Genomic DNA, 57,671 nt, shown 5'->3' with positions numbered 1-57,671 from the left:
TTTGACGTAAATCAAAATTGTCTTCTGCAAGATAATAATTTGATTTCTCGATTAATTCTTCCGATGAATGATAAAACAAAATTTCTTCGTCTTCCTTAAAATATGATGCTAGTTCATCAGTATAAGGACAAATTTGAAGACCACCTGCCATTGGAATTTCAAAACTCCTTAAATTAATAATATTGAGTGGTTTTTTTAATACTCCAGTATTACGTGCTGCAGTACTTGATAATGATAGCGAATAAGATGAATATACAGCACCTAATTCAGGGAGCGGAACTGGTGATTTAAAAGTAATATTTTCATTATCAACAGCGAGATTACTTGTTCTCAACAACTTCTGTTTTAATGCGCCCTTTATAATTTTCCTTCCATAAGAGAATCGCGCTAAATTAAAAAATGGCCCTAAATAATCTAGCATACTCGGATTCGATTTAATTGAAGGTAAACTTTTACTCTTTAAGAAATTAGAATATAAATCAACCTGTATATTTTTTTCAACAAGCATGTTTAAGGTATTCACCCTGCTACCGTATGGTGTGCCAATGAAACAAACTTTATTTATTTCACTTATTTTTAATGGCTTAAACAAGCTTGGGTTTGCTGCGTACGGCAAAAAAATAGTGTTAGCACCCCATTGTTGAAATAAATATTCGGTTTCTTTTGATGTTAACCACACCAAATCGAAATAAGAGCACACGGTTTTGTGTTCGAATGGAACAACTAAGTTATCAAAGCAAATTAGCAATTTAGCAATATTGAGCTTATCTATTGCTATCAAAGTACTTATGAAAATTTTATCTTCATTATAAGGAGTCATAAATAAATCAACTTTATTTTCTTTTAAGAAATCTAAAAGTGCTAAGTTAGCCTCCGAAAATGACTCAAAAATCAGTGGGCTGAATACAACAATTTCAACACCGTACGAATTTAATTCTGAAAAAAAATGATAAGTTTGCCATTGATCCATTAAGGTTGGTTTGTTTTCAAAATAATATAGTATTTTCATAATAACCTATCATTTAATCATTTAAGTTCGAAAAGTATATTAAATTCCGAAATCGTATCATTAATTCTTTGAGTTTCAGAGTTTGTATGTTCATCAAAGAAATAATTCCTATACGGGAAAAAATAATCTTTTACCTCTTGAGGACTTGTAAAAGCAACAACCTGTATAATACCGTAAAGGTATAAAATAAATCGACCAAGATTGGCTTTATGGTATGTCATTTTACAAAATAAAATTGGAAACAGAACTGAAAACAATCCAAAATAGTATAACTTAATTCGATACATCACAGCAAAAAAGCTATCGAAAACAAATGACTGCAAAACATATAAGAAATATATTTCCATCAAAATCGTTACCTTATCATCATTATTTCTTTTCATATATATAAAAAGAAATAAAGATAAGAATGTGAGTCTTTCGAGAACGCCTATCATTCCATAGCTTGCACTATCTTTTGCATATGACATAAGCCTACCAATTTCTACAGTAGAGCTTATGTACATTAAAAAAATAAAAAAGGACAAATGAACTAGCGCTATAATTAATAATTTTTTTCGCCCTTTAAAATAAAAAAATAAAGGAAGTAACATCAATATAAGCGCAGACATATGGAAAGTAGATGCGAATAGAATGCAAATTAAATATTTTACATTTTTATTCTCTAAAAGGTAACGAAAAGAAAATAAAAATATTGCAATAGCTATACTTTGCCTAAGAGCTCCCATTTGAGCCGCAATAAAAACTGTTGGTAAATATACTAAAAATATTAACTCAATTCTGATCTTATATACGAATTCAAAATATTTAAAGGCTTTAAATGTTAAAAATGTTGTAATTAAAGATGCGGTCATCAAAAAAATGACAAATTCGTCTGTAAAAAATCTTACAACAAGATTTAAAAAGTAATATCCCTTATCAACAACTACCTGACTAAAGGCGGCATGTATATCATTTGGATTAATGGATAAAAACATTCCTTCGTATGATAATTTATCCTTTCCATTCATAGTCGTTGAAGAAAATAACCACAAGAAAAAAAAATAACAATAATCCGTTAGTTTCTTGTATTTAACATTTGACTTAACAAATGAGGCAAATAAAAAAAACGTATATATTATGAATAAATACATTGAACGCTACTTTAGTAATAAAATATTTTTATATTCACGACAAACTTTCTTTGCAAAGGTACTACTATCATACTTTTTATAACACAATTCTCTTATAAGGTTTGAGTTGTAATAATCTATATTATCCTTCATTATCTGTAATTTTTCGCTTAAATCTAATATATTTTCCCTTTCAAACACAAGACCGTTATTCAAATCAACAATTTCTTTTGGACCAGAAATATTTGGTACGATAATGGGCTTTCCACAAGCAAGAGCTTCTATAAAAACTACTCCAAATGTTTCGTGTCTACTCGCCAAAACAAAGGCATTGCACATATTCATTTGCTCAACAACTTGTGTTCGTTCTAAACTACCTAGGAAATTAACCTGCCTTTCTATACCTAAATCTTTACATAACTTCTTTAAATTATGTAATTCATCCCCATCGCCACCAATATTTAGTTGTACATTTTCATCCCCTTCAAAAGAATGTGCAAATGCATTAATCAAAATATCAAAACCTTTCTTATATGTTAAATAACCTAAACTAAAGAATATAAACTTTTCTGGACTAGTAACAGCCTCTCTATGGAAAAATTTACAATCCACCATATTAGGTATGATAATAATTTCTTTACTGGTGAAAACTTCTAACTCTGTTTTTAATCCCTCTCCGACAGAAATGATCTGCGACGAGTAATATAACAATTTTTTAAGCAATGATAACTGGTAGTTGTTAAAGCTTTTCTTGCTGAATCCTGTTGAATGTTCAGTAATAATAAAGGGGATACCGAACTGTTGATGAATTTTAATGACTGCAACAGCTGCAGGGAAAAATGATTGTACATGTATGATGTCAGGTTTCCAATTCTCACTGGCTAATTTTGTAATTATTTTTTTTATGCCAAGATAAAACCTAAACGACATCAGGCTTGTCATTCTTGGTGGAATATTATATTGAATATCTCTATACACATCTAATTTATTATCATAAGACTTTTGTAATCCTATTTTATTTCCATGTTTTATGTCTCTAAAAATGAATTTAGGATTCCTTAATTCGGTATAGGCAATTTTAACGTCAACCCCCTCCTCAATTAGCGCAATTGCTTGCTCTCTAAAGAATGAACCCAAAGTAGGATTTTCAATTGACGAGTACCAAGAAGGAACCATTAAGACCTTCATAGCTTTCCTCGATTAGATAATTTTGACTCCCTAGCAATTAAAATTTTAGTCCAACTTTCTAGTAACAATTTCATTTGCTTGTTGTACTCTCTTTTTTTAAGCTTTGTTATATCGACTGGTAGATTTAAATTTAATATAAGATTAATTAGCTTATCCTTAGCATCGTGTGACGAACCAAGTGAGAATAAATTTTTATGTTCAACTACTCTTTCAATATTTGAATCATGATTTTCCATAATGACTTTACAGCCACAAATTTGAGCATGAATAGAACTCAATGTTGTTTCTCTCGGCCACAAACAAATATCGCTGGCATTAAAATATCTGTTTAACTCATCAGCTATAACACCAGGCAACACTAATACTCTATCTTTATACTTAAAATCATTCAGAAGAGGGTAAAACACTTGTTCCATATAATGCGAGTTTTTATGGCCCAAAAACAAAAATTTTAAGTTATGACTATCAACAAAACTCTTTTCTAAAAGTGAAAATATTTCCAAATTAATATGAGGTTGCTTAGCATAGTCAAATTTTCCTATATATGAAATCAAAATATCATTATCTGAAATACCCAAATTTTTTCGCTCGTCTATTTTTAATTCTAAACTGTCAAAATATGTATGCATATTATAGCCATGAGGTAGCATCTCAATTCTCTCCTCTGCAATACCTAATGCTTTTATATACTCCTTCTCTTCATTTCCGAGTGCATAAACTTTCTCATATTTCTTTGAGCTGTTAATTATTGGAGCAAAAAAAATGGAAAAAAATTTATAATATTGTTTTGCAAAAACATTCCTGGAAGCCACCCAGGACATATGACAATCTCTAAATGTCAAATAATTATTTTTACCATAAAGATATAGAACATCATTAAAATCACCTAATCCATGCATAAACAATACATCTGGTGCTAGTTTATCAACTGTACTCCTTAAGCCTTTAAATAAAACACGTGAACTAATTTTAAACCAAATATCCAACCTAATTATTTTAATATTATGTTTTTGCTCATATTCAATATCTTTCTTTTTTTGTTCTTCATCATAGTTCTTATGAACAAAACTCAAAACTTTAGACGTAATTATGGTTAAACTGTGTCCTTTTTTTGGCCAAGCCTTGACCATTTCATTGATTTGATAGTTAGAGTCAGTGTCAAAAAAGTATTTAACCATAACAACATTCATTGCTTTTTCTCTTTCTTTAGAAAAGTATTAACATCATTAAATAGTCCAGATTTTTCTCTCAACTTTTCATCATCCCAAAGCCACCATTTACTCTCCAATAAATGCTTAATTGTATCATCATTAAATCTTTTTCTAATCAGTTTTGCTGGGTTACCAGCCCACACTTCATAAGGCCCTATATCTTTTGTTACTACAGCGCCCATACCAACAATAGCACCAGTCTCAATTGTAATACCACTTCTAATTATTGCATTTCGTCCGATCCATACATCATTATTTATTTTCGTTATTTTAAATGGATCGTATTCATGGATTGCAAAATTAGTTTTTAAAATATTAATACCTTTATAAAAAACAGGTGATGTAGACACCCAGTCTAATGGATGACTACCTCCTCCGATAATAACACCATCTGCTATTGAGCAAAACATACCTATTTCAACCTCTATCAAAGAGCATCCGTTACCTATATATGTATAACGTCCAACATTGGTGTTAAACAATTGAGATTGCGAACAAACTACAGAGGAAGGATGAATATTTGAATTTTCAATAGCTGCAATCTGGATTTTTTTTAATAATTTTGCAAAATAAAATAGTATTGTTCGCAACTTACTCAATCCTATTACTATGATTTTATTATTTTAAAGATATAACTGCTCGTAATTTCTAAGTATTAGAAATGTTAAAGCAGATTGCATTTACAATTTCACAGCTACACTTCTAAATCATTTAAATTTTCAAATAACTTTCAAAACGGAAGTTCAGCTTCAATTCCAAATTCCTTTAGTATCTATATTGTACTGTGATTTTATTACATTCATTTTGAATTCTTTATGATCAACTAACATCACATGAATATCAGCTGCTTTAGAAGCTACTTCAAAATTAACCAATTCAACGTTAGTCAGTTTTGAGGGCATAGATTCAATATTAGGCTCTACAGCAATAACAGTACCTTTATGCATCTGCGCAATTTTTTGCGTGATGGCCATAGCAGGGCTTTCACGCAAATCATCTATTTCGGGCTTGAATGCTAAACCATAACAGGCAATCGTAATGTCTTTCGCAGTCTTCTCAGGGTTGGCTTGTAAAAAGTCAGCTATCGCTATTTTGACTTTTTCAATCACCCAATCCGGTTTACTATCATTCACTACACGCGCCATATGAATTAAACGCGCCTCTGCTGGTGTTTTAGATACGATAAACCAAGGATCAACTGCAATACAGTGACCGCCCACACCAGGGCCTGGTTGGAGGATATTTACCCGAGGGTGGCGATTGGCAAGGCTAATCAATTCCCATACATTGATATTCAATTTATCGCAGATCATTGATAACTCATTGGCGAAGGCAATTTGGACATCTCGGGAGCTGTTTTCAGTTAATTTGGCCATTTCAGCCGTTCGAGCATTAGTGATAATGCAATCACCCTCTACAAATATTTTGTAAAGCTCAACCGAGCGTACTGAACATGTAGTTGAAATACCACCAATTACGCGATCGTTTTGTACCAGTTCACGTACTACATGGCCAGGTAATACACGCTCAGGACAGTGAGCTACGTTTACATCCGCTGCATCACCCACTGTTTGTGGGAAAGATAAATCAGGTCGGGCAGTCGCCAGCCATTCGGCTACTTGCTCTGTCGCGCCTACTGGGGAAGTTGACTCTAAGATCACTAAATCGCCTTTTTTGAGCACAGGGGCAATACCACGGCAAGCTGATTCAATGTAGGTTAAATCAGGGGCAGGAATTTCGCCTTCGGCACAAGGTAAAAAAGGTGTTGGTACAGCGATTAAAAAGGCATCCGCAGGCTCTGGTGTCATAACAGCTTTGAGATAGCCTTCTGTCACCGCTGCATGCACTAACATATCAAGCTCTGGTTCAACGATATGAATTCTCCCTTGGTTAATGGTATCTACTGCATGTTTGTTAACATCCACACCAATTACGTTGACCTTGCGCGAGGCAAACATTGCCGCCGTAGGTAAACCAATATAACCAAGACCAATTACTGAAATTGTTTTAAAAGACATGTTAATTCCAACACTTATTTAATTAATTTATTTAAAATTCTTTGACAAGCTTGACCATCTCCATAGGGATTATGTGCAAAGCTCATTTCGGTATATGCGTTGATATCATTAAGTAATACCGAAAGACCAGATACGATTTTATCAACATCTGTACCCACTAATTTAACAGTCCCAGCAGCTACAGCTTCGGGTCGTTCTGTAGTATCCCGCATAACTAACACAGGCTTACCTAAAGAAGGTGCTTCTTCTTGAATACCACCCGAGTCAGTTAAAATGATAAAACTGCGCATCATCAGGTAAATAAACGGCAGATACTCTTGTGGCTCAATCAAAATGATATTCTTGATACCACCTAAAATACGGTTGACTGGCTCACGTACATTGGGGTTTAGGTGCATTGGATAAAGAATTTGCACATCAGGATTGGCTTTAGCTGTGATAGCTAAAGCTTCACAAATCCTTTCAAAACCATCACCAAAACTTTCACGACGATGACCAGTTACTAAAATTAATTTTTTATTTTCATCTAAAAATGGGAACTGGGCAGCCAATGTATTTTGTAGTTCACTATTTTGTTCAATCTTTGCTTTGACCATTAGGAGTGCATCAATTACCGTGTTACCAGTAACAAAAATATTCTCTTCAGCATAATTTTCTTGAAGTAAATTTTGCTTAGACGTTTCGGTAGGCGAGAAGTGATATTTGGTTAATGCACCAGTGAGCTTGCGATTTGCTTCTTCAGGCCATGGGGAATATATATTGCCTGTACGTAGACCAGCTTCAACATGTCCGACATCAATTTGCTCGTAATATGCTGCTAAGCTTGCTGCAAAAGTTGTAGCTGTATCACCATGAACTAACACAACATCGGGTTTAAATTCTTGCAGTACAGGTTTTAGCTCAAGCAAAATACGGGCTGTAATATCGTTTAAAGTCTGCCCTACCTTCATCAGATTTAAATCATAATCTGGAGTAATATCAAATAATGACAAAACTTGATCTAACATTTCACGATGCTGGGCCGTTACGCAGACCTTTGCTTCAAAACGTTCATCTGAGGCGAATGCATGTACCAATGGAGCCATTTTTATCGCTTCTGGTCGTGTACCAAAAACCGTAAGAACTTTCTTTTTCGTCATTACTTCAGACCTAATTTAGAACAATTTCTAAAAAAGAAATTGAAATACTACACATATTCATCTCAGCCCTCCAAACCAAACTGAGACACTTTTCATCCATTTTGAGCTGTATCTTCGCCATCCCTCATAAAGCCTAGGTTTTACTGTTTTTCTTCAAACTGTCCCAATAGGCCAACCCTAGAACCAAATGCCTGAAAACTGGATCCCCGCGTTCGCGAGGATGATAGATAACAGAAAGGGGCTAGATTCTAGATTCTAGATTCTGCTCTTTTCTTACAAAATGCCTTACCAATACAAACATCACACCTAACATACCGCCGAGCATTGTGCCTAGTATGCAAATTAATGCACGTTTAGGCTTAGCCTTTTCTTCGGGAGCTAATGCTGGGTCAAGCGTTTTAAATACATATTCATCACGCACTTCGGTAAACATAATGGTTTTAGCTTGCTCTTCAACCAACTTATAAAGAATCGCTTTAATATCGGCAACATTGGTTAAGGCGATTTGTTTATTTAAAAACTCGCTGCTGCGATTGGCTTCTGCGACATCGCGCTCTTTCATCACTTTATTAATATCTTGAATGAGCCATGTCACCCATTGCTGAGCAACAAAAGGAGAACGATGTTCAACTGCAATGGTGACTAAGCTTGTCTCTTTATCTTTAGTCACCACCAATATTTTTTCGAATACCTTAAAGGCTTCTTGCATGGAAGGCTCAGGCTGGCGTGGTGGCTTGACGTCCCTTACCCATTTTTGGTTGTTCACATCATAGTCATCTTCATCGTAGATAACGCGATTGTTTTCACGGTCCCACTTTTTTGCCGCCATTAAATCGGCAAGGATATTATGCTTTTGAATAAAATCACTGGCAAATTGACGGGATTTTAATACTTCAATCGCCATTTGCGTTTTATCAACGCCACCTTTACCACGGAGATTAACCCCAGCAAGGCTAGCTAAGCCGCCAAATTGAGATGCTAAGGCACTTAAGCCACCGCTTTGCTCTTCAGATGCTGGCGCTAATAGGGCTTCGGACTTATAAATATTGGGTTGTTTAATAGCAAATACCACCGCACCAATGGTAAATACTGCGGTAATGGCAATGATAAGCCATTTGCCTTGCCAGATGACGGAGAACAACTCGCGAAGATCGATTTCGTCGTCTGCGGGTCGCTGGATAGTTGAAAACTGGGCATCTTGCATATACTTGTTTATTTCATCGGACATTTAAAACTTATCTCGTTGTGTGAGTTCTCGAATACGGTTGACGGGTTATCGTTGACGGTTGACAGAACACTCGATAACAGCTCCTGCATTATTCTACCTCCTGCATCCATGCAGTCGTTCGCTTACAGATAACGGTAAAAGCAACAAAAAATTCGCTTACCGTAAGGGCGCAGCCCGTCCCGTTATCCGTAAGTCACGTAGTGACGTTCTGTAGCCGCAAAGCGGCGTTCCTAGAATCTAGCTGCAGAAGGCCATCCTAGATTCTCGCTTCTAACGCTGTTAAGCCTTGATAGCAAAAATCAAAAATTACCGCGTATAACTGCTGGCGGATGACAACTTCTAGCAATGGTTCGTCCAGATTCAGATAATCATGCACCAACACATTATGCATGCCGATTATCTGACGCCAAGGCGCATTGCCTTTAAGTAAGCCTGCGTTATTTAAAATATCAAAGGCTTGATAGGCCTCCAATATTGGATGTTGGCTTACTTGTTGCGCCCAATGTTTGGCAATACCAATTGCTGACTCAATGCTTATTTGCATTAAACGTTGTAAAGCCAAACGCTGATATTTATCAAGTGGTGCCTGCAAAAAGTGGTTACGCAGTTCTTCTTAATCACTTTGGCACTGCTGCACATGGACACGCATTGCCGCTAAATACCCGTCATGTTTTATGTTATCGCTCATGTATCACTCGCTGCTGTAGATAGTCGGTTTCATATCGCGACATGATTTTACCCACACCTTGCAGCATTAAACCTCGCTCGCGGCAATACCAAAGGGTATTGGCTCGTAGGACTTCGATACCAAGCAGTATGGGTGCTTGCATAAGGTCAATCACCGACAATTGACCATCACGTAGCTGTAAACTTTGCTGCCAATCCAGTAAAAGCATCTCGGGGTGCATACGCCGAGCAAAAATATCTGGCTCAAAGGAGGTAAACTGCACAGCTAAATCTAAATCACTGTGTTCATGAGCCAATCCCTTAGCGTGCGAGCCGTATAGCCAAAGCGCGTTTATTTGCTTATCTGCATCAGCCAATTTCAACAACTGCATCTTGCAACGGATAAATTCTTGCTCAGTCATGGTACCTCCCACAAAAAGCAGAGCGGGTTTCACCCTGCTAGAGCGCTTTGCTTCTAGGTGAGGTGGGTAGGAAAACAGAACGTTCGCAAGCTCACTAACAGCATGCTCGATAACTGCTCCTGCGTTATTCTACCTCCTGCATCCATGCAGTCGTTCGCTTACGGTAACAGCAGAGCGTCAATGCGTAAGGGCTAAAAGCTGGATCCCCGCGGTCGCGAGGATGACGGCAAAAGCGAGTAAGAACTAAACGCTGGATCCCCGCAGTCGCGAGAATGACGGCAAAAGCGAGTAAGAACTAAACGCTGGATCCCCGCTGCCGCGAGGATGACCGCAAAAGCGAGAACCTTGACGGTGGTCGCAATCACCGTAAGGGCGCAGCCCGTTCCGTTATCCGTAAGTCACGAAGTGACGCTCTGTAGCCGCAAAGCGGCGTTCCTAGAATCTAGAGCCACGCTGTGGCGTCCTAGAGCAGCGTTTTTTGCTGCGTTCTAGAGCGAGCTTGCGAGCGTCCTAGCAGTTGCGAAGCAACGCCCTAGACTCTAGCCACATAGTGGCGTTATAGCCCCGCGATGGCAGATACGGCTACAGCAGTGTTGTAGATAATGCCGGTGACTTGTGTCCAAAGAGTTAGGTTATCTTTGTACTCGGTATCTAACGGTACAATTACGGTATCGCCCGGCTGTAGCTGCTCACCACTGCTAAACCAGTTAGAACGGCTTGGCATTGATACTGAGCCATTGGCTTGGATCACATAGGTTCGGTCTTCATCCGCAAGTTTTCTTGAGCCGCCGGACATTGCAAGATACTGGTCAATCGTTAGACCTTCTTTATATCTGTGCGTGGCCGGATGTTGCACCTCACCCATTACTGCAATAGTTTGCTTAGTGGATGGCACGTATAAAATATCGGCATCTTCAAGCTGGAGATCGGCTTGTTTAATGCCGAGCGTGATTGCCGGTAAATCGACGACTAAACGCCCAACGGCTTTGATATTTTCTAGATCGGCCAGCATTAACTGGGCATCGGAGTAATTCACCACGGCACCATCTTTTGAGACACCACGGGTGGCAATATCACGGCGCAGCTGGTCGGCAAGTTTTTTAATTTCAATCTGTTCCTGTTGACGCACTGACTCACGCACAAATACCGCTGAGGGTAAAGAGGCATAGTCGGTAAAGCCACCAACACGGGTAATTAAATCGCTTAACGTCTCGCCTCTGCGGATACTGTAACGACCAGGGAATTTTACTTCACCACGGATTTCGACCACTTTGCTTTCTTGCCAATCTGGCGTTGTCATCACTGTGAGTATATCCCTACCCACTAAACGCGCATTTGCCGTTTGATCCCCCTGCAGTGCTAATTCCAAATCAAGGTTACGATGATCGACTCTGGAGCCCTCATTATCCGTTACAGTCGAAGTTAATTCGGCTCTAACAGTATATGCGCCTTCCTTCAAACCACCCGCTGCGGTAACTAAATCGGATACTCTCGCACCAACAGATAAGGGATAAGCACCCGGTGACTTCACTTGGCCATCGATGGCCACAATTTGGGTGCCTTTTCCTGCACGGCCTTGGCTATTGAGCTTAACCATTACAGGATAGAGCAACTCTTGGCGGCGCATTTGGTCACTTAATTTAAGCAGCTCGTTATCTTCAAAGAGGTTTGCCAACATTTTGCTGACAACGCCTTTAACAACGGTTACTTGCTCATTTTTTGGCGAATCATTAATAACGATGCCTGCAATTTGAGCGCGTTTGCTGAGTTTGACATCTTCAAGCTGGGCAAAGCCGGTGTTAAATAGGTCAGAACCCGATAGGTTATCGCTATTGAGCGATGTGACCTTAGCGACTCGTTGCTTTACTAATTTATTTAATTCGTAACGGTTTTGTTCATCATCTGAATAGTTAAAAATGATAATTTTATCACGCGGATTTAAGGCTAAGTCTTGCTTGCTATCTTTAGTGCCAATCGCCTTACCCGGTGCGAATTGATACACTTCAATATCACCGTATTGATTAACTTCGCGCACTAACAGACCGTAGTCTAAATCGGCCGATATGGCTAAATCCCCCCACAATGAAGGCAAAATATCGCTGATCTTTTGGCCACCCACCCACTGGTATTTACCAGGGCGAACAACGGCGCCGACAACGGTAACGGCACTTTCATACTGCTCTGATGCGCTTTTCACACGGATAACATCGCCAGCCTTAGCGGGCGTCATTCTGCCCTGTTCAGTTGTGAGGTCCACATTCACGATAGTTTTGAGCGACTTGCTATTATAACGCTCCACTGAACTGCTTTTGGGGTATGCGCCTGGGTTTAACCCTGCAGCCATAGCAATCACATCTGCCATGGTCTCATTTTTCTTTAATTCATAGATGGCAGGACGTCTTACTTCCCCCGATACACTAACTAACCCACCGATAGAGGGGATAAAGACCACATCGCCGGAATGTAGGCGTAAATCTCCCGATGCATCACCTTTTAGCAATAAATCATAGAGATCGAGCGTACCAACTAACTTACCATTGCGTTTTAACTGTACATTTCGCAGTGAGCCAATTTCATTGACGCCCCCTGCAACAAATAGGGCTTGGGTGATAGTCGATAGGCTAGAAACAGTATAAGAGCCGGGTTTGTAAGCATCGCCTGCGACAAAAATGCGGATTGAGCGTAACTCGCCCATGGTGATATTGGACTCAATACCTATCATCTGTTGTTGGATGCGTTGTGAAAGCGTGTCTCTAAGTTCTGAGAAGCTCAGTCCCATCACGGGGATCGGGCCTAGATCAGGGAATTGGATCACCCCTTCACGATTGATCACTAAATCGTATTCTTTGTTTTCTTTACCGTAGAGCTGAACTTTGATGTTATCACCTGGGCCGACCAGGTATTCTCCTGGTACGGGGACATCTGACACGGGTGCAAAGGTGCTCGGTTCGCCAGCGAACATTTCGTAGCCAAAGCGGCGTAATTTCAAGCTTGATGAGTCGACGGAGAAATCAAGATCGGCTTTTTCTTTCTGTTCTGCGGTTGTGGTTACCGGCGCTACGTCACGGGCTGTAACCACTTGTGGATTAACAATCTGTTGTTGAGTTTGGCTACCCGAGATAATGCTAGGGTCAATCCCATATTGCCTTGCTAACCGCTGTTGCTCGGCCTTAGGTAACTGCTTAAATTGCTCGATCATCTGCGGAGAGGGCGTAACGGCTTGCGCCTGAGCGCCCATCAATATAGTGGCACTCATGCCAACTAATATTACGGCTCTTGGAACCGCTTTGATGTATTTTTTGACTTGTTGTAACACCAGATATCTCCGATTGGATTGAAAATGTAAAATTGTTGAAAGCAGAGCGTCGCTACGCGACTTCTAGGTTCTAGGTTCTAGGTTCTAGGTTCTAGGTTCTAGGTTCTAGGTTCTAGGTTCTAGCAGCGAAGCATAATCGCAGTTGCGCAGTAATGTTCTAGATGACAGAACGCTACGCTTACGGTGGACAGATTACGGAATGCTCGTAAGCTCACTCACAGAACGCTGCGCTTACTGAAAAAGTTGAGCGCTCTCACTCTTACGTTGTCATCCTCGCTTTCAAGCCGTCATCCTCGCGAACGCGGGGATCCAGCTCTTGGGCTTTAAGTCACTACGCTTTAAACCAGCAAAAGACATTACTATGGATTCCCGCGTTCGCGGGAATGACGAAGGAATAAGATTCTCGCGTCGATAACTGCTCCTGCACTCTTTCTATTAAAGCGTTCTACCTCCTGCATCTGACCACCATGGAGGGGGAAATGTCATATTTTGTATGGAACAAAATTGACCATGCAGTCGTTCGCGGGAATGCCAACGGAATTTATTTACTTTCAGACACGCTACCGATCCGCGTGGCGGGCGAGACGCCTTATTCAGTACTTCCTGTACTTCATCCTTCGGACCAGCTAAAGCTGTTAATAATTGTTCCAGACAATTATTTTCGGCGTCCGCTAAAAGACAGAAACTTTTCTGTCTTTTGCCTTTCAGGCACGCTACCGCCCATAGATTGCGGCCTCTAAATTACCCTTCGCGGTGCGAAAATTCATATTTTTCAATGTAATAACATAAATCTGAAACCGACACTTTATTTTTAAGAGTGCCTAGTACCCTATTTATATTGTGTATCTATATTGTGCAGCTTAACTTGCTTGCGGTGATTAGTCGGCGCTAAGACTGACCATGTTGCATACCGCGGACCTTCAATTTTTATCAATTTTTATCAGTTTTTATCAGCTTGGGGTAACCATTTAAACGCAAATAGCTGTGGCAACACTACCGTACTGGCTAATGTTGGCAAGCTAGCTTAAATAAATCCCTTGCAGCTTCATCACAGTAAAACTTTAGTTGTACAAAGAGATTTTAGCCGCAAAAAATCAATTTGCGGGATTCTACTGTAAACGGCTTACATCGGTTGGCTGATTTATGCACTAACACAAGTCCTACAGCTCAAATTCCAACCGAATAAAAGTAACAAAAAATCCTTCCCCAAAATTTAACTCGTAACACATTGAAACATAATGATTTAATTTAAAAATCAATTTACAAAAAATAAACACTTTTTATGCCGCTATAGCCAATGTCTCACAAGCTGCTAAGCATTATTCTTACTAAAGCGTTTGAGCTTCATCACAAACTTAAATTCGTTCAACCGATTGCTCTGGAACAGTTAAGGTATTGACCTGCCCCATGATATTAAATAAAACATGGCAACGTTTATTTGGGCATTTTTCTTGAAAAATACCTTCTAAATCAACAAATGGGCCATCTTTAAAGCGAATTTTCTCCCCCGTTTTTAGTTCTGGTTCATCGACTAAAACGGCGTGGGAAGGCGTTAACTCTTTCATGCGAATGGCGTGAATGATGCGGTCGTCAATGGGGGTCATTTTTTCTTGACAATTGACGATACGATTCACCCCACGGGTAGAATGGACCTGCTTGACGCTTGTCTGGCTTGGGTCAAAATTGATGAATAGATAATTTGGGAATAGCGGTACGCGACAGATCCGTTTCTGACCACGTTGAGATTTCTCTTCAGAGACCATGGGTAAATAGGTTTCTAAATTTTGAAGTGCTAAGTTTTGTTGTGCTCTCGCTTCACTACGAGGTTTACAATACAAAAGGTACCATGCCTTCATCTACTGCTCTCACTACCCTATGTTAGGTGATGTCCATTCACGGGTCGCAATCATAGCAAAGTTGCTAAGACCGATGGAAGCAGTTTTTCGCTTCATCGACCTTGCTGAACGGTATGCGAACAAATGCCAGATATATTAGCAAAATCAGTAGTAATTCGAGCTAACCGCTAATCGCTGATAATGTCGCCAGTTGGTAAGCCAAAATTGACTTTAGTTGCTTTTAAGGGGTATATAAGGTGGGATTTTAGCGAAAACATTCAATTTAACGCATAAAATATTACTTTTATTATAAGAACGTAACAATAACTCATACGTAACCTGCAGTAATTAAACAATTTTATTCTGATTTTCTCGTTTCAGATAAAGCGTGTTACTCAGGGCGATTATGGGATAAGCAACAACCATTTTTCTGTGGCGACATCATCCTGTTTCAGGGGCCCACAGGCAATCACGAGCTTAAGGTGGAAACTTCATGAGCGTAGCAAAACCACAAGGGACAATGCTTGGGCATCCCAAAGGATTGTTCCTGCTATTTACAACAGAGCTATGGGAACGTTTTAGTTATTATGCAATGCGCGCCATTTTGGTGTTTTATCTATCAGACCAAGTCGCCGATCAGGGAGGAGGATTAGGTTGGACATCAGCTGATGCTCTTCGTCTTTATGCTTGGTTTACAGGGTTAGTTTATCTCACGCCGCTGCTAGGTGGATGGTTAGCTGATAATTTTTTGGGCCAACGTAAAGCCATTTATATTGGCGGCACTATGATGGCAGCAGGCCAATTTCTGCTTGCAACTCCACATGCATGGATTCTTGGGTTTGAAACAACCGTTTTTTATTGTGGTTTAGCGAGCTTAATCTTAGGTAACGGATTATTTAAACCTAATATATCGACAATGGTAGGTGACCTATATAACGAAGGCGATCATAGACGAGATGGTGCTTTCACTGTTTTCTATATGGGTATTAACGTTGGTGCTGCACTTGCCGGTATTTTGGTCGCAGAAGCTTATAACGGTTTTGGCAGTATTCAAGTTATAAATGGGCAAGAAGTTTTTATTAAAAACTGGCAAGCAGGATTTGTTTGTGCAGGCATTGGTATGCTTCTTTCATTGGTAATTCAGTTCTTTTTCGCGCAAAAGCTATTAGGGAATATTGGTAAAGAGCCAGCGGCAAAATTAGAGCGGGAGTTGAACGAGCAACGTGGACAAGTAAGGAACGAACCTCTTACTAAAATTGAACGAGATCGTATCAAAGTTATCATGATAATGGGTCTATTCACTATTATATTCTGGGCAGGTTTTGAACAAGCTGGTGGTTTAATGAACTTGTTCACCAATGAGTTTACCGATCGCATGATTGGTAGTTGGGAAGTTCCCACCACATATTTCCAATCGCTTAATGCAATATTCATAGTACTATTTGCACCAGTAGTTGCTTCGATCTGGATAAGATTAGGTAATAATGAACCGAACTCTCCAGTAAAATTCGCTCTCGGGCTAATACTATTAGGAATTGGTTTCCTATTTATGATTGGTGCTGTTCTTGAGATGGGGGGCGATGCATCTGCTAAATCAAGCATGTGGTGGTTAGTTGGCGCTTATTTCTTCCATACTATGGGCGAACTGTGTCTATCACCAATTGGTTTATCAATGGTGACTAAGCTAGCTCCACTAAGAATGATCTCACTCTTGATGGGTGCTTGGTTTACCTTTATTTTCATTGCAAATCTAACCGCTGGATACATAGGTTCTTTTATCGGCCATGGTGGTGAGGTAGAGGAACAACTGGCTAATGCGATGGCGATTTTCTCAGGTATTGCGATTACTGCCGCACTTTCTGGCGTTATTCTGTACTTTATGGCGGATAAGCTGGTTGATTGGATGCACGGCGCAGAGACTAAACATCATTCTGAAGCTGAAGCCTTAGAAGATGAAATTGCCGTCACTGGCGAGCACGAAGCAATTAAGAGATAAGCAGAGTACAACGCATACAGAACACTAAATTCACAGTCGACGGATAACGGAACGTTCGCAAGCTCACTTACGGTAAGGGCAAAGCAAAGCTAAAAAAGCAAGCAACTTTCTTTGCTTTTAACCGTAAGGGCAAAGCCCGTTCCGTAAACCGTAAGTCACGCCGTGACGTTCTGTAGCCGCAAAGCAGCGTGCTTAGAATCTAGAGCCACGTAGTGGCGTCCAGATTCTACACTGCTAATCATCTTAGATTGCGATAAAAAAACGCTGCAGAAATGCAGCGTTTTTTGTTTTGTCCTCATACCCTGCCCTTCACAATTTTTAGGCCGTCATCCTCATTTTTAAACCGTCATCCTCGCGCACGCGGGGATCCAGCCCCAGTTAAGGGGCTTTTGCTAAATCAACATCCCCGTCATCCTCGCGCACGCGGGGATCCAGCTTTTTGGCTTTTAACTCACAACGCTTTAAGACACCAAAGACTTTTGTATGGATTCCCGCGTTCGCGGGAATGACAAAAAGGACGGGAATGGCGGAGCATTCAGCTCTTACGCCGTCATCCTCGTTTTTAAACCGTCATCCTCGCGCACGCGGGGATCCATAAGGTCTTTATCAACGTGGAGACCATCAACACCCGTCATCCTCGCGCACGCGGGGATCCAACTTTTGGCTTTTAACTCACAACGCTTTAAGACACCAAAAGACTTTTGTATGGATTCCCGCGTTCGCGGGAATGACAAAAAGGACGGGAATGGCGGAGCGTTCTGCTATTAGGCCGTCATCCTCGCGCACGCGGGGATCCAGTGTAAATTGGGTTCTGGCAAAACACTTGCTGGTAGTCATCCTCGCGCACGCGGGGATCCAGTATCAGAATCGCCAAGATTAACCCCATTAGATCCGTCATCCTCGCGCACGCGGGGATCCAGCTTTTGGCTTTTAACTCACAACGCTTTAAGACACCAAAAGACTTTTGTATGGATTCCCGCGTTCGCGGGAATGCCAAAAAGGACGGGAATGGCGGAGCGTTCTGCTATATGGCGGAGCGTTCTGCTATTAGGCCGTCATCCTCGCGCACGCGGGGATCCAGCTTTTGGCTTTTAACTCACAACGCTTTAAGACACCAAAAGACTTTTGTATGGATTCCCGCGTCGATAACTGCTCCTGCGTTATTCTACCTTCTGCATCCATGCAGTCGTACGCGGGAATGACAAAGGGAATTGGAATCACAAGCTCATTTCCCGTCAGGGCGAAGCCCGTTCCGTTATCGGTGAGTCACGCAGTGACGTTCTGTAGCCGCAAAGCGGCGGGCCTAGAAGCTAGCAGCGAGTCTACGAGCGTCCTAGAGCCGCACCGTGGCGTTCTAGAAGTTGCGAAGCGACGCCCTAGATTCTAGCAGCTGTGCTTTTTGCAGTGTCCTAGTAGGCCGAAGGCCATTCTAGCTTTGACGTCCTATAAGCTTAACTGCATAAATCCGCCTGCGGGTATAGTCGGATCATAAACCAGACCTTTAAATTTATTTTCCAGCAGGTACTGTTTATGTTGCGCATCACTGGTGGCAATACAGAGTTGTTCTTGGGGCAAGATAGTGCGGAATTGAATACTGGGTTTGCCCCAATCTAACATCCCCAGTTGTAAGCTATCGGAAAGGGCTAAGGGGCTTAGTCCTTCATCATTGCGTAGATAGCATCGCAGTCCCTTACCTGCTTGGGCAATGGCGGCGCGATACTTAGTCAATTCGATGGAGATATAGATGATATCGACTGTGATATCGAGTCCTGATTTTACTAGGCGCTCATTGAGATAACTCAACATATTAAATGGCTCAATAATCGTTGTACTCTGGCCACTACGATAGTTTTTAAGCTTTTGATTAACAAAACTTCTTAATAATACGCACGCAAAAGCAGCACGATTATCCTCAGGATAAAGATGCGCCATATACATGATCAAATGCTCGCTACCCACCATGGTTGAGTCAATAAAATAGCTACTGATGTCGCTATTCTTGAATAGGCTATAATCCACCTTCGCCGTTGGATAGCTAATATTGGATGCGGGAAATAACTGTTGCTGAACTTGTTTCGCGGCTTCAACACTTTGCTCTAATAGCGCTAAGTTATCGTTTAGCTCTTGGTGGGATAACGCATCAAAATCTACCAACATGGGATCATCGTTGTGGGTACGTTGTAATCCTTGGCGAATGGATTGCTCAATAATAAATAAATCGGGGACGGGTTTAACTAAGTAATCACATGCACCAATGCGTAATGCCTCAACGACATCCGCCATAACATTATTACCCGATATCACAATAGAAGGGACTAAAGGCTCAAGCTTAACCATTTCCTTCAGCATATCGAGGCCGCCGAGTTTAGGCATACTTAAATCAGCTAAGACGATATCAAAATGCTGCTGCTTAAAAATACCCAGCCCCTGCTCACCATCGGAGGCTTGTACAACTTCGGCACCTCGCCCACTGAGAAACGTGGCGACAATTTGCCGAAAGACAGGATCATCTTCAACCCAAAGAATTGAAACACCATTTAACGCCATAAAGATTCCCGAATAAAATTCATTGCGGCAGCAATAACTCAATCATGACATCGGAAGAATCATTCAATACGGCAAGATCTTGGCTGCTAAAAATGCTGGCAGCCAAGTACAGCGCATAGGTTCACTCAAGTTCCTGCATGTATTGATCGAGCAACTCATCATCATCTTGTTTTTGTGGAACATCACCATCATAGACTTTATAGTCCATGTGCTGTAAGTACGCATCTTTCACAAAGGTATAGGGATCGAGTGCATTATCGACAAGCCTTTCCTGATCAATCGCAGTGGCTCTAGCATGAAGACTTTTTAGCCCCCATTTTACGACGGCTTGCCACACGGTTAGCTCAGATAGTGGAAAGTATAGACTATCCACCCAATCTGACGCGAGTTCTCGAACGACGTAGGGACCCGCAAAAGGCGCCATAAAATATGGGCCATTAGGTACGCCATAGTAACCTAACACTTCATTAAACTCATCCTGCTTGCGTGGTAGCCCCATCATATCTGCCACATCGATGACCCCTAAAAGCCCGACTGTGGTATTGATCGTAAAGCGACCACCCGCATTTGCGGCCCAGCCCCACTTACCTTGCAAGGCATTGTTGACTAAGCTGCTTGGCTCCTCCAGATTTTGAATAAAGTTATTTACCCCTGTTTTGGCTGGCATGGGAATATAATCGTTATAACCATGGGCAATGGGGCGGTAAATATATCTATCTAAATATAAATAGTTGAAGTCCCACATCACACGGTTAAAGCCCTCAAAGGGATCCTGTGGGTCATCATAGGTAATTTTTACAGCCGAGGGGTTCTCTGTGGTCGTATCGGGTGCAGAAGCTTCTGCCCCATAAACATTGGGCAATAGTATTAATCCTAAAAGTAACCCTATCCATCTCAACTTCATATTGCTCTCTTAATAAATGTACTGCTTCGATATCGAGTTTTCGCTAAAGTGACTATGGATAAGTGACGATATAGTGATCATTCACTTAGTGGCATACTCTAGCATGACAGAGAAATTGTCATCGTTTTCGCAAAACGCATAAGCATACTTGGCAAAATATTTTGGTCAATTGTTAATTTTTCAAAATAATATGCCGCAGGATAAACGAGTAAAGGGCCTTACATGGAGTCAATTCCACTTATCAATACTGTCAATGTACCGTTAGCCACTTCGGCCACACAGGCAGATGCCTCTAATGTACCCTCACGCCCCATTCCTGCTGAAGTGCTTGTTTCTGCAGATGGCGACAGTATTATTCTAAACGGTACAGAATATAATTTAAAGCTTGTAAATGCGCAGCAGAGGCAAACTCTGATCACTGCTAGCCATTTTTTAGTCACTCAATCCACGATTGCTACGGCTCAAACAGCAACAATACACGCCCATCAAACGGCTCAACTGCTTGCCCTAGGCACACCACTGACATTAAAACTGCCCGAAGCGATAACGCAGTTAGCACAGCAAAATGGCGTAACCTTAGAGCAGCTGTATGCGCTTGCGGGACGTTCTCAGGGCTACCGCCTTCCCAATGTCATTGTTATCAATAGAGAATTTCAATTTGCAAATGGGACTGCCATCCAACAAGATCCAAATACTCAACTCAGCGCGGGGGAATATCAAGCGAAAATAGCCCTATCCCAGGGACGGCCCATTTTAGTACTGACCCCTATACTGAGCAAACTCGAAATCCTTATTGGCGCCCCAATAAATGAAACTCAAGTTCCCATAATTGATAAACAAGCGGCCAATATTGTGATCGCTAAAACTGAACCTGCCCAGATCATTGCGACTTTCCTGCGGAAGCTGGAAGGCCTTGTTCCCCAAGTAGAAGTGTCTTCAACAACCGGAGTCATAGCGAAAACGACAGCCACAGGGATCTTACCTTCTGGCGCTTCGACGACACAGCCAATAGCGACAAGCGTATTAGGGTCAAGCTCAGACTCGACCACAGGCACAGCTACAGCCACAGCCACAGGCACAGGCACAGGCACAGCCAAGGGTAGCCTAAATCTAGGGCAAACAAGTATCGATGTTGGGCAAACGAGTCTGACTAAATCACCATCGAGTAGCTCATCGACAGAGATAGAACTTAGGCCAACAACCCAAGCCACTGATTTGAAATCCGTTTCTGCATCAGATGCAATTTCAACCAAGAATATGACGCCCAGCTCGCCCCAAAATGCGACTACCGCGGCATCACTCCAGTCGGCATTAGCTCAAAATATTTCCCTTGAGGGGATGGGAAACCGCCCCCCAGATAAACCACTTCTTCAGCCTGCCGCACAAACGCCGATATCTAACTCAGCAAATGCTACAACGTCAGCAAATTCAGCATCTGCTCAACCTTTAGTTCCACAACTGGCAAATGGCCTCACACCCAAGTCGAGTGATACAGCGGCACAGCTTTCCCCTTTGCAACCCTTAATCGCTTTAGAGGGACAAGTTAACGAGCCAAAGGGGAATAAGGCGGCTGAAGCGGGGATATCTGTCAACGAGGTTCTACAAAAGGCTTTCAATAAAGCGGGCGCTTTACCGCTGGATCAGCTGACCCTACGCAACCATCTCAATTTAGCGGCGGAGCTGCTCAAGCGTTTACCACAATTAAGCCCCCAGCCCTTAAGTCAATTGAGCGTTCCTACGGCGCTTAAGGCTGATATTCTCGGGCTCGCCACGCTCAATCTTGCAGCGCCGCAGCTAAACCAAGCGGCACTTTTTATGAATGCGAGTGCGATTACCTCATTATTCCAACTGCTACTGGGTGTTAGGGCAAATAGTACGACTAATGCTGTCAGCCAAAAACTGGCTAACTACCTCGAACAGCTGCAAGCTAAAACAGGACTTTCGAGTAATCTCCTTAATCAACTCAGCAAGGCGGGTGGCCTTGAGACCATGGGGCAACTCGCCTCTAGTTTGCACCTTTACCAACAAGCGAGTAGTGAAAATAACGGTAATCTCGTATGGTACTTTGCACTGCCCTATGGAATTAATCAGCGACATGAACAGCTCGAAGGAAAATTTGAGCAAGATGCGGATAACGATAAGCAACAAAAACAGCAAGGCTGGCATCTACAGTTAAAGTTTAATCTGACACAGGGGCCGTTGCTTATCAGTGCTCGCTGTCATTTGCAGACTTTAGATATTCAATTTAAAGGGAATAATCAACAGCTATTAAACAGGGTTGATAACTTTCTCGTGCCCTTAGGGCAAAAGCTATCACAAATTGGTTTTACGCCAGGAGAACTCTCGACTCAAATAGCTCAAGTGCCAGCAACTTTACTTCCAGGTGACCACTTTCTTGTAAAAACAAAGGCATAGTGGGAAATACAATGACAATATTTGCAATAACAATCTGGACACACAGATATGACTGAAGACAATAAAACCCGGCAAGCTGTCGCCTTAAGTTACGATGGCAAAAATGCGCCTAAAATTGTTGCCACAGGGGAAGGTCTTATCGCCGAAGAAATTATCGCCCTTGCCAAGGCATCTGGCGTCTATATTCACCAAGATCCCCATCTGAGCCAATTCCTTAGCTTATTGGAACTGGGCGAAGAGATCCCAAAAGAACTGTATTTGCTTATCGCCGAGCTCATCGCCTTCGTCTATATGCTGGATGGCAAGTTTCCCGAACAGTGGAACAATATGCATCAAAAGATTGTAGAGAAAGCTTAGGAGGGGAAAAGCTAAAAGCGAGCGGGCTCTCGGTAAACGGAACGTTCGCAAGCTCACTCACAGAACGCTGCGCTGACAGAAAACCGTTGACGGTTGACGGAACGCTTCGCTTACCGTAGCGGCGAAGCAGCGTGCCGTTATCCATGAGTCACGAAGTGATATTCTGTAGCTGCACAATTACAACACCCTAGATTCTAGCAGCGGCGCTTTTGCAGCGTCCTAGCAGACCGAAGGCAGTCCTAGAATTTAGCAGCAAGCCCGAGAGACTATTTACGGTGTAATCGGATTAACAGCTCAGCTTCAGCCTTAGGTAACTCACACTCTTTAACCAACTCATCGACACCCGCCCCCAGTGCCACCATTTTCATTGCGCGAGTATAGAGTTTCGCCTGAGGATCCTGCTGCGATGATTCTTCAATCCGTTCAGACTGTTGCTGTAGCCGCTTCTCAATTTCAATCACGCGTCGACCCACGCCTATGGTACCGCTGCGTAATTCCTGTAATTCCCGTTTAAAAGATTCACGCTGACGGTCTCCTTCTTTGACTAAGACGGTTAATGCCTCGGCTTTATTGCGTAATTTACTCAACTGTTTCTGCAAATAGAGAACTAATCCTAAGCACGCAATAACATAGACTAACGCTGCGATTATAAATTCATCGCCCATCAAAAATCCTTATGCATCTCTATGATTGTCAAGATCCATCATGGAAAAGTGGTTCCCCAGCAGGTGGAGAGAATGCAAAATAATTCCCACTTTCCCATAGGTACACCGCAAATGCTGAAAACACCGGTATTGGCAGTGTGGCACTCAGCCAACCGACACCTTATAGCTGTGTTAACTCGGCCCATTCTTCGTCGGACAGTAACTTATCGAGGTCAACTAAGATCAGCAGCTCATTGTCTCGGTTACTCACACCCTGAATAAACTTAGCACTTTCTTCAGTACCGACGTTTGGTGCGTTATCAATTTCAGAGCGGCGTAAGTAAACGACTTCAGCAACACTATCGACTAAAATGCCGATGACCTGTTTTTCTGCTTCAATAATCACGATACGGGTTGAATCATCGACCTCGGCCGATTGCAGTCCAAAACGTGAGCGAGTATCGATAACCGTCACGACGTTACCGCGTAAGTTAATAATACCCAAAACATAATGCGGAGCCCCTGGTACTGGAGCAATTTCGGTATAACGCAGTACCTCCTGCACTTGCATCACATTTATACCGTAGGTTTCGTTGTCTAGCTTAAAGGTAACCCATTGTAATACCGCATCATCTTTACTTGCAGCTACGGCTGCGACATTTCTTGTATCTTTCATGTTTACCTCAACCAATTGAGTCCTGACAGCCTAAACCCGCATCAAGCATTTCAACCAAGGCTTGTACGTGCAAAATGCCACACATTTGTTCTTTCACCACACCAGCTAACCAAGGTCGTTTACCCGCTTTGCTGCGCCAGTTTACTTGCGATTTATTAATTTTTACAGCATTGACCAAGGACTCACAAGTTAATCCCCAGTTACTGCCTTCTAATAATACAACATATTGATAATTTACCGATTGCGCCAGTGTATCCGTGTATTTTTCTGGCATAACCCACGCGCAGGTATCGACAATGTTTAACTGCTCTTCCCTGTGGGTTTGTACTCCTAAAAACCATGATGGACGACCAATAATATGATTGATCCGCTCCACCTTCACTATGCCCCCCAGACTCACCAACGGCACGGCTAAGGTGAGGCCTGCCACTTTAAAGAATAGTACTTGAAACTCATCATCGAGCACTTCCTGTAGATCTTTTGTAATGCTGGGCGGGGCGATACCCACTTGCGTTTCTGGCACCGTTATCGTATCGGCAATGGGTGGTTGATGCTGAGCGGTTGTTGGTGCAGATGACAATGAAGTGGCATCTTCCGCTAAATGGTCAGAACTCACCTCCGGCGCAGCAACTACCACTTCCGGCACTTCAACCTGTGTAGGTTCACTCAGAGTGTTGCTCTTAAATACTGGTGCAAGTAATTTCTCCAACGCTGCTTTATTTACCTGCGGCGATGGATCAGTTAAAGGTAGGTTAAAGCTCTGCTCTTTATTCTTAGCAACTTGCACCTCGGCTGCCATAGCCATGCTCGACTGAGGCTTGCTGCGGTTATGCTCTGCTAAGATGGCCGCATCGAGTAATTCAGCCTCATTTTCTTCAATACTCTCAAGTGAATGAGGTTTCTCAGCGTGAGAAATAGCGGGGGAAACAACAGCAGGAGAGCCATCATCTTCATGTAGCAATAATTCAAAAAAATCAAAAACAGTCTCATCAACCGATTTTGACATGGCCAAACTCCCCAGCTAATAAAAAATCTAACAATCTTTCGTAGGCTTTTACACCACGGCTGCCACTTGCATAATGCGAAGCGGGTAAATGCGCCAAACTGGCGTCCCTAAACTTAGTATCGACAGGGATAACATCCCGCCACAGACTATCACCATATTGTTCACTTAGCACTTGCAGCGCCGCGGGAGACGCTTTAGTTCGTTTGTCATACATGGTTGGCACAACAGTGTAACTGTACCTCGTTTTTTTGGAGCGCCCCATAATCTCCATGGTTTTAACCATTCGCTCTAACCCTTTAATGGCTAAAAACTCGGTTTGAACGGGAATGACAATATGCTGACTCGCCGCCAAAGCATTAACCATCAACACCCCTAAAACGGGCGGGCAATCCACGATTGCCACATCGTATTCATCGGCGACCAGAGCAAGCAGATTACGCAGCACCAATCCCATCCCTTCTTGATGTCCTAGGGCACGATCTAAGGTCGCTAATGCCATAGTGGCAGGCAGAAGATCCAGCCCATCGACCAAGGTGGGAACAACATGGGATAGAACGAGTTCTTTCGTTAAATGGCGATGGGCAAGGAAAACATCGAAGAGTGAACCTGGGACTTCTTCAGAATCAATACCTAAGTAATAACCAAGCGATGCATGGGGATCTGTGTCAATCATCAGCACACGCTTACCTCGCTTAGTGAGAGCACCCGCTAAGCTGGCTACCGAAGTAGTTTTACCCACTCCACCTTTTTGATTCGCTATCGTCCATACTTTCAAGAAGTGATCCCTTAGTTATTAGCGTTATTCGAATAATTCACTATTAGAATCATCACCATTAATATTATTCGCATGACATTGGCTAGTCGCCTTCCCGCGTCGTCACTCTGATACCACCATTAGGCAAACTGATGATTTTTACACCATCAGCATTTTCCGAAATAATGACAGGTACAGGACCAGAGCCGTTTGTCGTATTAGGTTGCTCGGGCATGAGTGGTGTCTGGATTTGGTTATGCTCCGGCGATTTATCCAACGATTTATCCAATAGCGGAGGAATATTATCTTCAGGTGCTGTTAACGTCTCAGGACCTAAGGTGACCGCTTTTTGCTCCCCCGGAGAAGCCAGTTTCAACATGGCTTTTGTTTGATCCGGATGGGAGGCAAGCCAAGTCGCAATCGCTTCTGCTTGCTCATCTGGCACCATGAGCAACACCTGACTCGACTCTAATCGTTTAACATCATCACGTAATAAACTGATTTTTCGGTGATAATCAAGGCTCAACGCCCCTAGACAAACAATAGCAATCCCCATTAGCACCATAATAAGCACAATATTGGTGCTCACAGGAACCGTTACCTTAGCCACGCGCCGACTCTTTTAAAATGGATTCAGCCATATTGTCTAACGAGATAGACTGAGTCGCAATCCCGGCACTGGCAACCGCCTGTGGCATGCCATAAACCACACAACTGGCTTCATCCTGTGCCCAAATCGTCGCCCCCGCAGATTTAAGCATTCGTGCTCCTTCTCTGCCATCGGCACCCATACCCGTTAACACAACGGCCAGCACATCACCACCGTAAGCCTTTGAAGCCGATGCAAACGTGATATCGACACAGGGTTTGTAATTCATCTCAGCACTACCAGCGAGCACTTTAATACGTCCGCTCGAACCCGTGCGTTCTACCATCATCTGCATGCCTCCGGGGGCAAGATATGCGCAACCTGGACGCAATAAATCACCATTAACCGCTTCTTTGACTTCGATTTTACACAAGCCATTTAATCGGTTGGCAAATGCTGGTGTAAATGCCGCGGGCATATGCTGAATAAGCAAAATAGGATGTGGGTAGTTAGCCGGAAACTGGGTCAGAATTTTTTGCAGTGCCACAGGTCCACCGGTCGATGTCCCAATCAACAATAACTTATACTGTTTACCACTGGCACGAATCGAAGATGCTGTTGGCGTCCTCACTGGCGCAGATGTTGCCTGAGAATGTGCGAAGGACGACGAACCAAGCCCAGTACTGACACTCGGACGTGGTGCTGGAGTGGCAAGCGCTGGGCGCGCGATTGGACGAAATATTCTGCGGCGGCCAAGGGCTTTAACCCTTTGCTGAAGCAAAAGAATGGCATCATCTTTATTGGTCGCAATATCTTCGAAGCGCTTAGGTAAAAAATCCAATGCTCCCGCATCGAGCGCATCTAAGGTCGCTTTGGCGCCGTCATGGGTTAATGAGGAAAACATTAAAATGGGAGCGGGACACTTTGCCATAATTTCACGGACGGCAGTAATGCCGTCCATCACTGGCATTTCAATATCCATGGTAATGACTTGGGGATTAAGCTCAGCAGCCAACTTCACCGCTTCGGCCCCATTTGAGGCCGTTGCGATAACTTCCAGTTCAGGATCTTGATTGACTATTTCACTAACACGTCGTCTGAAAAAACTTGAGTCATCAACGACTAATACTTTAATGGCCATTCCATTCCTTAGCTTGGAAACTAACTTTTATTTTTTGCATAGTGCTTTAATAACCCTGGTACATCTAAAATCAGTGCAATACCGCCATCGGAGGTGATTGTTGCACCAGCCATGCCTGGTGTGCCATGTAACATAGCGCCAAGTGGTTTAATCACCACCTCTTCTTGGCCAATTAACGCATCAACCACAAAACCAATCTGCATCATGCCTAACTGCACAATAACGACATGACCATGCTTTTTATCGCCATGTTTGAACGTCGTTTTATTCCGGTGCAACCAGTGCTCTAAATAGAATAACGGCACGGCTTTATTACGTACTATGACGGTAAGCTGACCATCGACAATATTGGTCTTAGTGAGATCGAGGTGGAAAATTTCATTCACGCTCGAGAGCGGCAAAGCAAACACTTGTTTAGCCACATCGACCATCAAGGTTGGCATAATCGCCAGCGTTAAGGGAACCTTAATTTCGAGTATGGTGCCCTTACCCTTCATCGAGTCGATATGCACAGTACCGTTGAGTTGGGTGATGCGGGTTTTAACCACATCCATCCCCACACCGCGGCCCGAAATATCCGAGATCTCAACCTTAGTAGAAAAACCTGGGGCAAAAATCAGATTATAAGCTTCGCTGTCTGTCATGCGCGACGCGGCATCTTCATCGAGAACCCCACGCTTGATAGCAATTTGCTTCAGTTTTTCAGGATCCATACCTGCGCCATCGTCTTCGATTTTCAGCAGTATATGGTCGCCTTCTTGACTGGCAGATAAGGTAATAGTACCGGTTCTTGGTTTACCGCTGGCCTCACGATCATTAGGCATTTCAATCCCGTGATCGACTGAATTACGCACTAAGTGAACCAAGGGATCTGCGAGTGCTTCTACCAAGTTTTTATCGAGATCGGTTTCTTCACCGATCATGACTAAATCAATTTCTTTGTTGAGTGTACGTGCTAAGTCTCGAACAACCCGAGGAAAACGCCCAAAGACTTTCTTGATCGGTTGCATCCGAGTCTTCATCACCGCACCTTGTAAATCTGCGGTAACTAAATCTAAGTTAGCTAATGCCTTAGACATTTCTTCGTCATCACGACTCACGCCTAAACTCACCAACCGATTACGAACCAATACTAACTCACCCACCATATTCATGATTTGATCGAGTCTTGCAGTATCAACCCGTACGGTTGTTTCACCTTGGGGCACGTTTGCAGAAGCCGCCGCTTTCGCTGGGGCTTTCTCAGCAACAACGATTTCGGCCTTCGGTTTCGCCACCGCGATGGGCGCAGGTGCGACCTTAGGAGCAGGTGTGGGAGCTGTAGGCGTTGGTGCAACTGAGCTAGTTTCAGCCTTTACGGCTACTTTAGCTGGCGCACCACCTTTGCCATGCAACTCATCGAGCAGACGCTCAAACTCATCATCGGTGATTTCATCCGCATCAACTGGAGGAGTTGGTGTAACAGTGGCGGCTTTAGGTTTGGCCGGCGCTTCGACTTCCACTTTGAATTTGCCAGAACCATGTAGTTCATCTAATAGTGCTTCAAATTCATCGTCGGTAATATCATCGCTAGCGGATGACGTATTGACAGGCGTTGCTGGTTTAGCTTTAGCTGGAGCGTCAATAACAACATTCGCAGCAGCAGGGCCTTTACCTGTGCCATGTAAGGCATCGAGCAGTGCCTCAAATTCCGCTTCGTCAATTTCATCAATGCTTGAGTCGCCATTATGTGTCACTTCAACGGGCATGTCTTCAGCAACGATGACAACTTCAGCTTCAACTATAGGTTCAGGCGCGACTTCGGCCGCAACTTGACCTAATTCGGAAGGCAGTGGCGCCCCTGAACTGAGCATTTTGAGCTTAGCTAATAAGGCTGGATCGGCAGGATCTTGCTGCTCGCCCTGCTGGGTTTGCGCAAACATGGTATTGATGGCATCCACTGCCTGCAAAATAATATCCATCAGCTCGGCATTGACACTCCTTTTCCCTGTACGTAACAGGTCGAAAGTGTTCTCCGCTTCATGACAAACATCGACCATAGGGGTCAAACTGAGAAAGCCGGCGCCGCCTTTAACGGTATGAAATCCCCTGAAAATGGCATTCAGCAAGTCAGTGTCATCAGGATTATTTTCAAGGGCAACAAGTTGCTCCTGCAGCAGTTCTAAAATCTCGCCTGCTTCGATTAAAAAGTCCTGGAGTATCTCTTCATCTACATCAAAGGCCATCAAATTGACTCCCAGTTAGAAACCCAGACTCGATAGAAGATCGTCCACTTCGTCTTGACCCGTTACCACATCTTGACGAAGCTCGGCATTCATTATCGGGCCTTCTGCTTCAATATTATTCTTCTGAGTAATCTGACTCTCAATTACCGGCTGCTCACCAAATACCGTCAGCATAGACACCAGATTACTTTCAACTTCCATCACCAGATCAATCACGCGGCGGATCATTTGCCCCGTGAGATCCTGAAAATCCTGCGCCATCAGTATTTGATTAAGTAACTCACGTAACCGATTCGAGTCCTGTTCGCTACGCGACATCAAATGCTGCACATCATGGCAAAGCACTTTAAAATCCGCTAATGCGATATCCCGGCGCATCAACCTGTCCCAAGCGGGCATAACCCGTTCAATATTAGCGGTTAATGCATTGGCCAATGGCAAGCACTCTTCGACCGCATCCATGGTTTTATTTGCCGCTTGTTCCGTCATATCAATGACGTAACTTAATCGTTGTTTGGCATCCGGTATTGCAGTATTGGCCAGTTCCACTAATCGATTATCGACTTGGAAGTCCATCAACGCGCTGTGAAGTTGTCGGGTTAGTTTACCGACTTCATCAAAGAGTTCTCTCTGTAGCGGAGCTGCGAGTTCCCGAAATAAATCATCTGCCTGAGATTGCTCACCCGCACTTAATAGTTCAACTAAATGCCGAGCTTGCTCGAGCGTGATGAGCCCTGATGTATATGACTTCATAGCTCATCCTTGCTCAAGCGAGTCGTTCGAATATTTTATCTAACTTCTCTTTCAACGTAGCTGCGGTAAAAGGTTTAACCACATAGCCATTCACTCCCGCCTGTGCGGCAGCGATAATTTGTTCACGTTTTGCCTCAGCAGTCACCATTAATACGGGTAAATGCTTGAGTGAATCGTCTGCGCGAATAGCCTTCAACAGGTCAATTCCCTGCATGCCGGGCATATTCCAATCTGTAACAACGAAATCAAAATCCCCCTTTTGCAACATCGGCAGGGCGGTTGAGCCGTCGTCTGCTTCTTGGGTGTTATTAAACCCCAAGTCTCGCAACAAGTTCTTGATGATACGTCTCATTGTTGAAAAGTCGTCAACAATGAGAATCTTCATATTCTTGTCCAAGGTTTCCTCCGGTGAGCTGACATTCTGTGCTCGATTAATAATTATACTTATGTCCAGTGCTTGAGCTTGCCTTTGAGTCGCAACATTGCCTGACTTAATATCTGGCTAACCCGCGATTCGCTTACCTCAAGAATGGCGCCAATCTCTTTTAAATTCAATGCTTCATCGTAGTACAGCGATAACACTAACGCATCTCTTTCTGGCAATAATTTTATTGCCTCAACTAGCGCAGAATGAAATTGGGTCTCGGCTAATGCCTCAAACGTACCATCGTCAGACCTATCGCTCGGAGTTAGTATATCCTGCGATACGCCTAAGTCTTCTATCCCTATGATTTTTCCGACAGAAACATCGTTAAGGATATGATGGTACTCATCGAGCGTCATATCAAGTTTTTCTGCAATTTCTGTGTCGCGCGCATCACGACCTAAAATTTGCTCTAACTCATCAATAGCTTGTGCGACCCTACGATTGTTACGGTGAACGGAACGAGGAACCCAATCACCACGGCGGATCTCGTCCAGCATGGCACCGCGGATCCGTATACCAGCGAAGGTTTCAAATTTTGCACCTTTGCCACCATCAAACTTGGATGATGCTTCGAGTAATCCCATCATCCCAGCTTGCAGTAGGTCATCAAGCTGTACAGAGGCTGGTAATCTGGCGAGCAAATGATGTGCAATTCTTTTAACCAACGGAGCATACTGTTCAACGATAGATGATTTATTGTCTAAACAAGTATACGCTGCGGCTTTACTCACTCGTTTTTTCCTCTTGAAAATCTGGTCGTTGTACTAAACGTTCAACGAAAAACTCCAAATGCCCACCAGGTTGCTGCGGAACGGGCCAGCTCATGATTTTATTTGCCAACCCTTGATACGCAATTGCGGCCGGAGACTTAGGATAAGCCTCTACCACTAACTTTTGCTTACGTACCGATTTACGCAGATTTTCATCAAATGGGATGGTCGCAACAAGCTCGAGTGCGACATCTAAAAATCTGTCGGTCACTTTACTGAGTTTAGCAAATAATTCCATCCCTTCGCGTAAACTGCGCACCATGTTTGCAACAATTTTAAAGCGGAAAACACCGTGTTCACGGCTGAGGATTTTGATCAACGCATAGGCGTCGGTGATTGAAGTGGGTTCATCACAGACCACGACCAAAACGTCCTGCGAAGCGCGGGAAAAACTGAGCACCATATCTGAAATCCCCGCAGCGGTATCCACCACTAGAATATCAAACTGAGTACGCATCTCACTGAAGGCGCGAATTAATCCAGCATGTTGAGCGGGGCTGAGTTCGACCATCCCTTGAGTACCCGAGGTGGCCGGAACTATACCTATGCCCTTAGGACCGCGGACAATAATATCGTCAAGCTCTGCATCACCCGATAATACATGGGAGAGGTTACGCTCGGCACGGATCCCCAACATGACGTCGACATTTGCTAAGCCAAGGTCAGCATCGAGCACTAAGACTCGCTTGCCCTTCTCGGCCAATGCCACTGCGGTATTAATAGAGACACTGGTTTTACCCACGCCACCTTTACCGCCCGTGACCGCAATTACTTTCACTTTTTCGTTATAGGGTTGATTCATCATACGTAAACCACTTGCTTGATCCAGGGTCATAACTCTACTCAAATGCACAGGTCATATTATCTGACCACGCTGCGTCTTGTAATGATTGTTGTTCTGTACTATCTAATGCCGCCAGCGCTTGCTGCGCCAACATCAAGGTATCCGCGACTTTCATATCTTCAGGAACGCGTTGACCATCAGTCACATAGCTTAATGGTAACCCACTTTGGATCAACACACTGAGTGCACCTGCTAAAGAAACAGATTCATCAAGTTTTGTGAGCACCGCACCAGATAAAGGAATACGTTTAAAATGATTAACGGCATCTTGCAGCACTCGCCGCTGCCCTGTGGCAGACAGTACCAGATAACTGCGGATTGGTATTCTGCTATTTGCAGTTAAATTATCAAGTTGCTGGTAGAGCCGCATATCCCTTTGTCCCATACCCGCGGTATCTATCAATACTAGCTTGCGATTTCTGAACTGATAAAGAATTTGCTCTAGCTCATGGAGATCATGGGCTTGTTTTACGGGGCAGCCCATTATTTTGCCATAGGTCGCCAATTGCTCATAGGCACCAATGCGATAATGATCCGTGGTAATTAATGCAACTTGTTCTGGGCCGTGATGGGCAGCAAAACGTGCGGCTAACTTTGCCAAAGAGGTCGTTTTGCCCACACCAGTGGGGCCAACCAAGGCAACCACACCACCTTGACGAACAATATCATCACCTTGATTATCCAGCATATTAGCTAAACTTTGGGGCAAAGCTCTGACTAATTCGGCGGGGGTATAATGCTGGCTTAGTGCCGCCAGTTTTGCAGCAACCGCGGGGGAGAACTCGGCTTCAAGTAATTTAGATTCGAGCATAGCACCAACGGGATCGATGCGTTTTTTATGTTCCGTCATCAAAGAGGACACTTGATGTGTCAATAAATTACGCAATGAGGCTAATTCATCCCGCATGGCTTCGATATCGGCACTCTGCTTCTGTGATGTTTGTGGCTTCTTATCAAATGCGGCTGGCGCTTCTCTCCGTTCGGTCTTCGGCGCTGCTGGAGCCTGCAGACCTTTCGCCCATGCGGGTAATTCCGCATCAACTTGCTGATGGGATAATTGTTGATTTAAGCGGCTTTGTTGCTTTTCAAGTAAAGCTTGCAACGAATCTGCGGGCGCCGAGGGTTTAGCACGAGTCTCGGCGCGAACGGGTTGCTTCCCACCGAGGGAGACGAGATCGTCACTCACATCCATAAAAGTCGGTGCTGGCGCAGTTGCGGGGGCTTTTGCCTTGGGCTCATCATAGTCAACGGCGGCCACAATCTCAATGCCGCCATTTACCTTTTTATTCGACATAATCACGGCATCTGAGCCGAGTGTTTCTTTCACTTGGGCCAGTGCGGCACGCATGTCTTTGGCAAAAAATCGTTTAATCTTCACTTATGCGTCCTCTACTGGCCGACGGCAGATACGATGCGTATTTGCTTTTCATCGGGGATTTCTTGGTAAGAAATCACTCTGAGATTAGGAATAGTATGTTTAACAAAGCGCGATAAGGTTGCGCGTAACATACCAGACGTTAGCAATATGGCGGGCTGTCCGACCATTTCTTGCCTTTGAGCGGCATCGGCTAATGACTGCTGCATACGCTCGGCAAGACCGGGTTCAATATTTGGACCATCACCACCGGTTGCTTGCATTGACTGATGCAACATCTGTTCCAACTCTGGCGCCAAAGTTATGACGGGGATTTCGAGTTCGGGGCCCGAGATCTCTTGGACTATCATGCGCTTCAATGCAATACGAACTGCCGCGGTTAATACCTCGGTATCATTACTCTTAGTGCCGTATTCTAACAAAGTTTGCACTATGGTACGCAAGTCTCTGACCGAAACTCCTTCATTTAATAGGTTTTGCATCACTTTTACGACACTACCCAGCGGCATGACATCGGGAATAAAGCCATCCACCAGTTTAGGCGAGTGTTTAGCAAGCATATCCATCAGCTGTTGCACTTCTTCGTAACCGAGCAGTTTTGCCGCATTATTAGTCAGTAATTGGCTGATATGGGTCGCAACCACAGTCGCAGCATCCACCACTGTGTAACCTAAGGTTTGTGCATGTTCACGCAATTCTGGCGCAATCCATACGGCTTCGAGTCCAAAGGCTGGATCGCGAGTTTCAATGCCATCGAGCTTGCCATAGACCTGACCCGGGTTGATGGCTAGTTCGCAGTCATGGCGAATATCCGCCTCGCCAACTACAACCCCCATCAGGGAAATACGGTAGGCATTGGGTGATAAATCTAAGTTATCGCGAATATGCACCGCAGGAACAAGGAACCCTAGCTCCTGAGACAGTTTTTTACGTACACCTTTGATACGGCTGAGTAATTCTCCACCTTGACCTTTATCCACCAATGGAATTAACCGATAACCCACCTCTAAACCAATAGTATCGACATGGTGTACATCATCCCAGCTTAACTCTTTTGGTTCCTTGTCGTGTCTTTCAATTGGGCCGGACTTGACTTGCTCTAACGCTTTTAGACGTTTGGCTTCATTGCGCTTAAATACAAAATAGGCCGCACCCGCCGTAATAACTGCAAAGCTTAAAAACGCCATATGGGGCATGCCAGGCACTATCCCCATCACAAACAACACGCCCGCCGCAATACCTAATGACTTATGACTGTCAAACATCTGACTCATCAGCATTTGGCCCATATCGCCGGATTCATTTTGACGGGTCACCATTAGGGCGGCGGCAATGGAGAGTAACAGACCAGGGATCTGCGCGACTAAGCCATCACCTATGGTGAGTAAAGTATAAATTTCAACGGCCTGCGAAAAACTTAAACCGTGTTGAACAATACCAATGATGAAACCACCGAGGATGTTGATCACGAGGATCATAATCCCAGCTATCGCATCCCCCTTTACAAATTTTGAGGCACCGTCCATCGCACCATAGAAGTCCGCTTCTCGGGTGACTTCCGCACGGCGTAATCGAGCTTGATCTTGGTTCAATGTCCCCGCATTAAGATCGGCATCGATGGCCATTTGCTTACCGGGCATCGCATCTAAGGTGAAGCGGGCACTCACTTCAGCAATACGCCCAGCCCCCTTAGTTACCACCGCAAAGTTGATAATAATCAAAATGATAAAAACAACCAAACCCACAGCATAGTTGCCGCCAATCACCACGGAACCGAAGGCTTCAATCACTTTACCCGCGGCATCTCCCCCATTATGACCTTCGAGTAACACCACACGGGTAGAGGCTACGTTAAGTGCGAGACGTAACAGGGTGGCCACTAAGAGCACGGTCGGGAAAGCGGCAAAATCTAAGGGTCTGTCGGTATAAATGGCAACGAGCAATACAATCAATGCGAGCGCAATGTTAAAGGAAAATAACACGTCGAGTAAGAATGGCGGGATAGGCAGCACTATCATAGCTAATGCCGCAAGCACCAGCATAGGTGTACCTATGCCTTTGAAAGAGCTGAGCTTCACCTGTTTTACTTGACCCAGAGTCGCTTTAACATCCATTCACTGTTACCTAAACTTTGACGTATAACAGCACAAAAGCAAAAATCACGCCAAGAAAGTGAGTCGAGTAACATCGGCTTGGGAGGTCAATATTTCAGTTCATCTGGAATGGGCTGATTCAATGGAATAGGGATAGGTTTGCGGCCTCGGCCTTTTTGATATTGCCGTAACTGGAACACATAGGCTAACACTTGAGCCACTGCGGTAAACAGGCCCTCGGGGATTTGTTGATCTAGCTTAGTGGTATGATAAATGGCCCTCGCCAGCGGCGGCGCTGACACAATCGCAATATTGTGTGCCCGTGCAATTTCACGAATTTTAAAAGCGACATCATCCACTCCCTTGGCAATCACAAAGGGCGCGGCGGAACGAGTCACATCATATTTTACCGCCACGGCATAATGCTCAGGGTTAACGACGATCACATCGGCAGTGGGTACTTCAGCCATCATACGGCGCTGGGCGAGTTCGCGTTGCATTTGACGCACCCGTCCTTTGACCTCTGGCTTACCTTCGGTATCTTTATATTCGTCTTTTACTTCCTGCTTAGTCATCTTTAACTGTTTATTATGATTCCAAATTTGAAATGGCACATCGATGGCCACAATCAATAACACCGAAGAGCAGAGCAAGATAAACATCCACACCAAGAGATCTAAGGCATGGTGTACATTACCGGGTAAGTGATCGCTGGATAACAGCATAATATCGTTAAAGTAATGACTTAAGAGTAAATAAGCCGCGATAGCAACCACGGAAAATTTAGCGATGCCTTTGGTCAGCTCGACTAAAGCCTGCACTCCAAACATGCGTTTAAAGCCGGCGATGGGGCTCATTTTACTGGCTTTGGGCATCATAGCTTGGGTCGAGAAATTCATCCCGCCGAGGGCAACGTTCCCCATAAAGGCCACCACCACAATCAGCAACATGATTTTAAGCATGGGCCAGGCAATTTCCCCGGCAACAACGCCCCAGACATTAAACATGTGGTTAGTGTCGTAAATCTGAGCCCGATCCATGGTAAACACCCGCTCAAACACGCGGGCAAGCGCCGTGGCTATTCCGGGGCCCAGCATATAAAAACCCGTTGCAGCCGACAATAGCACTGTGGCTGTGCCTAGCTCTTTAGAGCGAGCAACCTGCCCCTTCTCCCGCGCCTGTTCGAGGCGCCTCCCTGTGGGTTCCTCGCTGCGTTCGCCGCTACTTTCTTCTGCCATCGAGTACTCCCATCATGCTAGTGCAAGCCGTCGGCTTGACACTGAAGCCCCAGAACATCACAAAGCAAAAGCTGTGCCGATATCCACACTTCATCGAAATGCGCCATGACGGGCGTAAGGGTTAACCAGAGGATCAATAGCCCCCCAATCATAGTGATTGGAAAACCAATGGAAAAAATATTCAACTGTGGCGCCGCCCGTGTCATCACCCCGAAAGACAAGTTAACCAAGAGCAAAGCAATGATCGCCGAGATTGACATAGTTAATGCCGCACCAAACATATAGGAACCCCAATCGGCTAAGGCTCGGTAGCTAGTGAGCGTTAACCCTTGATTCGAAACTGGCAAGGTATCAAAACTGGCCACCAGCATACGGATCATCAATAAATGCCCGTCGACGGCGAGGAAAATCAAGGTGGCAAGCAGTAGGAAAAAATTACCAATTACCGGGGTCTGTTGCCCTGAACTGGGATCGACCATAGAGGCAAAACCTAGACTGGTTTGCATCCCAATAATCTGCCCCGTTAGTACAAAGGTTTGCATCAGCATTTGTGTCACAAACCCCATGGCGGCCCCAATGATGATCTGCTGCGCGGTAATAAACACTGCACTTAAGGAAAATAAGTCCGCATTTTCAACCGGGGGTAAAACGGGTGCTATCGCAAAGGTGATCGCCATTGCAAGCAGTAGACGCACTCGAGCTGACGTGGTTGCTGCCCCAAAGACCACCATCACCATTAGCATGCTTGCGACCCGAAATAACGGCCACATGTAAGAGGCGATAGTCTGCATTAGGGTATCGAGCAGCAGCTCCATCGGCTTAACCTATCACTTGGGGAATACGGTTAACCATCTCAAGAAAAAAATCCATGAGGGTTTGCACTAACCAATGCCCCATAAACATCAGACCAAATAAGGTCACTAGCAAACGAGGCAGAAAACTTAAGGTTTGCTCGTTAATCGAGGTTGCCGCTTGAAATACGGCGACAATCAGACCAATCCCTAGTCCAGGCAACACAATGGCAGAGACCATCATCACAATGACGGCCAAGGCTTCACGGAAGATATCTATTAGCGCTTCTGGAGTCATAGTGGCTTCCCCACTCGTCTAACCAAAACTATTGGCTAGGGTTCCCATGACGAGTCCCCAACCATCGACGAGCACAAACAACATAATTTTAAAGGGCAATGACACTATCATAGGCGATAACATCATCATCCCCATGGCCATCAAGATACTGGCAACGACCAGATCCAACACCAAGAAAGGCACGAACAACATAAAGCCAATTTGAAAAGCCGTTTTAAGCTCACTGGTAATGAAAGCGGGCACTAACACACTCATGGGGGCTTCTTCTGGGGAATGAATATTCTGATACCCCGAAATTTCAATAAAGGTTTTTATATCTGTGGTACGCACTTGACCCAACATGAAAGCCCGCAGTGGCTCCTTACCCTTATCAAAGGCTTGCTGTAGCGTAAGCTGCTCATCAATATAGGGTTTAACACCTTGGTCATAAATTTTATCAAACACGGGCGCCATAATAAAAAAGGTCATAAATAGACTCATACCAATCAGCACTTGATTAGAAGGCGTCTGCTGCAGCCCAATCGCTTGGCGCAAAATTGACAGTACGACGATAATGCGAGTAAAGGACGTCAGCATAATGACCATCGCGGGTAAAAAACTCAGCGAAGTCATTAATAGCAAAATCTGCATGGTCACTGAGTATTCGGTCGAACCATCGGCTGCCGTTTTGACTGTGACCGCTGGCAAAACCCCATCGGCCGCACCAGCCGATACGGCAAACAAGAGTGTACTAAACCCGATTAAGCTGAGGATGAACTTCATCATTGTTTTAATTTCGCCTGCCGTAGCTTGTCCGCAAAGGATGCCGACTCAATTTGAATAGGTTCTGCTAATTTATCAATTAAATTCACTTGTTGTGCACTGACGCCCAACAAATACTGCTGCTCGCCAACTTGCACTAGCACCAACCGCTCTTTTTGCCCAAGGGAGGTCACGGCAAGGGTTTTCAGTACATTATTGTGTGTTGGGACTAAATTAAATCGCCTTAGCAGGTAGGCCAAGGTGAAGATAAGCAGTAGCACGAGGATCAAGCCGCCGAGCATACTGGCGGCGGAGGCGAGTTGTGATGGTTCGGAAACCTTGGTCGTTGCTGCGACGGTTGCCGCAGTACCTTCATTGACTACGGCGGCCACATCCACCTGAGTGGCTGACACTAAACTCAGTATTACCGGTATGCTCATCTCTCGTTCCAACTCGTCCAGCGGCTATTATTTAAGCTTTTTAATGCGCTCGGTTTGACTGATGACATCCGTTAAACGAATACCAAATTTATCGTTCACTACGACCACCTCACCATGGGCGATAAGCGTACCGTTGACCATCACATCCAAAGGTTCACCCGCGACTCGATCTAATTCGACGACCGAACCTTGGTTAAGCTGTAACAGGTTACGAATACTAATGAAGCTACGCCCCACCTCCATCGAAATCGTCACCGGGATATCCAAGATGGTATCTAGCTTAGCCGCCTCGGCTTTACTAATAGGCTGAGAATCATCGACCAACTCATCGAGCGCAATCGCATTGGCTTCCTCTAGCGCTTGTTCAGCCATCGCGGCAGCCCAATCATCACCCGTATCTTCTGTACTCATCTCACTTCACCTTATAATTCTGATATGTCTCTAGCTTTGCCTTTACGCGTCACTAACTGGAGTTCGGATTTCACCGTTTCTGGACGGGGGATTTTTTCACAGATTTTGAGTGCCAGATTATCCCGTGAGCGCCCCATTTTACAGCGATAAGTAGGTAAGTCTTCGATTTTCATCATAATATATTCCGGTAATTCAATCGGAATAATATCACCCGCCTTAAAATTCATCACTTCTTTCAGTGTCAGTTCATGCTCAACAATGCTCGCATCGAAGCCCACCTTCACGTCCATGATCTCATCGTGTAGCGCCTGTGACCAACGCATATCGGTATCTTGCTTATCGCTTTGCACACCCGCATCGAGTAACTCGCGGATCGGTTCAATCATCGAATAGGGCATAGTGATATGAAAATCACCGCCCCCACCATCCACCTCAATATGGAAGGAGTTAATCACAACCACTTCGGTTGGGCTGACGATGTTGGCCATCGCGGGGTTAACTTCAGAGTCTAAGTAGTCAAACTCTACATCCATCACTGGCGCCCATGCATCTTTATAATCTTCAAAGATAATCTTTAAAAGCAACTGCACAATTCGCCGTTCGGTCGGGGTGAATTCCCGCCCTTCAATCTTGGCATGGAAACGGCCATCGCCACCAAAAAAGTTGTCCACTAGGATAAAGACCAGTCGGGCTTCCATGGTAATAAGTGCCGTCCCTTTTAGGGGGCTAAAGCGCACCATGTTCAAACTGGTTGGCACGAATAACGTGTGTACGTATTCACCAAACTTAAGCATCTGCACGCCGTTAATCGACACTTCCGCCGCTCGGCGCATCATATTGAACATGCTAATACGTAGGTGACGCGCAAATCGCTCGTTCACTATCTCCAGCGTAGGCATACGCCCACGGACGATACGGTCTTGGGAGGAAAAGTCGTAGGAGCGAGCATCTTGCCCAGCGGCATCAAGCTCATCATCCTCATCGACGTCATCGACCCCGTGCAGTAGCGCATCAATTTCGTCTTGGCTTAATAAATCACTCACTATATTGCCTTCGCCTCTTTAGGTGCTGAAGATAAAAGATTATTGCATTACAAAACCCGTAAATAGCACTTTTTCAACGACCTTACGTCCCGTGACCGATTGCAGGGTATTTTGGACACTTAGGAGTGCCAACTGACGCAGTTCATCCTTACCCGCCTGCGTACTTAACTTTTGCACATCGGCACCACTGAAGGTTGTCAGGAGTGCATCTTCGATTAATGGAATATGTTTTTGCGTCAGCACATCATCGGATCCCCTCACCATCAGTTGAACTTTTATTTCAACGAGGCGAGATCTGTCCGGTCCCGGTAAATTGAATAAAAAAGGACGGGGCATAGGCACATAAGACGCCATTGCAGCCTCACCCGTTACCGCAGGCGTCTGTGTTTCAGTCCCCTCTGCTGCCGCATTTTGGGCTTCATCCCCACTGCTGCCCATAAAAAACCATAATGCACCGCCCATTAACAGGGCGGCAAACACACCTGCACCAATGAAAATAAAAAGTTTTTTCTTACTTTTAGGGGCGTCGGTGCTTTCAAGTTCTAACGATTCTTCCTTAGCCATTACAGTACTCTTTAGGTTAGGCTTAAGCATTGTCAAGATTGGGTGGCAAAAATGCCACAACCGTCTCTAACGCTATAGGTTACCTGCTTAAGCGTAATAATCTATACCAGAATTTAAACTAGTTGCTTGATTTAGCCCTAAATCTAGCTCTTCTGCCGAGAAATTATCCACATTCGCGCCCCCGGAACCGCCCCCTTCACCAAAACTACCCTCGCGGCGTTGGCCTTGATCCCCGTGGGAAACATGACTATCGGCAAGTTGCATTCCCTGTTCCTGTAGTAATTCCCGTAAACGTGGGATCGCCTGCTCAATCACATCGCGGGTTTGAGGCTGGGTCACATGGAACTGAACTTGAGTCTGATCGCCATGCACTTGAATTTTCACTAGCATATGACCTAACTCGGGTGGATCGAGGCGAATTTCGGCATGTTGAATACCTTGACTCACCATAGTCACTAATTGCTGCTTCATGACGGGGGAGAAACGTTGGATCATCTCCTGCATCTGATTTTGTGTCTCAACTCCCTGACGCAAAGAAAGTTGAACTTGTTGCAGATCTTGGCGGTTAATCTGTGGCTGACCTGTGGTTGAAGCTAACGTCGACACAGGTTTAAACTCTGTAGGCTTAAGCTCCGTTGTGGATGCCGTATCCTCCTCAGCCCTATTTAATAATGTTGTCTCTTGACGCGTCTCAAGTGTCACCGCCAACTTAGCATCTTTGAGTATCAGCCCAGCCTTAATTTCAGCACTTGCAGTCTCATCTTGAGCCTGCTCCCCATTAATAGGCTCTGTTCCTAAAATGTTGAGTGGCTGAGTTGATGCATCTGTCGTCAGTGGTTTTATGCCGATATCTTGGCTGACATTGCTTACACGACTATCAGCGACAGCACTCGCATTCACAGCGAACTGAGAAGATGAGACAAAATCGCCACCCGCTTGTTTACCAGTCGAACTATTCAGTTTTGCTTCAACGGACATCACATCAAATTTGTCGTCCTCTATGGGTAAGATACCAACTTTGTTGCCGTCTAAACCTTTGCTATATAAACCTATGTTTTTTAAGTCTGTTTTATCTAAGCTAGCATCTAGACTTATATTCCCCCGTTCTATATTGGCAGCGGGATTTTCACTTTGAGTCGGAAAAACATTCACCCCCTCCTGCTTCTGAGCTTGCGAACTCCCTTGGCTAATCAGACTCACGCTAGCCTCTTCGGCCATATCAACCGCGCCTTTGGACTCAACAGCCCCAGTACGATTTTGTTCTGCTAAATTTGACGCCGATGCTCCAAACCCAGGCACTTTAGTTTGCGGAGCCGATTGTTCTACCCCATCGGTTTCATCTGTCGATATTGCCAAAGTGGAGGAGGCGTCCCCCACGATAGTGCCAGTATTTATCTGGGGCTTATCACTCACATCTGAAACAGTGACAGTGGCAGCCGCAGAGGCGTTCTTGGATAACTTCATTAATTCTGCGGAAAAGTCGCCTTTTACTGAGTCATCTTTTGCTAAGTCGCCTTTTGCTGAGTTGCCTTTTACTGAGTTGCTATCAGCACCATCATCACTCGCAGCACTCATGTCAGCGTCAATATCTAAGTTAGCATCTGAGTCAGTATCAGCCGGAGTAGCGGTATTCCCGAGGGAACCCATCATAGTCACATCGCAAGCCGTCTCGATAAGCTCAGTGTCAATATTTTGCTCGCCAGCCACTTCGAGCGGCAAGTTATCGCCCTGAGCTGCCGCTTTTTTCATTTCACTTGCCATGCCAATCTGGGCAAAAATTAAATTGATATCCTTTTCATCATCAGGCTGCACATCATTTGCAGTCTCCACTTTGGTGGGGGCTTCCCCTATTTCCGCGGATGTTGAAGACTTGAGCGCTTTGGAAGGCGTCGAATTCATGGAGGCTAATGCTGCAGAAAAGTCTTCACTATTAGCATCTTGAGTTAATGTCTTGCTCGAACCCGTACCGTTTAGCCCAGGTTTTGCTAATAAAATATTCGTCATTTGTTGCATATGCGCTCTCCAATATCACCCCTAGAAAAATAAAAAATGGCAGGGTAATACGTCAATTTAAGCTGCTGTTACGGTGAGATGATTTACAAACAAGCAAATAAGATGCCAATCAAGCAATTATAAACAAAGCGGATGGGTATAATCCCAGAATGCCAGTTCACTACTGGCCATATCGAATTGTAACGTGCTGGCGTGTCAGTGATATCTGCAATGGAACAGAACTAAATAGTCGATTCGAATTGTAGATCACATTATAGGGCGAGCAGGATATCGGTAAGCAGGCCCTCTGCGCCATGGATGGCGCGGTGGAGCCCTCAGGGAAGAGTTCATGGCGTGCCTGCGAGCGATATCCTGCGATGTAGCATAATTAAGCTCCGTTATTTGAGGTTCAACATTTCTATTGCTGCTGTTTTCGGCGATAAAACTGCTGGGAGGCAAATTCATCGGTCATTTTTTGTTCTTTTTTCAATTCAAGTACTTGGCGCTTCTTCTCTTTATTATCCAGCAGCAACTCCACCGCCTTACGCTTCTGCTGCTTCTCTAACCAATGCTGCTGACGAAAGCTTTTTTGCTTTTCGCCATCGGCGACAACACGATTCTGCTGCGCGATAGCCTCATCAATCTGGCGAATAAAACGATGAAATTGGTGATAGTGACTAGCACTGATGGCTTGCCCCTGCTGGGACTGCATCTGCTTCATATAATCTAAGCGATAGTTGTTTAGGGCCGCCAATTGATTCTGACGTTTTTGACATTCCAATTGTGCCGATTTTAGCAATAATGCGGCTTGCTCTTCGGCATCCTTGGCCAATTTTAAGACGAGTAGTAAGGGATCAGCGTTCGCCATTTTAGCCTCGATTATTTACATTGGGCAGCAAGCTGCCCCAGCATGGCTTGGCTATCTGCAAAACTAAAGGCATCACGCATGGTTTGCCTTAGGAAGGCATTCATCGCCGGTTGCAGACGTATCGCATTATCGATCCGAGGATCGCTTCCCTGGGCATAGGCCCCAATAGAAATCAAATCCCGATTCTGCTGATAGAGCGAATAGGTTTGTTTGACACGCCGCATTGCCTCGAGATGTTCATGAGAGATAACCATAGGGGCAACCCGGCTGATGGAGGCCTCAATATCAATCGCAGGATAATGTCCCGAATCGGCAAGCGCCCTCGACAATACAATATGCCCATCGAGGATCGCCCGCGATGCATCGGCAATCGGATCCTGTTGATCGTCCCCTTCGGTTAATACGGTATAAAATGCCGTGATTGAGCCCTGCCCCGGACCGCCATTTCCCGCCCGCTCGACTAGGCGCGGCAATTTAGCAAACACAGATGGCGGATAACCTTTAGTGGCAGGAGGCTCACCAACCGCTAAGGCAATTTCCCGTTGCGCCTGTGCATAGCGAGTCAGACTATCCATTAACAACAATACGTTATAACCAAGATCACGGAAGTACTCGGCAATACGCGTCGAGGTTTCACAGGCTCGAAGCCGCATTAATGGCGAAGTATCTGCGGGTGCAGCCACCACAACGGAGCGGGCTCGGCCCTTTTCACCCAAGATTTCTTCGATAAATTCTTTGACTTCACGGCCCCGCTCACCGACCAATCCAACCACAATGATGTCAGCGGTTGTGCCTCGGGTCATCATGCCTAAGAGCACGCTCTTACCCACACCAGATCCCGCAAACAGCCCCATACGTTGGCCTTTACCAACAGTCAGCATGGCATTGATGGCTCGCACCCCCACGTCGAGGGGCTCGGTAATCGCGCGGCGCGACAAGGGGTTAATCGATACACTGTGCCTCGATGCCTGCTGATCGGTTTGCAGAGCCCCGAGTCCGTCGAGGGGAACGCCATTTCCATCGAGCACTCGACCTAATAGCGATAGCCCGACATTGAGTCCTGTCTGCTCACCCAGCGGCACAACACGTGCGCCGGGTAATACCCCACGTAACTCTTCGATAGGCATTAAATAAAGTAATTCATCATCGAATCCAACGACTTCGGCAATCAGATCTCCAGCCATGGTTTCGATAGAGCACAGACTGCCCACAGGGGCACGGCAACCACTCGCCTCTAGGGTCAAGCCCACCACGCGAACCAATTGGCCGCTTGCCACAGCACGAAACGGCGGCACTTTATCTATATAGTGATGGAATTTATTCAGCAGTTGGTGACGACGATTTTGCATCTTGCTCTCCATAGGCTTGGAGCGTCTCGGTTTCAGGATCCCTTAATGCTTCGCCAGAGGCTTCGGACTCACTGCCATGGAGCATCTTAGCGGCATCTTCCAGCTCAAGTGCTTCTTGTCGCTGTTGCTGCTGGTGAGTGACATGGGCCTGTTGATTGCGAAGGGATTCAAACACGGCGTCAATTCGTGATGAAAGACTGAGATCCACCAGCGAACGTTGACTACTGATAATGCAATCACCCGCATTTAGCGCAGGATCGACTTCAAGTTGCCATTGATTGCGCGCCAGTTGGGCACTGGAGTACAACTGCTCGACTAAGGTAATATCATCCGGATGCAGACGAATGGTCACGCTCTGCTCTTTAATCGGCAAAGATTCGATACCTAATCGCAGGGCCGAAAGAATTTGCTCTGGATGGGTCTTCAATTCATGACCTATCACTGATTTAGCCAGTGCCATGGTCAGTGTCATTAGGGACAATTCAATATCCCCATCAAGCAGTTGTAGCGGTTTTTCAAACTGGCTTAATAGGCCTTCGAATCGACTGATTAAATGTTTGGCTTCGGCAAGCCCGGTTTCTAATCCCTGTTCATGGCCCTGAGCGAACCCTTCATTATGGCCCTGCTCTAATCCTTCAAGCCTGCCTTGCTCCACCCCTTGGGCAAAACCTTGGGTTTTCCCCTCATTAAATCCTTCCTCTTCCGCCTGAGCCCGAATGTCTTCTATTTCGGCCATGGTCGGCGGCGCAACCATTTCAACCGTCTCAGGCTTAACATGTTGATGACCCGTATAGCCAAATAAGTTGGAGATGCTAGCATCTTCAACTTCAGTAACATCGGGTAAGTTCCAGTGACTAAACTCGATTTCAGTGTCACTGACCACCTTATTCGACAATTTTTTGTCGCTCGGATTAGAGGAACTCATCACCAGCACCACCGCCTAACATGATTTCACCACTATCACTCAAACGACGGGCAATCGACAGAATTTCTTTCTGGGCAATCTCCACTTCGCTGATACGGATGGGGCCCATCGCCTCGAGATCATCACGCAGTAGCTCGGCGGCACGTTTAGACATATTGCCAAGGATTTTGTCCTTCAACTGATCGTCGGTGCCCTTAAGCGCCTTCATCAACACATCTTGCTGCACTTCACGCAGCAAGGTCTGAATGCCACGGTCGTCCACATCGATAAGATTTTCGAACACGAACATCAGATCTTGAATTTGTTGCGCCATTTCCTCGTCGGATTCGCGCATAGTTTCCATCAATTGGCTTTCGATACCCGTATCTAAGTAGTTCATGATGTTGGCAGCGGCTTTTAAACCACCCATCTTAGCCGCCTGTGCACCACCTTGACCGGCAAACTGTTTTTCCATGATATCGTTCAATTCTTGCAATGCAGCGGGTTGCACTTCTTCAAGATTTGCAATCCGCATCATTAAGTCTAAACGGGTATTTTCGGGGAATTGGCCAAAAATTTCTGCGGCCTGATCCGGCTCTAAATAAGACAAAACAATGGTTTGGATCTGCGGATGTTCATTTTGGATAATAGTGGCGACTTGGCGTGCGTCCATCCATTTGAGTGAATCTAGGCCCTTAGCACCGCTGCCCATAATAATCTGTTCAATCAAATTACCGGCTTTATCTTCACCTAACGCCGCGGTCAATGCCTTACGAACGAACTCTTCACTATTAAAACCAATAGAGGAATACTTTTGAATATCATCGAGAAACAGCTTATGCACACCGATGACTTTTTCTTGCCCAAAGTCTTCCATTGCCGCCATAGCCATACCCACTTTCTGCACTTGCTTAGGCTCTAAGTGCTTGAGGATAGAGGCGGCATCGGCTTCGCTCAAACTTAAGAGTAAAATTGCCGTTTTTTCGATACCGCTCATGTCCTTCACATTAAAGCTTGGAACCTCGGCGGCTTCTTTTGTTTTATTCTCAGCCATTGTCTTGTAACCAGTTTTTCACGACTTGAGTAGAAAGCTCGGGCTCATTCGCCACAAGCGCACGGATAGCTTTAATCATATCATCATCTTTATGAAGGTTAGGGATAAGAATTGAACCATCATCGGCATAACTGTATTCAGCATCTTTAGTATTGAGCATACCTAAGGTATCGGCGGCGTATTGGTCTTCAATCTCCGCCAGTTCGTTACCTAATCTTGAGTCCTCTGGCATGTTCACGCTATCGGGGTAAATTAAGCGCTTTAACATTGGACGAACCACGGCCAAAATCAACACTAGGATAACCAGAGCACCCACACCCAATTTAACCGCGCGCCAGAACCAAGGTTGCTCCCATAATTCTGGGGCGGGTACATCCTCTACCAGTTGGTCCATAAAGGGCACGGTCACAACCTCTAACACATCACCACGCTGGGTACTGAAACCGACTGCACCTTCTAATAAACGGCGGATATTCGTCAGTTCTTGTTCGGTACGGGCTACCCGTGCCACTTGACCATTCTCACCCGCGGCGCCGGGTTTAAAATCGACCGCAACCGACACACTAATGCGGCGCACGACGCCAATTTGCTGACGGGTGTGGCTGATAGTGGTATCGAGTTCGAAATTTCGGGTCGCTTCACGGTGGGAATTGCCCGCGGTGACGCTTTCTGTCGCCTCTGCCGTTGCATCCTGCGGAATATTTGACTCCATAGGTGGCTGATTCGATAGGGCGCCAGGAATGCCGCCACTTGAACCGCCAGTGGTATTATTTTCAACCGTCATTTCGCTGCGAAGTGAGGGCAAGTCTGGGTTAAAGCGTTTTGCCGTTTGCTCTACTGCAGTAAAATCCATGCTGACATCGACCTGGGAAGTAAAATTCTCAGGGCCTAGGATCGGCACCAGAATCGATTCTATCTTAGTACGGTACTCGGCTTCTTTTTGTTGAACTAACTCGAGTTCACGGCGAGCCCTAGCAGAGACACCATCTTGACTGCCAGAATTGAGTAAACGGCCATTTGAATCGGTCACAGTCACGCGGGAGGGTTCCAAACCTTGCACGGCAGAGGCAACGATATCGACAATCGCATCGACCTCGCCTTGGCCTAAACCACCACGGCGCGTATTGATAACAACGGTCGCGCTCGGTTGAGAGGTATTACGGGCAAAGACATTTTCCTTAGGTAAGGCGAGGATAACCTTAGCGCGGCTGACACTCTGTAACTGCTCAATTGCGCGAGCTAAATTTTCTTCTTGGCTGTGCTTAAGGCGCGCCTGCTCCATTCTTTGGCTGACACCAAAACCACTGTCTTGGGTTAAGAAATCTTTACTTGAGGCGGCGCCATCGATACCCGCGCGACTTAGCATCATTTTGACTTCTTGATACTTGTCTTCGGGCACCTTGATCACATCGACTTCGATCTGATACTTGATCTTATTTTTATCAAGCACATCGAGTACTTGCACCATTTCCTGGGTTTCCATTTTACCCAATGGACGATACTCAGGTTCCTGGGCCCATATCATGACAAACACGGCTAAGGCTAAACAAATGGCCAAGGCTAAAATCATAGTGATCTGGCGCATCATATCGACACCGCCAAGGCTCCCCATAACGCCTGATTTATGTTCTTGCTGGACACCTTGGTCCGCTAAGCCGGAATTCGACCCGACAATCATTTCTGTGCTCACGATTCGTACCTGCTGATTGGGTTATTCACTGGCCTAAACAGGCATACTCATTATTTCTTTATAAGCTTCAACAAGTTTATTACGCACTTGCACCGTCGCTTCAAAGGCGACACTGGCTTTTTCACGGGCAATAACTGTATCGGACAGGCTAACCGTTGTGTCCCCCATCTCTAGGCGTGTAGCTAAGTTGGACGATGTCGATTGCAGACCGCTAACATTACCAACCGCTTGGGAGAGCAACTGTCCAAAATCGGCACCGCTGGTATTATTCACCTGCTGCATGATATTAGGAGAAATACCAAAAGAAGGGGTAATTTCACCTTTAAGTGACTGCATTTCCTGCAGTAATGAATTGGCGCCTATTTGCATGCTGAGCTCCCAGTCGTCGAGTTCTTGACGATCACAATATCTATAACAGGGATAATGCAAAATGGCGGCCAAGTTTAAATGAGGTCCGCTGATGAGGATAAATCCATTGAAAGGAATGACTATCTGGCCAAAAAATGACGCATAAATTTGGCCTTAGCTGCGGCTAAGGCCCCTATATAGCGGAAATTGCGCACCGAAGTGCTGTTAATCAAAACTTATTTTGGCAATTGTTAACAGGGCAATTGCTAACTGGGTAATTGAATACCCATATCGCGCATTCGAGCCATTTTATACCTTAGGGTTCTCGCACTGATCCCCAGCTTTTCAGCAACCAACTTACGACTGCCTTGGCATTGGGCTAAGGTTTCTAAAATGATCACATGTTCCTGCGCCTTTAGCTCTTCACCCAGCCCATCCGGCTCAGCGGCAAACTCCATATCATCCGCACTTAACACTACATCCTGAGCATCGATAATAATGTCATTGGCCGTAATTACGGCTCCAGCTCTGAGGATAAGAGCCCTTTGGATCACATTGTCTAACTCGCGCACATTGCCTGGCCAGCGGTGGCTTAACAGACGACGACGGGCATGCTCATCAAATTCTGGCACCTCAGCAACATTGAGCGCTTTGGCATGCTTGCCAAGTAAATGACAAGCAAGCGGGAGAATATCCGCGGGTCTTTGATTCAGTGCAGGCCATGTTAGCGGAAAGACGTTAATACGATAGTAAAGATCTTCCCTAAATCCCCCAGCTGCAACGACCGCTTTTAAGTCGCGGTTAGACGTCGCTAATACCCGCACATCAAGCTTGATCGTTTTACGACCGCCTAAACGCTCAACTTCGCGCTCCTGCAGTACCCTTAACAATTTCGCCTGCAAACCTAAGTCCATTTCGGATATTTCGTCTAGCAATAAAGTACCGCCCTGGGCCTGCTCAAACTTCCCTGGGCATGCCTGATAAGCACCGGTAAAGGCGCCCTTTTCATAACCAAAGAGCGTGGCTTCGAGCATATTTTCAGGAATGGCGGCGCAGTTGATGGCAACGAAAGCTTGCTCCGCACGGCTACTGTGTTGATGTATATAGCGTGCTAACACTTCTTTACCCGAACCACTTGGCCCCATGATCATCACGGATGCATCGGATGCGGCAACGCGCTGCGCGAGTGCAAGTAACGCCAGACTCTTATCATCGGCAACGACGGGTTGATCGTTGTTTTGCTTTAAGGGTAAATAACGGGACACTTGATTTAACAGTACTTCAGGCGCAAAAGGTTTTGCCAAATAATCAACGGCGCCCAATTTGATCGCGCTAACCGCACTGCCAATGGTGGCATAGGCCGTCATTAATAATACCGGCAGCTTAGGGTGATGTTGCTGGAGATAATGAAGTAAACCTAATCCGCCAATACCTTGCATCTGTACATCGCTTATGACTAAGTCGAATTGATGTTGCTTTAAAGCGAGAATGGCCTCCTCACCCGAGGCGACATCAACACAATCGTACTGCGCTAGCATTAAGGTATCGAGTAGTGCCTCGCGCAGTGAGGCATCATCTTCCACTAACAGCAATTTTGCTTCAGACATGGGGCTTCTCCAAAGGCAATACGGTCGCAGATTTAGCCCTAGGAAAAGCTAACGAAACAGTGCAACCTCGCTTAGGCAAACAACTTAAGTGTATTTGACCACCGTGATTACGCACAACCGATTGCACCACGGCTAAACCCAGACCCGTTCCCTGCGCTTTAGTCGTGAAAAATGGCTCCAAGACTTTTTGCTGCATATTCGTATCTAAGCCTTTGCCATTATCAACCACATCAAGTAGTAACTGTTCGGCTGACTCGGCGGCGACAATACGAATTTCGCTTGCACCCGCCTCTAGGCTATTCATCACGAGATTATTAATCGCAGAGCTAAGTGCATTTGCATTCGCCAGCATTAAACCACTCGAGGTATTGGTGAAGGACAGCACACAATTCTGCTTAGCCACTATGGGCTCACAATTGGCCATCACATTGGCAATCACATCCTCAAGGGCAATCAATTCACCTAATTCATCTTGGCGCCCTTTTGCCATTAACAACATATCATTGACTTGTCGTTCAAGCTCATTAAGCCTATCGACCAACTTCTGTTGAAATTTGATTTTCGCCGCTTCGGATAACTTAGGGCTGGCGAGATTAGAGGCGTACAGCAAGGCGGCAGATAGCGGAGTACGTACCTGATGTGCCAAAGTTGCCACCATTTTCCCCAGCGCAGATAATCGCTGGAGGTGTGAAAGGTTTTTTTGTAACAGGCGCGTCTCAGTGAGATCGGTCAAGACAATTAATTGCCCTGGCTCAGGAGTGAGTGGCGTAATAGCCAACTTAACCCGGCGACCATTACGCAGGGATACTTCATGCCCATCATCATCCTGGGGGGCAAATGCCGAGTGGATAACATCGATCCAGCGGGCACCACGTAGCGAATGTTCAAGCAATTCTACCGCGACAGGATTAGCGTCGATGACAATACCATCGCCATTTAAAATCACCACGCCAGAAGGCATAGCCTGTAAAATATGTTCCATTCGATTGGACATATTTGCGGCCTCACGCAGTTGGTTCCATTGCTTGCTAGTGTGCTTGAATGTCTCAAGTTGCGCTAGTGGGTGGGCTGACATAGTCTCACTCCGTCAAAAAATTGCTTATGGCGGAGTGTTTGCAGGTTCTATGCCAAATTAAAAGATAGATTTATTAAGTAAAATTAAATAGATAGACCAAGGCTGTATGACTATTCTTTTGTCATCCCGTACTTACGCATTTTTTCCACTAGCGTGGTTCGACGTATACCAAGCATTTCCGCCGCACGGGCAACAATATTATCCTGCTGCTCTAATGCTTGACGGATCATATCAATTTCCAGTTCAGCCAATAAGTCCTTCAAGTTTACGCCCTCTGGGGGCAGTTCACTCGGAAAACGGGTTTCAGGAATTTCAACGGGCTCTTCACTGGTGAAGATAGACGCTAAGGCGTCACGCTCCTGTTGCTCCTCACTCATTTCAACACAATATTCCGGAACATCTATATGGCGATATTTAATAGGCAGATCATTCACGTCGACTAAACCGCCAGGATATAAAATCGTTAGGCGTTCGACCAAGTTTGACAACTCTCTGACGTTCCCCGACCAAGTATGCTCTTTTAAGGACTCGATGGCCCGCTGGGTAAAGCGCACTTTACCACGGCCTTCGTTGTAGACTCGGCTAACCAACTCCTGCAGTAATAGAGGTACATCGTCCTTACGCTCGCTCAGCGCCGGCATTTCAATGGGGAAAACGTTGAGCCGATAGTAAAGATCCTCCCGGAACTCATTGCCCGAGATCATGCTTTCCAAATCCCTATGGGTTGCTGCCACCACTCGAACATCGGCATTAATCGTTTTAGTGCCACCCACTCGCTCGAAAACCCGCTCCTGTAATACGCGAAGTAATTTCACTTGCATCTGCAACGGCATATCACCGATTTCATCGAGGAATAAGGTGCCGCCTTCGGCTAATTCAAAGCGCCCCTTGCGGGAGCTAATTGCCCCGGTAAAGGATCCCTTTTCATGGCCAAACAGTTCACTCTCGAGCAATTCGGGTGGAATAGCGCCACAGTTTACGGGAATAAAAGGACCTTCACGGCGCTCAGAAAGATAATGGATATTACGGGCCACAACCTCTTTACCAGTGCCCGACTGTCCTAGGACTAAGACAGTAGCATCTGAGGTCGCCACCTGATTAATCAAATGTCTAACATTAGCAATACCTTCACTGCGGCCGACTAAGCTCCTGAATAGCTTAGTCTGATTCGCACTTGTTGGTACTTGAGGACGCTTTACTTGGCCGAAAACTTGGCAAAAATGTAACAATTCGGTCAACTGAGGGTAGCTTAGCGGTTCTTCAATTTGCCCAAGCACGTTCGAGACTTGAAGATCACCAGTATCACCGAGTGACAATATAGGCTGCCATGGATACTGACCTGCGAGAGGTTTTATCACATCAATGGGCGTGTTTTCGGTACAAATAACCAAAGCACGATAACGGGTGTCTTGGAGACAAATGCTTAACTTTTCGAGGGCAATTGTTTCAATTTGCTCACCCAAAAATTCAAAAATGCAACACAGGCGACTTAAGCGCTCTGATGGGGTTCCGATAAGTAAAATTCGTTGATCTGTTTGCATCATTCAGTAGGCCGTAAAGCGCTAATAGGTATTAATTCGCATTAATTATTTATGATTAGTTGCTGTAAAAGCTTAACAAATTCAATGTAACAATCTGTGCCACCATCACTACTGTGATGAATATTGTATTATCAGCAGTCGAGAAGCAAGCTTCGGATGCGGATTATGCCAAACTGAATTGATTTTAGTTCATTTATGCCATGATTCTAGTCAAAACAGTCAATAAATTGACATCAGCCAAAAAAAAGACGCACCCAGTGCGCCTTCTTCCTTTTGATCTATAACCCAATTAACTCGCCTCAGTATGGGAAGACACATTATGTTTATCCGCCGGGATAGCATCCCAACCTTCTTTGATCGTGCGTAAAATATCGCATACATCATCAATGGCTTTCACATCATTATTGAGATTGGCTTCGGAGATTTTACGTAACATAAAGTCATAAAGATCGCTTAAGTTTCTCGCAATCTGCCCACCAGCATCCATATTCAAACTATTACTTAATCCAGTAATAATACCGATAGCTTTACTGATATATATCCCTTTATTGGCTAGATCATTTTGCTCAATAGCATAGCGACTCTGTGCCAAACGTTGAAGCGCACCAGCAAACATGAGTTGAATAATTCGATGTGGTGATGCGACGCCAATCTCACTGTCTAATGAAACCTTACGATATGATTGCAGTGAACCTCTCATAAACACCTACCTGTCTAAATCAATTGCTTTGTACACATTTATTTGACGCTTATTTTTGTTTGCAGCGTGTAATAGTGCTTGTATTTCTGACTGAATGATATTGGATTTTTCTACAAAAACTTTTGTTAAATCAAACTGTTTTTCTAGATACGCCCTACAATCTTCCGTCGGTTCGACAACTAATGCATTCAACAAAACTTGACGCTGCCTTACTTTCTCAAGCAATTTTGATACCAACTTATCAGCAGATTCATCTTCAGCAGACATTTTTTCTAATTGATGTAGAGTTTCTAATAACTGCTCATTAAGTGCTTCTAGTTGTTTCACGTAAACTCCTCCCGCGTCTCAACACATTATTACTTAGCGATAACACCTGGAAGTGAATTTAATCGGTCTGCTAAACCTGAACTTTGTTGATTTAAACTTCCTACAACAAGATCCATCGCATTGAACTGTTTAGTTAATCTTGCAGTTAGCTGTCCCATCTTAAGGGAAAAAGCTTCTCTTTGTTCATTCAAACGCGTCTGTTGGCTAGTATATGCATTCTGACGACTGGCAATTAAACCATCACTTTTCACATAATTATTAGCCAAATTATCGAGCCTATTCGCTAGACCAGTATCCTTAGTTGCAAACAATGCCTCAATGCTGGACATATCTTCCGCGATCATTTTATCGAGTTTAGTATCGTCAATAGATAATTTTCCGTACTTATCTGTTTTGATACCAATGTCATATAAAGCAATATCGCCAGTATCAGTGCTTACTCGCTCACTAATCATATTACGCAATTGCGACTCAATTGAACGGATCATCGAATCGCCTTGTAATGCTGATGCAGTCTTTTTATCTTTGTCATAGGATGACATTTTATCAATTGCTGCATTTAAACTATTGAATGCATCAACAAAAGCTTTTACATTCTCCTTAACAGCATCATTATCTTGCTCAATTTTTAGTGTAGTAGTTTTTGATACATCCGCATCCGTCAAGTTCAAAGTCACACCAGTAATTGCACCCTTTATTTCATTGCTCTGTGAAGTAACTTTCTGATCATCAATGTAAATAATGGCATTCTTTGCTACTTGCAGTGTCGACAAGTTCCCTGTTCCAAACATATCGTTTAATCCAGTACCTGAAGTATCATTTGCAGTAATGTTAATCTGATTATCTTCACCTGATTTGTCCGAACTAAATACAAGACGACTACCAGCATCACTTGTGATGACTGTCGCAGTAACAGATTCATTACCTGAAGCTTCATTGACCTTCTTGGCAATTTCATCAAGCGAATCCGTTGCTGAAATAGATACCGAAAAAGAATTCCCATTAACACCGAAATCTAATGAACCTTCACTCACACCTAAAGTTCGATCGGCAACATTCGTTCCTGCAACTTTATGACTTACTGCCAGTTGCTCGACTTTAATCCCGTATGAGCCTGCCTTAGCAGTTTTGTCCGCTATGACATTAATATATTTACTATCACCAGTTGTGACTTTACGCTGATTCAGCACATCGCCAGATTGAAGTTTTTTAAGGGCATCCTGAAACTTAGATAACTCACTTTTAAGAGTTCCAATTGCTGAAACTTTCGCCTTTATCGTATCTTCTGTTTTATTAAAGATCGCCTCTTTAGGTGTCTTTTCGGCATTAACTAATACCGTTACGATATTACTGATATCTAGGCCTGACCCCATGCCTGTCGCTGTTAATGCCATAGCTATTTCCTCAACTTAATATTTACTTGAAAACTCAAGATCAAGCTTCAGTTTTCATCAATAAACCGGTGACTTCAGATAATTTTTCAGCTAACGCCAATGCTTCTTCACTTGGCATTTGTCTAATAACATCTCCAGTGTCTTTATCTAAAACAGTTACCACAGCCTGACCGGAGTTTTCATCAACTTTAAATGAAAGTCCTTTGCGCATCATAGACATCATATCTGATAATTCTGTAGCCACTTGCGCTAATTTACTGGAGTCCTGTTCATTATCCAATTGTTTTTGTTTAACAACTTGATCAATAACAGCCACTGTATTTTTGCTATTTAGCTCAACATCATTCTCTGAAGCCTTTGTTGAACCTTGCAAAACATCCACCTTATTGTGAACCATCATAGATGAACTTGCTATATTGATGTCCATAGCCATACCTCACCAAGTTAAGCACTTACTTTTAATCAACAAAAATTAGCACTTTAAATATTCAACCAACTATTATTGTAGCAAAGGGAGACCCGTCTCCGAATCTCCCTTATCACTTCCAGCTATAAGCGCTTTATTACAACAGTGATAAGGCAACTTGAGGCAATTGGTTAGCTTGAGCCAACATAGCTGAACCCGTTTGTTGCAAT

At 44.6% G+C, this 57,671-nt stretch carries 53 protein-coding genes (1 of these 53 running past the window's edge); 3 read left to right on the top strand and 50 right to left on the bottom strand.

Going from position 1 to position 57,671, the window contains the following annotated elements; translation table 11 throughout:
* From COW15_RS15530 to rfaH, 12 genes are all read right to left on the bottom strand, one after another.
* Positions 1-1,009: the 5' portion of a glycosyltransferase gene (locus tag COW15_RS15530; protein WP_293633449.1), read on the bottom strand. Its footprint begins 116 nt before the window's first position; 1,009 of the gene's 1,125 nt are visible here — the first part of the coding sequence; it begins with the start codon at positions 1,007-1,009; its stop codon lies beyond the left edge, outside the window.
* A 17-nt stretch (positions 1,010-1,026) separates the two neighbouring features.
* On the bottom strand, positions 1,027-2,142 hold the full coding sequence (locus COW15_RS15525) for an EpsG family protein (RefSeq protein ID WP_293633447.1): 1,116 nt from the start codon (positions 2,140-2,142) through the stop codon (positions 1,027-1,029).
* Positions 2,143-2,148: 6 nt separating this feature from the next.
* Positions 2,149-3,309 carry a glycosyltransferase gene (locus COW15_RS15520; RefSeq protein ID WP_293633445.1) on the bottom strand — a complete coding sequence of 387 codons (1,161 nt, stop codon included), beginning with the start codon at positions 3,307-3,309 and terminating at the stop codon, positions 2,149-2,151.
* Entirely contained in the window at positions 3,306-4,499 is a 1,194-nt protein-coding gene (locus tag COW15_RS15515; RefSeq protein ID WP_293633443.1) for a glycosyltransferase, read from the bottom strand. Before COW15_RS15515 ends, COW15_RS15520 begins: the two co-directional genes overlap by 4 nt.
* Entirely contained in the window at positions 4,496-5,110 is a 615-nt protein-coding gene (locus COW15_RS15510; protein ID WP_293633441.1) for a CatB-related O-acetyltransferase, read from the bottom strand. Before COW15_RS15510 ends, COW15_RS15515 begins: the two co-directional genes overlap by 4 nt.
* Before the next feature lie 159 nt (positions 5,111-5,269).
* Entirely contained in the window at positions 5,270-6,538 is a 1,269-nt protein-coding gene (gene wecC / locus COW15_RS15505) for a UDP-N-acetyl-D-mannosamine dehydrogenase (RefSeq protein WP_293633439.1), read from the bottom strand.
* A gap of 14 nt (positions 6,539-6,552) precedes the next feature.
* Complete coding sequence (wecB, locus tag COW15_RS15500) at positions 6,553-7,677, bottom strand: UDP-N-acetylglucosamine 2-epimerase (non-hydrolyzing) (RefSeq protein ID WP_293633437.1); 1,125 nt, start codon at positions 7,675-7,677, stop codon at positions 6,553-6,555.
* A gap of 241 nt (positions 7,678-7,918) precedes the next feature.
* Positions 7,919-8,905, bottom strand: coding sequence for a Wzz/FepE/Etk N-terminal domain-containing protein (locus COW15_RS15495; protein ID WP_293633435.1), 987 nt, complete (start codon positions 8,903-8,905; stop codon positions 7,919-7,921).
* Between the two features lie 256 nt (positions 8,906-9,161).
* The gene (locus COW15_RS15490; protein WP_293633433.1) at positions 9,162-9,497 is read right to left on the bottom strand and encodes a DUF86 domain-containing protein; all 336 of its coding nucleotides are present in this window, start codon (positions 9,495-9,497) and stop codon (positions 9,162-9,164) included.
* A gap of 85 nt (positions 9,498-9,582) precedes the next feature.
* Positions 9,583-9,993 carry a nucleotidyltransferase domain-containing protein gene (locus tag COW15_RS15485; RefSeq protein ID WP_293633431.1) on the bottom strand — a complete coding sequence of 137 codons (411 nt, stop codon included), beginning with the start codon at positions 9,991-9,993 and terminating at the stop codon, positions 9,583-9,585.
* Positions 9,994-10,549: 556 nt separating this feature from the next.
* Positions 10,550-13,309, bottom strand: a complete 2,760-nt coding sequence (locus COW15_RS15480; protein ID WP_293633429.1) for an SLBB domain-containing protein — start codon at positions 13,307-13,309, stop codon at positions 10,550-10,552.
* Between the two features lie 1,355 nt (positions 13,310-14,664).
* Positions 14,665-15,165: a transcription/translation regulatory transformer protein RfaH gene (rfaH, locus tag COW15_RS15475; RefSeq protein WP_293633427.1), complete on the bottom strand. Its 501-nt coding sequence runs from the start codon at positions 15,163-15,165 to the stop codon at positions 14,665-14,667.
* Positions 15,166-15,637: 472 nt separating this feature from the next.
* Here rfaH and COW15_RS15470 point away from each other — a divergent pair, with 472 nt between their 5' ends.
* A complete protein-coding gene (locus tag COW15_RS15470; RefSeq protein WP_293633425.1) occupies positions 15,638-17,140 on the top strand; it encodes a peptide MFS transporter in 1,503 nt (500 codons plus the stop codon).
* Between the two features lie 1,443 nt (positions 17,141-18,583).
* Here the strand turns inward: COW15_RS15470 and COW15_RS15465 are convergent.
* Together COW15_RS15465 and COW15_RS15460 are read right to left on the bottom strand one after the other, a co-directional pair.
* Positions 18,584-19,687 carry a response regulator gene (locus tag COW15_RS15465; protein ID WP_293633423.1) on the bottom strand — a complete coding sequence of 368 codons (1,104 nt, stop codon included), beginning with the start codon at positions 19,685-19,687 and terminating at the stop codon, positions 18,584-18,586.
* A 121-nt stretch (positions 19,688-19,808) separates the two neighbouring features.
* On the bottom strand, positions 19,809-20,591 hold the full coding sequence (locus tag COW15_RS15460) for a VacJ family lipoprotein (RefSeq protein ID WP_293633421.1): 783 nt from the start codon (positions 20,589-20,591) through the stop codon (positions 19,809-19,811).
* Positions 20,592-20,813: 222 nt separating this feature from the next.
* Here COW15_RS15460 and COW15_RS15455 point away from each other — a divergent pair, with 222 nt between their 5' ends.
* Positions 20,814-23,006, top strand: a complete 2,193-nt coding sequence (locus tag COW15_RS15455) for a flagellar hook-length control protein FliK (RefSeq protein ID WP_293633419.1) — start codon at positions 20,814-20,816, stop codon at positions 23,004-23,006.
* A 48-nt stretch (positions 23,007-23,054) separates the two neighbouring features.
* On the top strand, positions 23,055-23,363 hold the full coding sequence (locus COW15_RS15450; RefSeq protein WP_293633417.1) for an EscU/YscU/HrcU family type III secretion system export apparatus switch protein: 309 nt from the start codon (positions 23,055-23,057) through the stop codon (positions 23,361-23,363).
* A 266-nt stretch (positions 23,364-23,629) separates the two neighbouring features.
* Here the strand turns inward: COW15_RS15450 and COW15_RS15445 are convergent, their stop codons facing one another.
* The 36 genes from COW15_RS15445 to COW15_RS20775 all read right to left on the bottom strand — a co-directional run bounded on the left by COW15_RS15445 (position 23,630) and on the right by COW15_RS20775 (position 57,670).
* On the bottom strand, positions 23,630-24,028 hold the full coding sequence (locus COW15_RS15445) for a DUF2802 domain-containing protein (protein WP_293633415.1): 399 nt from the start codon (positions 24,026-24,028) through the stop codon (positions 23,630-23,632).
* Positions 24,029-24,188: 160 nt separating this feature from the next.
* The gene (locus COW15_RS15440) at positions 24,189-24,683 is read right to left on the bottom strand and encodes a chemotaxis protein CheW (RefSeq protein WP_007649644.1); all 495 of its coding nucleotides are present in this window, start codon (positions 24,681-24,683) and stop codon (positions 24,189-24,191) included.
* 7 nt (positions 24,684-24,690) lie between these two features.
* On the bottom strand, positions 24,691-25,689 hold the full coding sequence (locus COW15_RS15435; RefSeq protein WP_293633411.1) for a chemotaxis protein CheW: 999 nt from the start codon (positions 25,687-25,689) through the stop codon (positions 24,691-24,693).
* Entirely contained in the window at positions 25,673-26,464 is a 792-nt protein-coding gene (locus COW15_RS15430; RefSeq protein WP_293633409.1) for a ParA family protein, read from the bottom strand. The genes COW15_RS15435 and COW15_RS15430 overlap by 17 nt, the downstream gene beginning before the upstream one ends.
* A gap of 82 nt (positions 26,465-26,546) precedes the next feature.
* Entirely contained in the window at positions 26,547-27,032 is a 486-nt protein-coding gene (locus COW15_RS15425; protein WP_293633500.1) for a membrane anchored protein in chemotaxis locus, read from the bottom strand.
* Positions 27,033-27,045: 13 nt separating this feature from the next.
* Positions 27,046-28,173 (bottom strand): chemotaxis response regulator protein-glutamate methylesterase, encoded by a 1,128-nt coding sequence (locus COW15_RS15420; RefSeq protein ID WP_293633407.1) that lies wholly within the window; start codon positions 28,171-28,173, stop codon positions 27,046-27,048.
* Positions 28,174-28,193: 20 nt separating this feature from the next.
* Positions 28,194-30,398 (bottom strand): chemotaxis protein CheA, encoded by a 2,205-nt coding sequence (locus tag COW15_RS15415; RefSeq protein WP_293633405.1) that lies wholly within the window; start codon positions 30,396-30,398, stop codon positions 28,194-28,196.
* A gap of 15 nt (positions 30,399-30,413) precedes the next feature.
* Positions 30,414-31,151: a protein phosphatase CheZ gene (locus COW15_RS15410; protein WP_293633403.1), complete on the bottom strand. Its 738-nt coding sequence runs from the start codon at positions 31,149-31,151 to the stop codon at positions 30,414-30,416.
* Between the two features lie 13 nt (positions 31,152-31,164).
* Entirely contained in the window at positions 31,165-31,548 is a 384-nt protein-coding gene (gene cheY / locus COW15_RS15405) for a chemotaxis response regulator CheY (protein WP_007649667.1), read from the bottom strand.
* A 47-nt stretch (positions 31,549-31,595) separates the two neighbouring features.
* Complete coding sequence (locus tag COW15_RS15400; protein ID WP_293633385.1) at positions 31,596-32,309, bottom strand: RNA polymerase sigma factor FliA; 714 nt, start codon at positions 32,307-32,309, stop codon at positions 31,596-31,598.
* Positions 32,302-33,183, bottom strand: coding sequence for a MinD/ParA family protein (locus COW15_RS15395; protein ID WP_011919601.1), 882 nt, complete (start codon positions 33,181-33,183; stop codon positions 32,302-32,304). The genes COW15_RS15400 and COW15_RS15395 overlap by 8 nt, the downstream gene beginning before the upstream one ends.
* A gap of 4 nt (positions 33,184-33,187) precedes the next feature.
* Complete coding sequence (flhF, locus tag COW15_RS15390) at positions 33,188-34,570, bottom strand: flagellar biosynthesis protein FlhF (protein WP_293633384.1); 1,383 nt, start codon at positions 34,568-34,570, stop codon at positions 33,188-33,190.
* 11 nt (positions 34,571-34,581) lie between these two features.
* A complete protein-coding gene (gene flhA / locus COW15_RS15385; protein WP_293633383.1) occupies positions 34,582-36,681 on the bottom strand; it encodes a flagellar biosynthesis protein FlhA in 2,100 nt (699 codons plus the stop codon).
* A gap of 86 nt (positions 36,682-36,767) precedes the next feature.
* A complete protein-coding gene (gene flhB / locus COW15_RS15380) occupies positions 36,768-37,898 on the bottom strand; it encodes a flagellar biosynthesis protein FlhB (protein ID WP_293633382.1) in 1,131 nt (376 codons plus the stop codon).
* 17 nt (positions 37,899-37,915) lie between these two features.
* Complete coding sequence (fliR, locus tag COW15_RS15375) at positions 37,916-38,713, bottom strand: flagellar biosynthetic protein FliR (RefSeq protein ID WP_293633381.1); 798 nt, start codon at positions 38,711-38,713, stop codon at positions 37,916-37,918.
* A 4-nt stretch (positions 38,714-38,717) separates the two neighbouring features.
* Positions 38,718-38,987: a flagellar biosynthesis protein FliQ gene (gene fliQ, locus COW15_RS15370; protein WP_293633380.1), complete on the bottom strand. Its 270-nt coding sequence runs from the start codon at positions 38,985-38,987 to the stop codon at positions 38,718-38,720.
* A gap of 18 nt (positions 38,988-39,005) precedes the next feature.
* Positions 39,006-39,752 (bottom strand): flagellar type III secretion system pore protein FliP, encoded by a 747-nt coding sequence (fliP, locus tag COW15_RS15365; RefSeq protein ID WP_293633379.1) that lies wholly within the window; start codon positions 39,750-39,752, stop codon positions 39,006-39,008.
* Positions 39,749-40,168: a flagellar biosynthetic protein FliO gene (gene fliO / locus COW15_RS15360; protein WP_293633378.1), complete on the bottom strand. Its 420-nt coding sequence runs from the start codon at positions 40,166-40,168 to the stop codon at positions 39,749-39,751. Before fliO ends, fliP begins: the two co-directional genes overlap by 4 nt.
* 27 nt (positions 40,169-40,195) lie before the next feature.
* Positions 40,196-40,579, bottom strand: a complete 384-nt coding sequence (fliN, locus tag COW15_RS15355) for a flagellar motor switch protein FliN (RefSeq protein WP_007649682.1) — start codon at positions 40,577-40,579, stop codon at positions 40,196-40,198.
* A gap of 11 nt (positions 40,580-40,590) precedes the next feature.
* Positions 40,591-41,622 (bottom strand): flagellar motor switch protein FliM, encoded by a 1,032-nt coding sequence (gene fliM / locus COW15_RS15350; protein WP_253990626.1) that lies wholly within the window; start codon positions 41,620-41,622, stop codon positions 40,591-40,593.
* A 39-nt stretch (positions 41,623-41,661) separates the two neighbouring features.
* Positions 41,662-42,186, bottom strand: a complete 525-nt coding sequence (gene fliL / locus COW15_RS15345; RefSeq protein ID WP_293633377.1) for a flagellar basal body-associated protein FliL — start codon at positions 42,184-42,186, stop codon at positions 41,662-41,664.
* Between the two features lie 87 nt (positions 42,187-42,273).
* Positions 42,274-44,199 carry a flagellar hook-length control protein FliK gene (locus COW15_RS15340; RefSeq protein ID WP_293633376.1) on the bottom strand — a complete coding sequence of 642 codons (1,926 nt, stop codon included), beginning with the start codon at positions 44,197-44,199 and terminating at the stop codon, positions 42,274-42,276.
* 397 nt (positions 44,200-44,596) lie between these two features.
* Positions 44,597-45,046 (bottom strand): flagellar export protein FliJ, encoded by a 450-nt coding sequence (fliJ, locus tag COW15_RS15335; RefSeq protein WP_293633375.1) that lies wholly within the window; start codon positions 45,044-45,046, stop codon positions 44,597-44,599.
* Between the two features lie 11 nt (positions 45,047-45,057).
* The gene (gene fliI, locus COW15_RS15330; protein WP_293633374.1) at positions 45,058-46,395 is read right to left on the bottom strand and encodes a flagellar protein export ATPase FliI; all 1,338 of its coding nucleotides are present in this window, start codon (positions 46,393-46,395) and stop codon (positions 45,058-45,060) included.
* Positions 46,364-47,320, bottom strand: coding sequence for a flagellar assembly protein FliH (gene fliH / locus COW15_RS15325; protein WP_293633373.1), 957 nt, complete (start codon positions 47,318-47,320; stop codon positions 46,364-46,366). Before fliH ends, fliI begins: the two co-directional genes overlap by 32 nt.
* Positions 47,307-48,353, bottom strand: coding sequence for a flagellar motor switch protein FliG (fliG, locus tag COW15_RS15320; protein ID WP_293633372.1), 1,047 nt, complete (start codon positions 48,351-48,353; stop codon positions 47,307-47,309). Before fliG ends, fliH begins: the two co-directional genes overlap by 14 nt.
* Positions 48,346-50,031: a flagellar basal-body MS-ring/collar protein FliF gene (fliF, locus tag COW15_RS15315; RefSeq protein ID WP_293633499.1), complete on the bottom strand. Its 1,686-nt coding sequence runs from the start codon at positions 50,029-50,031 to the stop codon at positions 48,346-48,348. Before fliF ends, fliG begins: the two co-directional genes overlap by 8 nt.
* Positions 50,032-50,076: 45 nt before the next feature.
* A complete protein-coding gene (gene fliE, locus COW15_RS15310; RefSeq protein ID WP_007649711.1) occupies positions 50,077-50,412 on the bottom strand; it encodes a flagellar hook-basal body complex protein FliE in 336 nt (111 codons plus the stop codon).
* Between the two features lie 245 nt (positions 50,413-50,657).
* The gene (locus COW15_RS15305) at positions 50,658-51,998 is read right to left on the bottom strand and encodes a sigma-54 dependent transcriptional regulator (protein ID WP_293633371.1); all 1,341 of its coding nucleotides are present in this window, start codon (positions 51,996-51,998) and stop codon (positions 50,658-50,660) included.
* Positions 51,991-53,073: an ATP-binding protein gene (locus COW15_RS15300; RefSeq protein WP_293633370.1), complete on the bottom strand. Its 1,083-nt coding sequence runs from the start codon at positions 53,071-53,073 to the stop codon at positions 51,991-51,993. The genes COW15_RS15305 and COW15_RS15300 overlap by 8 nt, the downstream gene beginning before the upstream one ends.
* Positions 53,074-53,183: 110 nt before the next feature.
* Positions 53,184-54,617, bottom strand: a complete 1,434-nt coding sequence (locus COW15_RS15295; RefSeq protein ID WP_293633369.1) for a sigma-54-dependent Fis family transcriptional regulator — start codon at positions 54,615-54,617, stop codon at positions 53,184-53,186.
* A 286-nt stretch (positions 54,618-54,903) separates the two neighbouring features.
* Positions 54,904-55,314 (bottom strand): flagellar export chaperone FliS, encoded by a 411-nt coding sequence (gene fliS / locus COW15_RS15290; RefSeq protein WP_293633368.1) that lies wholly within the window; start codon positions 55,312-55,314, stop codon positions 54,904-54,906.
* 6 nt (positions 55,315-55,320) lie between these two features.
* Positions 55,321-55,641 (bottom strand): flagella biosynthesis chaperone for FliD, FliT, encoded by a 321-nt coding sequence (locus COW15_RS15285; RefSeq protein ID WP_293633367.1) that lies wholly within the window; start codon positions 55,639-55,641, stop codon positions 55,321-55,323.
* A gap of 29 nt (positions 55,642-55,670) precedes the next feature.
* The gene (fliD, locus tag COW15_RS15280) at positions 55,671-57,035 is read right to left on the bottom strand and encodes a flagellar filament capping protein FliD (RefSeq protein WP_293633366.1); all 1,365 of its coding nucleotides are present in this window, start codon (positions 57,033-57,035) and stop codon (positions 55,671-55,673) included.
* Between the two features lie 40 nt (positions 57,036-57,075).
* Positions 57,076-57,462, bottom strand: coding sequence for a flagellar protein FlaG (locus COW15_RS15275; RefSeq protein ID WP_293633365.1), 387 nt, complete (start codon positions 57,460-57,462; stop codon positions 57,076-57,078).
* A 136-nt stretch (positions 57,463-57,598) separates the two neighbouring features.
* Complete coding sequence (locus COW15_RS20775; protein ID WP_363700481.1) at positions 57,599-57,670, bottom strand: hypothetical protein; 72 nt, start codon at positions 57,668-57,670, stop codon at positions 57,599-57,601.
* Between the last annotated feature and the right edge of the window lies 1 nt (position 57,671).

Origin of the sequence: Shewanella sp. CG12_big_fil_rev_8_21_14_0_65_47_15 (assembly GCF_002783505.1) — a bacterium.
GTDB lineage: Bacteria > Pseudomonadota > Gammaproteobacteria > Enterobacterales > Shewanellaceae > Shewanella.
The sequence above is the reverse complement of the archived record's forward strand: the minus strand, read 5'-3'. Positions and strand labels throughout refer to the sequence as shown.

Excerpts from the sequence above, each read along its gene's own strand:
- COW15_RS15395 (WP_011919601.1), bottom strand. The coding sequence starts at position 33,183 with ATGACCCTGGATCAAGCAAGTGGTTTACGTATGATGAATCAACCCTAT.
- flhB (WP_293633382.1), bottom strand. The coding sequence starts at position 37,898 with ATGGCAGAAGAAAGTAGCGGCGAACGCAGCGAGGAACCCACAGGGAGG.
- rfaH (WP_293633427.1), bottom strand. The coding sequence starts at position 15,165 with ATGAAGGCATGGTACCTTTTGTATTGTAAACCTCGTAGTGAAGCGAGA.
- COW15_RS15410 (WP_293633403.1), bottom strand. The coding sequence starts at position 31,151 with ATGAAGTCATATACATCAGGGCTCATCACGCTCGAGCAAGCTCGGCAT.
- flhA (WP_293633383.1), bottom strand. The coding sequence starts at position 36,681 with ATGGATGTTAAAGCGACTCTGGGTCAAGTAAAACAGGTGAAGCTCAGC.
- COW15_RS15460 (WP_293633421.1), bottom strand. The coding sequence starts at position 20,591 with ATGAAGTTGAGATGGATAGGGTTACTTTTAGGATTAATACTATTGCCC.
- fliP (WP_293633379.1), bottom strand. The coding sequence starts at position 39,752 with ATGATGAAGTTCATCCTCAGCTTAATCGGGTTTAGTACACTCTTGTTT.
- COW15_RS15420 (WP_293633407.1), bottom strand. The coding sequence starts at position 28,173 with ATGGCCATTAAAGTATTAGTCGTTGATGACTCAAGTTTTTTCAGACGA.
- fliG (WP_293633372.1), bottom strand. The coding sequence starts at position 48,353 with ATGGCTGAGAATAAAACAAAAGAAGCCGCCGAGGTTCCAAGCTTTAAT.
- fliH (WP_293633373.1), bottom strand. The coding sequence starts at position 47,320 with ATGAGTTCCTCTAATCCGAGCGACAAAAAATTGTCGAATAAGGTGGTC.
- fliO (WP_293633378.1), bottom strand. The coding sequence starts at position 40,168 with ATGAGCATACCGGTAATACTGAGTTTAGTGTCAGCCACTCAGGTGGAT.
- fliL (WP_293633377.1), bottom strand. The coding sequence starts at position 42,186 with ATGGCTAAGGAAGAATCGTTAGAACTTGAAAGCACCGACGCCCCTAAA.
- COW15_RS15465 (WP_293633423.1), bottom strand. The coding sequence starts at position 19,687 with ATGGCGTTAAATGGTGTTTCAATTCTTTGGGTTGAAGATGATCCTGTC.
- fliD (WP_293633366.1), bottom strand. The coding sequence starts at position 57,035 with ATGGCATTAACAGCGACAGGCATGGGGTCAGGCCTAGATATCAGTAAT.
- fliR (WP_293633381.1), bottom strand. The coding sequence starts at position 38,713 with ATGGAGCTGCTGCTCGATACCCTAATGCAGACTATCGCCTCTTACATG.
- fliE (WP_007649711.1), bottom strand. The coding sequence starts at position 50,412 with ATGCAAATAGGCGCCAATTCATTACTGCAGGAAATGCAGTCACTTAAA.
- COW15_RS15525 (WP_293633447.1), bottom strand. The coding sequence starts at position 2,142 with ATGTATTTATTCATAATATATACGTTTTTTTTATTTGCCTCATTTGTT.
- fliQ (WP_293633380.1), bottom strand. The coding sequence starts at position 38,987 with ATGACTCCAGAAGCGCTAATAGATATCTTCCGTGAAGCCTTGGCCGTC.
- COW15_RS15455 (WP_293633419.1), top strand. The coding sequence starts at position 20,814 with ATGGAGTCAATTCCACTTATCAATACTGTCAATGTACCGTTAGCCACT.
- fliF (WP_293633499.1), bottom strand. The coding sequence starts at position 50,031 with ATGATTGTCGGGTCGAATTCCGGCTTAGCGGACCAAGGTGTCCAGCAA.
- wecB (WP_293633437.1), bottom strand. The coding sequence starts at position 7,677 with ATGACGAAAAAGAAAGTTCTTACGGTTTTTGGTACACGACCAGAAGCG.
- fliN (WP_007649682.1), bottom strand. The coding sequence starts at position 40,579 with ATGAGTACAGAAGATACGGGTGATGATTGGGCTGCCGCGATGGCTGAA.
- COW15_RS15340 (WP_293633376.1), bottom strand. The coding sequence starts at position 44,199 with ATGCAACAAATGACGAATATTTTATTAGCAAAACCTGGGCTAAACGGT.
- COW15_RS15305 (WP_293633371.1), bottom strand. The coding sequence starts at position 51,998 with ATGTCTGAAGCAAAATTGCTGTTAGTGGAAGATGATGCCTCACTGCGC.
- COW15_RS15450 (WP_293633417.1), top strand. The coding sequence starts at position 23,055 with ATGACTGAAGACAATAAAACCCGGCAAGCTGTCGCCTTAAGTTACGAT.
- COW15_RS15435 (WP_293633411.1), bottom strand. The coding sequence starts at position 25,689 with ATGTCAAAATCGGTTGATGAGACTGTTTTTGATTTTTTTGAATTATTG.
- COW15_RS15300 (WP_293633370.1), bottom strand. The coding sequence starts at position 53,073 with ATGTCAGCCCACCCACTAGCGCAACTTGAGACATTCAAGCACACTAGC.
- COW15_RS15485 (WP_293633431.1), bottom strand. The coding sequence starts at position 9,993 with ATGACTGAGCAAGAATTTATCCGTTGCAAGATGCAGTTGTTGAAATTG.
- wecC (WP_293633439.1), bottom strand. The coding sequence starts at position 6,538 with ATGTCTTTTAAAACAATTTCAGTAATTGGTCTTGGTTATATTGGTTTA.
- fliJ (WP_293633375.1), bottom strand. The coding sequence starts at position 45,046 with ATGGCGAACGCTGATCCCTTACTACTCGTCTTAAAATTGGCCAAGGAT.
- fliS (WP_293633368.1), bottom strand. The coding sequence starts at position 55,314 with ATGAGAGGTTCACTGCAATCATATCGTAAGGTTTCATTAGACAGTGAG.
- COW15_RS15275 (WP_293633365.1), bottom strand. The coding sequence starts at position 57,462 with ATGGACATCAATATAGCAAGTTCATCTATGATGGTTCACAATAAGGTG.
- COW15_RS15415 (WP_293633405.1), bottom strand. The coding sequence starts at position 30,398 with ATGGCCTTTGATGTAGATGAAGAGATACTCCAGGACTTTTTAATCGAA.
- COW15_RS15440 (WP_007649644.1), bottom strand. The coding sequence starts at position 24,683 with ATGAAAGATACAAGAAATGTCGCAGCCGTAGCTGCAAGTAAAGATGAT.
- COW15_RS15520 (WP_293633445.1), bottom strand. The coding sequence starts at position 3,309 with ATGAAGGTCTTAATGGTTCCTTCTTGGTACTCGTCAATTGAAAATCCT.
- COW15_RS15515 (WP_293633443.1), bottom strand. The coding sequence starts at position 4,499 with ATGAATGTTGTTATGGTTAAATACTTTTTTGACACTGACTCTAACTAT.
- COW15_RS15295 (WP_293633369.1), bottom strand. The coding sequence starts at position 54,617 with ATGATGCAAACAGATCAACGAATTTTACTTATCGGAACCCCATCAGAG.
- COW15_RS15495 (WP_293633435.1), bottom strand. The coding sequence starts at position 8,905 with ATGTCCGATGAAATAAACAAGTATATGCAAGATGCCCAGTTTTCAACT.
- COW15_RS15445 (WP_293633415.1), bottom strand. The coding sequence starts at position 24,028 with ATGGGCGATGAATTTATAATCGCAGCGTTAGTCTATGTTATTGCGTGC.
- fliI (WP_293633374.1), bottom strand. The coding sequence starts at position 46,395 with ATGCAAAATCGTCGTCACCAACTGCTGAATAAATTCCATCACTATATA.
- COW15_RS15470 (WP_293633425.1), top strand. The coding sequence starts at position 15,638 with ATGAGCGTAGCAAAACCACAAGGGACAATGCTTGGGCATCCCAAAGGA.